Here is a 56,196-nt window from a genome sequence, read left to right as displayed (position 1 = left end):
GGAGGGTGGTCGTTGCCGTCCACAAAGTCGGTCAGCATCTGCTCCAGGTCTTCGCGACTGGCATTGTTGCGGCCACGCAGGGTGCTCCAAGCGGCAGAGAGGCGGGTCAGCCGGCCTTCCTGGGTCAGCTCGATCACAGCCTCTTCCAGCTGGTCCAGCGTGTCTATCATGGCGCGACGGCGTGCCTCCTCGCGCATCAGCTCAGTCACGTCGCGTATCAGCGCCACCGCATTGCGGCGGCCGCCATCCTCGCTGGGCACGGCCTGCAGCCGGCCTATGCAGTAGATCACGCCCTCCAGCCTGGGCAGGGTGAATTCGAATTGCTCGCGGGCTTCGCTGGCCAGCGCCCGCGGCAGGGCTTGGCCCAGGGCCCAGGCCATGTCCTGAGGAAAAGCCATGTCCAGCGGCAGGCCGATCAGGCTGGCGCTGGGCAGGGCCGGGTGGTGCGACCAGACGTTCACCACAATGCCATCGGCACTGAGTTCGAACACCATGTCTTCGGTGGCGCCCACCAGGGTGGCCAGCCGCAGCGCGTTGACGCCCATGCGCTGTTCTGCCTGCTGCCTGACCAGTGCCAAGGCCAGGTAGTTGGCCAGGGTGGCCAGAAATCGCGGCTCGCCCGATACGCGGCGGCGGGGCTGCTCCAGGTAGGCCAGAGCCAAAAAGCCGATCAGCTCGCCGGCATCCAGCAGCGGCACGCATAGCAGGTATTGCACGCCGGCTGGCCCCAGCATGACCTGGGTGGCCGGCAGCAACTCGCTTGCGCGGCGCTCCAGCATCAGGCCGGCCGAGAGGGTTTCATGCAGATCGCGATAGAGGCGGTAATCGAGCCGGTTCAGCGATTCGGCCACGGCACGCGGCAGCACGATCTTGCCGCGCCATGCACCCGCATTGTCGGCTCGCATGCTCCCTGCGCCATGGCGGTACAGCGCTGCGGCATCGGCATCGGCGGCCCGGGCAATAGCCGCCAAGGCGCGCTCCAGTGCATCGGGGCTGGCATCGTTGATCAACTGTCCGGCAGCATCCAGTGCCTCGAGGTAGTCACGGGTGGTATTGCCTTGCGCGGGCGTGGCGTCGTCGAGATCGCGACGGGCATTCATGGGGTATCTCCTGCCCTCTGCGGGGCGAACAGCCATCTTACTCCCGAAATGACGTCAACATGTCAGCTGGCGCATACGGTTATTTTGCCGCCTGTCTTGTTCGCTGCCTATCTCCGTCGCCGGCGATGGGTGTTGGTGTCATCGAGTAAACCAAGGCCATGATTTTATTCGCTATTCGTGCCGCTGCCTGCGCGGGTGGCGGTGGTGGTCCAGGCAGTCGGCACGGCTGATGCCCCACGCGACCAGCCACATGCCTTACCCGCATAGACTAAATCGGCTACGCCTGCCCCGGTCGCTACCGGCACCTGCCCAGCCCGGATGGCAGTGCCGAGCATCGCTGCCGGCTGCAAGGGCGCACACCGCCTGAGCGCAAAAAAGCCCGCCTACAGGCGGGCCTCCTTGGCCTGACCAGGCGCTTACTCGCTGCTCTCTGCCTGCGCCGCCAGCTGCTCCGGTGTCATCACCGTCTCGGCATGGCCGCACTCCTTCTGCGGACAGACTTTTTCCAGGCCGCGCCGCTTGGTGGTCTTCAGCGTCAACACCGGCCACTGGCACTTGGGGCAAGTCTCGGCGATGGGCGGATTCCAGGTGGCGTAGGTGCACTTGGGGTAGGTATTGCAACTATAGAACAGCTTGCCATAGCGCGACTTGCGTTCGATCAGCATGCCGGTGTTGCAGACAGGGCAGGTGACGCCGGTGTCCTTGGGTTTTTCCAGCGGCTCGATATGCTTGCACTTGGGGTAGTTGGCGCAGCCGATAAACTTGCCGTAGCGGCCGGACTTGACGATCAACTGACCGCCGTCATCGGGGCAGACGCGGTCTTCGATGACCTGCACCTGCTCCTCGGCCTTCTGCTCGGCCGTCTCGTTCATGTCGCGGGTGTAGTCGCACTCGGGGTAGCCGGTGCAGCCCACAAAGCGCCCACGTTTGCCCAGCCGCACGGTGAGCTGCTTGCTGCACTTGGGGCAGGCTTCATCCAGGGCTTCATGCGTGACTTCGCTGCGCTTGAGTGACTTCTTTTCTTCCACCTGCTGCGAGAAGCCGGTCCAGAACTCCTCCATCACTGGTATCCAGTCACGCTCGCCGTTGGAGATCTCATCGAGCTTGTCTTCGAGCTTGGAGGTGAACTGGTAATCGACGTACTGACCGAAATGGTCGGTCAGGAATTTGTTCACCACCTCGCCGGTATCGGTCGGCAGGAAGCGTTTCTTGTCCAGGTTGACGTATTCGCGATCCTTCAGCGTCTTGATGATGGAGGCGTAGGTGGAGGGGCGGCCTATGCCGAACTCTTCCAGCGCCTTCACCAGCGAGGCTTCCGAGTAACGGGGCGGTGGCTGGGTAAAGTGCTGCTCGCCGTAGAGCTTGTCTACCGGCAGGTCTTCACCGGCTTCCAGTACCGGCAGCTTGGCGTTGTCCTCATCCTCAGCGTCATCCACGTCTTCCTCGTAGACGGCAAGGAAGCCGGCAAACACCAGCACCTGGCCGCTGGCGCGGAAGATGGCCTCACCCATGGCGATATCCACGCTGGTGGTATCGAACTTGGCCGGCGACATCTGGCTGGCCAGGGTGCGCTTCCAGATCATTTCATACAGCTTGAACTGCTCGGCTGACAGATAAGCCTTGACCGAGGCAGGCGTGCGCAGGATGGAGGTCGGCCGTATGGCTTCATGGGCCTCCTGGGCATTCTTGGACTTGTTCTTGTAGACCACCGGGCTGGCCGGTAGCGACTCGGCATCGAACTGGCTGCCTATGTACTCGCGTATCTCGGCCACTGCTTCGTTGGCCAGGGCCACCGAGTCGGTACGCATATAGGTAATCAGACCGGCGGTGCCGTCACCCAGAGCAATACCCTCATACAACTGCTGGGCCGTGCGCATGGTGCGGTCGGTAGTCATGCCCAGCTTGCGCACTGCCTCCTGCTGCATGGTGGAGGTGGTGAAGGGCGCCGTGGGGTTGCGGCTCTTGCGCTTCTTTTCCACATTGCTGACGCTGGCCGGCTTGCCCGCCAGTGCGGCCAGTATCTCGGCCTGGGTGGCCTCGTCCGGCACATCGAACTGTTCGAGCTTCTTGCCGCGCCATTCGTGCAGGCGTGCACCGAACTTGGTCTTGCCCTTGTGGCTGTCCAGATGGACCGACCAGTATTCCTGGGCAGTAAACGCCCGTATCTCGTTCTCTCGCTCGCAGATCAGGCGTAAGGCCGGACTCTGCACGCGGCCGGCAGAGAGGCCGGAACGAACCTTGCGCCATAGCAGCGGCGAGAGGTTGAAGCCCACCAGATAGTCCAGCGCGCTGCGTGCCTGCTGGGCATTCACCAGGTGGCTGTCCACATCACGCGGGTTGGCCACGGCGGCCTTGACGGCGGTTTCGGTGATTTCGTGGAACACCACGCGCTTCACCAGTTTCTTGTCCAGGGCCTTCTTGCCGTTGAGTATCTCCAACAGGTGCCAGGAGATAGCCTCGCCTTCGCGGTCCGGGTCAGTTGCCAGATAGACGTTCTTGGCGGCTTTGGCTGCGGTGACGATGGCGTCCACGTGCTTGGCGTTCTTGGCGATGACCTGGTACTTCATGGCAAAGCCATGGTCCACATCGACCGAGCCATCCTTGCGAACCAGGCCGCGGACATGGCCGTACGACGCCAGGATTTCAAAATCGCTACCGAGGTACTTCTTCAGCGTTTTCGCCTTGGAGGGCGATTCGACGATCAACAGATTATCAGCCATGCGGGCTCCGCAAGAGGCGGTGAGTTGGAGTGCGTACAGCCCGGCTTGGCAAGCGGGCTGCAACGCGATATCTAGGGGTAATGTAGGTGCGGCAGCAGGAAAAGCCAATCCTGCTAGCGCATTGGACTAATGCATCTGACCGTCAGACTCGGCAAATAGCAGCTCTTCAATCAGCAGATTGGCGAGATCATCGCCCTGCCGCCAGAGCACCATCAGTGCCACGCGCTTGACCGCTTCGGCATCGATGGACTGAGCGTTGCTCTGCATCAGCCGGTCTATCAGCTGTTCGCGTTTGCCCGCACTGAGGGCACCCGAACTCGACAGGTAGTGAAAAAACGCCTGCGCCTCTACGGTCAGGCGGCTTTCTTCCCTGGGGTGCAGCACGCGTGCCATGGCGATGCTGCGTTCATCAAGCAAGGCATAGGGGGCATTGTCGAGTTCATCGAACTCGCTCAGCCAGTCCAGTGCCTCACCAATTTCCTCGTCGTCAAAGCCCGCAGCCGACAACTGTTTGGCCAAGGTGCTGCGGTCCGGGCAGTTGTCCAGCGAGAAATATTGTTCGAAGAGAAAGGCGAGTACGTCGAACACGGGAGACCTCTGGTATTGCGGGTAACGGTTACATTCAGGCCAAGCGTTGATAGCGGCCTCCGGGTAGTTTGGCGACCTGTCCTGTCAACTCCAGCGTCAACAGCATCGCGTAGACCCGGTCGGGCGTCAAGTTGGCGCGCGTAACCAGGCTGTCAATATCGAGGGGATCATGGCCCAAAGCCGCCAGCAAGCTGGCTTCTGCCGCATCGGCCGGTGCTACCGGGTTTTTTGCCGTTGGTCGTAAAACAGCGGGTTCCGGCGCGGCCCCCAGCTCTTCCAGGATGTCGGCAGCGGTTTCCACCAGCTTGGCGCCGTGCTTGATCAGCTGATGGCAGCCCTTGGATAAGGTCGAATGGATGGAGCCGGGAATGGCGAACACTTCGCGCCCCTGTTCGGCGGCTTCCCGGGCGGTAATCAAAGAACCACTCTGCAAGGCGGCCTCCACTACCAGCACGCCACGGGCCAGGCCCGAGATGATGCGGTTGCGGCGGGGGAAGTTGCCTGCACGGCCAGGCGTGCCCAGCGCGAACTCGGAGAGGATGAGGCCCTCCGCTGCGATCTGGTGTGCCAGCGCATGGTTGCGGGCAGGGTAGACGATATCCAGCCCGGTGCCGACCACAGCGATGGTGCTGCCGGGGCCGCTGAGCCCGCCACGATGGGCGGCGGTGTCGATGCCCAGGGCCAGGCCCGAGACGATGCACCAGCCGCGTTGCGAGAGGTCACGGCTGAAAGCTTCGGCGTTCTGCACGCCCTGGGGGGTGGCATTGCGGCTGCCCACCACGCCCAGGCTGGCGCTGCCCAGCAGCCCGACCTGGCCCTTGGCATACAGCACGGGAGGCGGATCGCTGATTTCCAGCAGGCTGGACGGATAGTCGCTGTCGGCCAGGGTCAGCAGGCGGTTTTCGGGGGTGTCGAGCCAGGCCAGCGAGCGGGCCAGTTGCTCAGGGTCTGGCCCCTGCTTCAGCGCCTGTGCCAGCTTGTCGGGCACATGCCGCGCCAGGCTGGCCTGGCTGGCGGCCAACACCTGGGCAGGCGTGCCAAAGGCGGCCAGCAGCCGGCAGGTATGCGCCGGGCCCATGCCGGGCGTCAGGCTGAGCCGTAACCAGTCTTCGCTATCGGTGTCCCGCATGGTCGCCTCCCCGGCGTCGCGGCACTGTCTCGTGCCGTCGTACTGCATTGGTATCGCAGCATGGCGCCTGCCTGGCGCCAGCGATCTGCTTGGGCACAAACAACAGCGCGACCGATTAGGTCGCGCCATGTTGTCCGGCTTTGCCGCAAAACTACAGGATCAGGGCTTGCGCACCACGTCCAGCAGGTTAAGCGGACGGGTGCCGTTCAGGGCCAAGCCGTACGACACCTTGGGGAAGACACGATAGATAAAGACATAACCATTGCGTTCCGCAGGGGTCATCATGCCCTTCTCGGCCTTGCTGGCGGCCTTGATCGGGCGTGGTGCCTTGTAGGCATTGAGTACGTGGCCCAGCTCCAGGCCGTCACGTTCGCCACGGTTGATCACCACCGTGGTATATGGGCCGGCATCATTCACACCACCGACGGTGGAGATGATCTTGCCCTCCACATCGCGAGTAGGGATATGCGGCACGTAGTTGGGGTAGGCCATGCGTGGCTTGGGGATCAGTCGATCGCCAAGCGCCAGTTCCCTGGCGACCTTGGTGATGCTGATGGTGCTGACGTCAGCCACCTGGCGCGTCACGGCATCGCCCACATACAGCACTTCGTAGCCTAGTACTTCCTTGGTGTCGGGGTCGCGCAACAGCTTGCCGCCGTTGAATACCTGCCACTGGTCGCCAGGGTTGCCGGTAACGCCGACGGCATAGGCCGTGTCGCCCATGGTCAGGGTAACGCGGTCATCCGCGTTCTGCGCAATGCGGGGCGCTTGCAGGAACTCGCTTTCCTCGACCACCAGCGGCTGGGTCAGGAAGGGCACAATGGCGCTAGTGGGGATGGGGGGCGACGACATATTGTCGAACTGGGTGACCCGCACCTTGGGGTTCAGCTTGTCGCGGCTGCGCCGGGCATCATTGGCGTCGTTGCCAAGCAGGCGCAGGCGCGGGTTGCCGCTGCTCATGTCGAGCACGATCACGTCACCGGGGTAAATCCAGTGCGGATCCTTGATTTCGTCCTTGTTCATGTTCCAGATTTCTGGCCACTTCCAAGGGTGTTTGAGAAACTTCCCGGAGATGTCCCAGAGGGTATCGCCCTTGACCACGACATAGCGGTCTGGGGCATTTTCCTGCAGGGTCAGCTCATCGGCCGCAGCCGGCAAGATCGCTGCCAGCGTTATAATGACGGCTGGAGCGATACGGGAAATGAGTTTGGCGCGGATACTGGACGGGCGCATGACTGGCTTCCTTGTTTGGTCGGGGCCTGGACGCTGATGGCAACGTGGCATAATGCCACTAAGTATATGCTAAGGTCATTTAAAACCAATTGCTCAAATTCTGCATCCAAATAGATAGGCTAGCAAGAAAATATGGCGATCCTGAATATCCTGCATTATCCGGACGCGCGTTTGCATAAGGTTGCAACGCCGGTTGAAAAAGTCGACGACGATATTCGTCGATTAATCGATGACATGGCCGAGACCATGTACGAAGCCCCTGGTATCGGCCTGGCGGCCACCCAGGTGGACGTGCATAAACGGGTGGTGGTCATTGATGTGAGCGAGGATAAAAGCGGTTTGCTGGCTTTGATCAACCCTCGCATAGTCAGTGCCGATGGCTACACGGTTTTTGAAGAAGGCTGCCTGTCGGTGCCCGGTATCTATGAAGAGGTGGAGCGGGCCGAGCATGTGGTGGTCGAGGCGCTGGACCGCGATGGCAAGCCCTTCAAGCTGGAAGCAGAGGGCCTGTTGGCTATCTGCATACAGCATGAAATGGATCATCTGGAGGGTAGGGTTTTTGTGGAAAAACTCTCCCGTCTGAAGCAAACCCGCATTTTGTCGCGCCTGAAAAAGAACCAGCGCAAGACACTCTAAAGCGATCTGGCAAGCGCAGTATTAGGCGCCCTTGCCGGTTTTGGCTGTGTGGTATTTGTGCAGCCCTGCGATGGCTTGGCCTAGTGTCATGCTGGCCGACATGGGCATTTTCTCTCCTGGCCAGGGCGCCGTGCGTTGCGCGCCACATTGCCCTGGCACCTTGTCATCTGCGCCTGCAGATAGAGTAGAACCGATGAAGCTGATTTTTGCCGGCACACCTGAATTTGCCGCTACCGCCATGCAGGCCCTGATCGATGCCGGCCACGAGATCGTGCTGGTATTGACACAGCCTGACAGGCCGGCTGGAAGAGGTATGAAATTGCTGGCTTCGCCGGTCAAGCAGTTGGCCGAGCGCTATGGCTTGCCGGTCTATCAACCCGAGAAGCTGCGTACTGCCGAGCAGCAGGCGCCGGTGGCGGCGATGGCGGCCGATGTCATGGTGGTTGCGGCCTACGGCATCATCCTGCCGCAGGTGGTGCTGGATATGCCCAGGCTGGGTTGCCTCAACATCCATGGTTCGCTGCTGCCGCGCTGGCGCGGCGCAGCCCCCATACAGCGAGCCATCGAAGCGGGTGATTCGCTTACCGGCATTACCATCATGCAGATGGATGCCGGTCTCGACACCGGTGGCATGCTCAGTTGCCACCCAGTTGCGATCACAGCCACCGATACCACCCGTAGCCTGCATGACAAACTGGCAGTTTGCGGTGCTGAGGCCATCGTCGCGTCCCTGGTCGACCTGCCCGCACTGCAGGCGGCGGTGGTACCGCAACCGGTAGAAGGCGTGACCTATGCCGAGAAGATACGCAAGGAGGAAGCCGCGCTGGATTGGCAGCAGCCGGCCGAACTGCTGGCCCGCCGCGTGCGGGCCTTCGATCCCTTCCCCGGCACCACCGCCCGCCACGGCGAGGAACTGATCAAATGCTGGGCTGCCCAGGCAGAAGCGGGTGGCGGTGTACCCGGCACGGTGCTGCAGATAGGTGCCGACGGTGTGCGGGTCGCCACCGGACAGGGCGTGTTGTGTCTGACGGAATTGCAGCGTCCTGGCGGCAAGCGTCTGCCGGTGCGGGATTTCCTGGCGGCGGGCAAGCTGGCCGTCGGCGATGTGCTGGGCTGATGCCCGTGCTCGGCGCCGTTTGATCGTTACTGCATCACCTTACTCATAGAAGCCTTGCCATGTTCCTGACTCAACGCCTGGCCAGCGAGGCGGTTGCCGCCGTCCTGGCCGGCCGCAACCTGACCGATGTGCTGGCCCGCCAGCACCAGCGCAGCCCCGAACTGGAGCCGCGCCAGCGTGCGGCCATCCAGGATATCGCCTACACCACCCTGCGCCATTACGGCGAGGTGGATTTTGTACTGGGGCGCTTGCTCAAGCGGCCGGATACCGACCCTGCCGTCCGTGCCCTGCTGGCAACCGGCATCAGCCAACTGGCTTGGGGCCGTAGCGCCCCCCACGCGGTGGTGGATCATGCCGTCAAGGTGGCTACCCAGCTCAATGGGGGCTACGCCAAGGGCATGGTCAATGCCGTGCTGCGCAACTTCCTGCGGCAGAAGGACGCCTTGCTGGCCGCTGCTGGCCAGGATGACAAGGCCCGCTGGAACCATCCGGCATGGTGGGTGGCGGCCATGCGTACAGCCTATCCGCAGGATTGGCAGGCGGTGCTGACAGCCAACAACCTGCATCCGCCGATGAGCTTGCGGGTCAATCGCCGGCAGCAGCAGCGCGATACCTATCTGGCCAGCCTGCGGGCTGCGGGCATGGCTGCAGAGGGGGATGGCGAGGCAGGCATACGCCTGCAGGAGCCGGTGCCGGTCGACAAGTTGCCAGGTTTCTTCGAGGGCGTATGCTCGGTGCAGGATATTGGCGCGCAGTGGGCCGCTCCCCTGCTGGATGTGGCCGATGGCATGCGGGTGCTCGACGCCTGTTGTGCCCCCGGGGGCAAGACTGGTCATCTGCTGGAGCTGGCTGCGCTGGACCTGACGGGGCTGGATGTTGATGAGGCCAGGCTCAAGCGGGTGCAGTCCAACCTCGACCGGCTGGGCCTCAAGGCAAGGCTGGTGGTGGGCGATGCGGCCCAGCCTGCCGGGTGGTGGGACGGCCAGCAGTTTGACCGCATCCTGGCCGATGTGCCGTGTTCGGCCTCGGGGGTGGCAAGGCGCCATGCCGACATCAAATGGCTGCGTCGGCCCGACGATTTTGCGCAATTCGCCACGCAGCAGGCCGCCATGCTGGAAGCTTTATGGGGATGTCTCAAACCGGGTGGTAAACTGCTTTATGTAACCTGCTCGGTGTTTCCGCAGGAAAACGAACAACATGTCGCTGATTTCCTGACGCGCCACCCCGACGCACGGCGGCTGTCCCTGCTACCAGGTATGCCGGAAAGCGGGCAACTGCTGCCTAACGAACGCCACGATGGCTTTTTCTACACCCTGCTTGCCAAGGACTAACATACAGCGCCTGCTGCTGCAGCTTTGTGCCCTGTTGTGCTGCCTGCCGCTATGGGCCGGTGGCATCGCGCTGGAGTCCTATCATGGGGTGGAGCAGGACGGGCGGCTTAGCATTGATGCCCGCTTCCTGGTCAGCCTCGATGCCATGCATGAAAATGCCTTGTTATCCGGGGTGCCGCTAACCTTTGCGGTCGAGTTCACGCTCACCAAGCCCCGCTGGTACTGGGCCTGGCGGCGGGTAGCCGATTGGTTTGACCCTACCGCGCGCATTGAATATCGCCTGTCATACCACGGCCTCACCCGTAGCTACCGGGTGGGTGTGGGCACGCTCTACCGCAGCTACGATACCCTGGATGGCGCCTTGCGCAGCCTGGGCGTGGTGCGCGACTGGATGGTGGCTGAGCGCGGGTCGGTGACCAAGAAGCTCGACAGCCGTTTTGCCGGCCACCTGACCATGCGGCTGGATACCGACAAGCTGCCCAAGCCCCTGCAACTGGGTTTGCTGGGCGATGCCGAGTGGAAGCTGAACTCCGAGCAGACTACAGTCGAGTTCGAAGAGGCCCAATAGCCATGCCCATGCGTAATACCCTCATTCTGCTGGGTTCCTTGGCAGTGATCCTGCTGTTCATGCTGGCCACCTCCATCGGCAACTCCACCGTGTTCGGCCGCTACTATGAGCCGCTGCTGGCGCTGAACATCCTGATGGTGGTGGGCCTGGTGGCATTGGTGGGCACCCGCCTGATGCGGTTGCGCAAGCAGGTGAGGGCGCGCCAGTTCGGCTCCCGTCTGGCCTGGCGATTGACCCTGATGTTTGCCATGGTGGCGGTCCTGCCTGGCGCTCTGGTCTATATGCTGTCGGTGCAGTTCCTCACCAAGTCCATCGAGACCTGGTTCGACGTTAATGTGGATACCGCCCTGGATAGCGGCCTCAACCTGGGCAACCAGGTGCTTAACTACTCGCTGGACGACCTGATGAAAAAGGCCGAGGTGATGGCGGGGCAGTTGTCCGATGAGTACGACGCCGAGGCATTGGGGACGCTGACGCGCCTGCGCGAAACCACCAATGTGCAGGAGGCCAGCCTGTTTGATGGCCGCGGCAAGGTGATCGCCCATGTGGGTGATGAGTATGCCAACCCGGTGCCGCTGGTGCCTGACCGCAATATGCTCAAGCAGGTACAGGCGCAGCTGCCGTACCGGGCGCTGGAGACCACGCCCGACTACGGCCTCAGCCTGCGTGTCATCGTACCGGTCAATCCCAACTATGCCAGCCAGAGCAGCTTTGGTACCGAAACCCGCGCCCTGCAGCTGATACAGCCTGTGCCCAAGCAACTGGCCAGTGATGCCGAGAAGGTGGAGGAGATGCGCAACGCCTACAAGCTGCTGGCACTCTCCCGCACTGCGCTGAAGCAGAGCTTCGGCTTGACCCTGACCCTGGCCCTGTTGCTGGCCTTGCTCAGTGCTGTGGTGCTGGGCATGTATCTGTCGGAAAAGCTTGCGGCGCCGCTGACGGTGCTAGCGGCGGGTACCCGCGCAGTCGCGCAGGGGGATTATTCTCAGGTGCAGCCCGTGGTCAGCCAGGATGAATTGGGCACGCTTACCCACAGTTTCAACCGCATGACCCGGCAGTTGTCGGAGGCACGCGATCAGGTGGAGCAGAAGCAACAGGAGACCGCCTCTGCCAAGGCTTACCTGGAAACCGTGCTGGGCAGCCTGACGGCTGGGGTGCTGACCTTCGATGAAAAGTGGCGCCTGCGGGCCGCCAATGTCAGCGCGGGGCAGATACTGCATGCCGAAATCGACCGGCTGGACGTACTCAAGCTGACTGACTGGCTGGAGGACTACCCCCACTTGGGCAGCTTTGCCGAGGGAGTGATACAGGCCTTCAACGCTTCGCAACAGGATTGGCACCGCCAGCTGGAAGTTGGCTTTGACGGCAGTACCCGCATGTTGCTGGTGCATGGCGCCCGCCTTCATGGCGAGGTTGATCAGGGTGGCGCGGTGGTGGTGTTCGACGATGTCACCGATTTGCTGCGCGCCCAGCGCGATGCCGCCTGGGGCGAGGTGGCCAAGCGCCTGGCGCATGAAATACGCAATCCGCTGACCCCCATACAGCTGGCCGCCGAGCGGTTGGAGCATAAGCTGGCCGACAAGCTCGACGATGCCAGCCGCGATGTGCTGACCCGCTCCACCACCACCATCGTGGCGCAGGTGGGGGCGCTCAAGCGCATGGTGGACGAGTTCCGCGAATATGCCCGGCAGCCTTCGGCCGAACTGGCGCCGGTAAACCTGGCCAAGCTGCTGGACGAGGTGCTGGTGCTGTATGAAACGGCGCCGATAGAGCGTAGCCAGGTGGGAGAAGGGGGACTGTGGGTGGTGGCCGACATCACCCAGTTGCGCCAGGTTGTGCACAATCTTCTGAAGAATGCACAGGAGGCTGTGGCGGGCGATATGCTCGGCTGCATCAAACTGCGCACCGAAAGACGCGAGAAAACGGTACGATTGTCGGTAGAAGACAACGGTTCTGGCTTCAGTGATGCTATTCTACAACGCATATTCGAGCCTTATGCGACAACCAAGCTCAAGGGAACCGGGCTGGGGCTCGCTGTGGTGAAAAAAATCATCGATGAGCATCACGGCCAGATCGTGGCCTATAACGTGGAGCCGCATGGCGCCTGCGTCAGGATAGACTTACCGATTGCGGATCAAATGCAGGTGGGCCGGAATCAAGCCGGCCCGGCAGAGCAAGGGGAGAAAACGAGTGGGTAGTAACGATATTCTGATCGTCGATGACGAGATCGGTATCCGGGAGTTGCTGTCGGAGATCCTGCAGGACGAGGGCTACCGGGTCGTGGTAGCGGAGAATGCAGCCCAGGCTCGGCAACTGCGCAACCAGGGCCGGCCGGCGCTGGTGCTGCTGGATATCTGGATGCCGGACACCGATGGGGTGACGCTGCTCAAGGAATGGGGCAGCAATGGTCAGCTGACCATGCCGGTGGTGATGATGTCTGGCCATGCCACCATCGATACCGCGGTCGAAGCCACCCGTATTGGGGCTTTTGACTTCCTGGAAAAACCCATAGGCCTGCAAAAGCTGCTGGCGACGGTGAAGCGTGCGCTCAAGCACGGCGAAGTGCAGCCCAAGGTGGCTGAGAACTCGCTGGCGGCCTTGGGCAAGAGCCCGCTGATCCTGATCCTGAAAAAGCAGCTGGACCAGGCGCAGAACCTTTCCTATCCCTTGCTGCTGACGGGGGAGCCCGGCAGCGGCTTTGTCGCCTGTGCCCGCTATCTCAGTGTGGCCACCGCGCCCTTTGTGGCGCCGGATAGCCAAGATGCCCTGGTGGAATCGGGGGCGGACCTGGTGACACGGGCGGCCAATGGTACGCTGTTCCTGCGCGATATCGGCCATTACGAGCGCAAGGCACAGGGAGCGCTGGTGGCCTTGCTGCCCAAGCTGGACAAGCACAATGTCAGGCTGATCTGCGCAACCAGCCGCAGCCTGCCGGAGCTGATTGACCGGTTTGACCCGGCGCTGTTCACCTATCTGTCGCAGATCGTGGTGCCTTTGCCGGCGCTGCGCGAGCATAGGGATGATATCCCTGAGCTGGCCGAGCATATCCTGGCCAGTGTGGTGGAATCGAACAAGACCGGCCCGCGCCGGTTTGCCTCGTCGGCGCTCAATGCCCTGCGCCAGCATGACTGGCCGGGTAACCACGAGCAGCTGCACAACATCGTCAAGAGCCTGGCGCTGACCTCGGCCGAGGTGGACATCGATGCCACGCCGGTCAACCGGGTGCTGTCGCAGTTCTCGCCGCCGCGTGCACAGTCGGTGGCCATGAGCGGCCCGCAGTTCAATTTCGACCAGCCGCTGCGCGAAGCGCGCGACGAGTTCGAGCGTGCCTATTTCGACCACCATATCGGCCTGGAAGGCGGCAATATGAGCCGGGTGGCCGACAAGGTGGGGCTGGAGCGTACCCACCTGTACCGCAAGCTCAAGCAGCTGGGCGTGCAGGTGATCAAGCGTCCGCGCCCTTGATATGCTGCGGGTGGGTGCGTGCATCCACCCCGTTGGCGAGCCTGGCATGAAATCAAGTCATGGCTGGGCAGGCGCCAGGCGAACCCTGGCGCTGGTCGCCTGCTCAGCCTGAGCAGGCGGCATCTCCCTTGATTGAGTCCGCTCCCCAGCCTTGGAGGCCGCGACGGTATCCGCATTGCGGTGGGTGAAGGGCGCCTCGCCGCCGCTGGCTATCATTTTGAATGGGCTTCAGGGCCTGTTGTAGACTCAAGTCATTGATGGGTGAAGGACTGGGCCGGCACCAGGGTAGCCCAAACCACTGGGCACTCTCCGGGTCGGTTCTGCATCTTTCGCCGTTGGTGCCTGTCATCGGTGGGCTTGGGTTTTTCAATGGTTTAGCTTCATAACCGGCTGCGGTACGTCATCATGCTACTTCCCGTCCTGGCTGTTTCCCTGGGGGCCGCCTTGGGTGCGCTGGCGCGCTGGGGGCTGACTAACTGGCTCAGCACCCTGTCGAGCAATCTGTCCGTGGGTACATTGGCCTCCAATCTGGTGGGGGGCTATTTGGTCGGCATTGCCGTCAGCTATTTTGCCCAGCACCCCGGCCTTGCACCGGAATGGCGATTGTTTGTCATCACCGGCTTTCTCGGTGGCCTGACCACCTTCTCTTCCTATTCGGCCGAAGTGGTCGACATGATGCTGCGCGGACAGTTCGGCTGGGCGCTATCCACAGCGGCTAGCCACCTGTTCGGCTCATTTTTCATGACCGCTTTCGGCATCTATACGGTGTTGTTTTTTTACCGCCGCTGAAATTTTGTCTTGTACATGACTTGTGGGATTCAATACCCCATACATGACTTACCCAGCTAGGGTAAGTCTATATCTGGCGCGCTTGGCCAGTGCCTCGTGCTTGTGTCATGTACAAGACGATACGGTTAAAAATCGCTTACATCCTTGTTGCGTAGACAAGTCATGGCCTACCGTTCGTCGGCTTGATGACGTTGGCATTTTGATTCCGCCCATTCCATCTACTACTACCCAGTAGGTCTACAAGAAAAAAGGCCGCCTGGGGATACGCTCCACCGGGATGCCGAGGGTGCTGTCACACCACCTGTTGCCAGGGGGTGGCAGATGCCCGGTGACCGGTGCGTACACACCCGGCCACATCTCTCCCCTGCTGATTGCAGTTTGCACCTGAACCGGCTGCCCTGATGTGCGCAGCACGGCCCAGTAGATTCCGCCTGCCCGCTTGCCGGGCGGGCACCAGGACGGATCAGCCACCCTCCCAAGGGGTGGCTGCCAGCAACGTAGCGCCTTACCTATCGGCAGGGTGCACGGGGGACCTGTTGGCCGACTATCGACGGCAAACAGGTCAGTTTTTGGGGAATGGTCCCCATGGAAACTGAGTAGAGGAAACAAAAATAATGGAGCAAGCGTTTAACGCAGTAGCCCGTCCCGTTCTCCTGTCCATGCTGGTTGCCGGTGCCCTTAGCGCCATGGCTGCTGAGCGTGTTGAACTGGAGGGTTTCACATCCGAGCGTATGTCCGCTACTGCCAGTACTGGCAGTGACAAGACCATACATAGCATGCTGGGCCTCAGTGACAGCGAGTTGCGGGTACAACGCAGCCAAAGCTACGCCAATGGCAATGTGGTCACCCGCTACCAGCAGTTCCACCAGGGCGTGCCCGTCTGGGGTGAGGCCGTGGTCGAACAGCGCAAGGCCGGCCAGGCCGCCCCGCAGTTGTCGGGCGCCATGCTAAAGAGCCTGGCCAACGATCTGCCCAGCGCCAAGCCGGTGTTCAGCGGTAGCCAGGTGATCTCGCAAGCCAAGAATGCAGCGCGCATCTATGGCCCCACCGAGAACGACCAGTCCACCCTGTTTGTGAAGATGGACAAGAACAATGTGGCTCGCCTGGTCTACCTGGTGTCGTTCATGGTCCATGACGCCAAGAAGCCCAGCCGTCCCCACTTCCTGATCGATGCCAATACAGGCGCGGTGGTGGAGCGCTGGGAAGGCCTGAACCACCGTGACGCGACCGGCCCTGGCGGCAACACCAAGACCGGCCAGTATGAATATGGCACCGACTTTGGTCCTCTGGTGGTGACCGATGACTGCAAGATGAACAGCGGCAACGTCATCACGGTCAACCTCAACCATGGCACCAGTGGCAGCACCCCCTACCAGTTCACCTGCCCCCGCAATACGGTGAAGCAGATCAATGGCGCCTACTCGCCCTTGAACGATGCCCACTACTTCGGCAACGTCGTGTTCAATATGTACCAGGCCTGGTTCAACCTGCGCCCCATCAGCCAGACCCTACAGATGCGGGTGCACTACAGCAACAACTACCAGAATGCCTTCTGGGATGGCACTGCCATGACCTTCGGTGATGGCGGCAGCACCTTCTACCCATTGGTGTCGCTCGATGTATCGGCTCACGAAGTCAGCCATGGCTTTACCGAGCAGAACTCCGGGCTGGTGTATTCGGGCCGCTCCGGCGGCATGAACGAAGCCTTCTCCGACATGGCTGGCGAAGCTGCCGAATACTTCATGAAGGGCACCAACGACTGGAAGGTCGGCGCGGAAATCTTCAAGGCCAGCGGCGCATTGCGCTATATGGACAACCCGCCGCAGGACGGCCGTTCCATCGGCCATGCCAATGACTTCACCAGCGGTATGGATGTCCACTACTCCAGCGGGGTCTACAACAAGGCCTTCTACCTGCTTGCCACCAAGGCCGGCTGGAATACCCGCAAGGCCTTCGAGGTGATGGTGGATGCCAACCGCCTGCACTGGACCGCGAACAGCACCTGGGATCAGGGTGCTTGCGGTGTGGAAAAGGCGGCAGAGTCGCGCGGCTACTCCAAGGCTGATGTGACTTCGGCCTTTGCGTCAGTCGGTGTGTCCTGCAGCGGCGGCACCCAGCCACCGACTGGCACCGTGCTGCAGAAGGGTGTGCCGGTAACAGGTCTGTCTGGTGCACGCAGCGCCAAGCTCAACTACACCATGGTGATACCGGCTGGCGCCAGGAACCTGTCCTTCGTCATGTCGGGCGGTACGGGTGATGCTGACATCTACATCAAGTTCGGCTCGGCACCGACCACCACCTCGTATGACTTCCGCCCATACCGGAGTGGTAACAACGAGACGGTGAACATCGCCACGCCGAAGACCGGTACCTACTACGTCATGATCAACGGCTACTCGGCCTTCAGCGGCGTCTCGCTGGTTGCCAACCATCAGTAAGCCGTTCCTGAACCCCGCACCGCAAGGTGCGGGGTTTTTCCATGAGTGACCGAACAAGCCATCTGCCAGATGGACCAAGGAGTAACACCATGCAAAAGAAGATCATGCCGTTGCTGTTGGCGGGCCTGTGCCTGACGGCCTGGGCCGATAGCGCCCCTAGCGGCAAGAAGGTTTGGATTACGGTGGGCGATGCGGCCTATGTACAGCTGAAGAAGCTGGCACCACAGGTGGTGGCCGGCGAGAGCCGCGTCCAGCCTGCCAGTGCCGGCCTGGGCCGGGCCGTAGGGCTGGAGCGCGCCTATGCCGTGGAAGTGGATGAAGGGCTGCTGGGTGGCTTGAGCGAGGCCGTGCACCACGAGCTGCGTCGCTGCGGTGGCTATATGGCCCATCCCAGCCGCGCCGCTGCCATCGCAGCACTGCAGCCGCCTCCCGCAGTGGCCATGGCCAGCCGCCCCAGCTATGTGATCGACAACCAGACCACGGTCAACCCGCTGCTGCCGCAACTGCAGGACAGCAATATCGCGGGCACCATCAACGACCTGGCCGCCTTCACCAACCGCTATTACACCACCAGCCACGGTGTCGCAGCTTCCAACTGGCTGCTGCAACGCTGGCAGCAACTGGCAGCCGGCCGCAGCGATGTGACGGTGGAACAGTTCAGCCATGCCAGCTGGCCACAGAAGTCGGTGATCCTGACCATCCGGGGTACCGACAATGCCAGCGAAGTCGTGGTGCTGGGCGGCCACCTGGATTCCACCGTGGGCAGCACCGGTGAAAACACCCGTGCACCCGGCGCCGACGATGATGCCTCCGGCATCGCCAGTCTCACCGAGGCCGCTCGGGTAATGATCAGCAGCGGCTACAAGCCACGCCGCACCATCAAATTCATGGGCTATGCGGCAGAGGAGGTTGGCCTGCGCGGTTCGCAGGATATCGCCAGGAAGTTCAAGACCGACAACGTCAATGTGGTGGGTGTCATGCAGTTGGACATGACCAACTACAAGGGCTCGGTCAACGACATCTATATCTATACCGACTACACCGACAGCCAGCAGAACACCTTTATCGGCAACCTGGTCACCACCTATCTGCCCACGCTGAAGCTGGGCTACGACAAGTGTGGCTATGGCTGTTCGGACCACGCCTCCTGGACCGGCCAGGGTTTTGCCGCCTCCTTGCCGTTCGAGGCGACCTTCAGCCAGTCCAATCCGCGCATCCACACGGCCAACGATACCTATGCCAACATGGGCAACCAGGCGCAACATGCGCTCAAGTTCGCCAGGCTGGCTGCCGCCTTCGCGGTGGAACTGGGTAGCGATGGTCCGTCCGACCCAGTACCTGGCGACACCGTGGAGAACTTCTCCGGCACCCTGGCCAGGGGCCAGAAGGCCAACTACGGTCCGTTCAAGGTGGCCGGTGGCACGACCTTCAAGGCCGACCTTACCGGCACTGGTGACGCCGACCTGTATGTGCGCAAGGGTGCTGCGCCCACCACCAGCAGCTATGACTGCCGGCCTTACAAGTCCGGTTCGGCCGAGAGCTGCAGCGTGGCGGTCACGGCCAATGGCGACGTCTATGTCATGGTGAACGGTTATGCGGCATCGACCTTCAATCTGAAGGTGACGTATCGGGCCCAGCAGTAAGAGGGCTTCGCCGACCTGGCGCAGATGCTGGGAAGCAAGTAAAACGGGGCAGTGATTGCCCCGTTTTACTTTGTCTAGATAGCGTGATCGGTGGTTGCATCGCCGCGCTGCAGGCGGCCCAGCTGCTGCTGTCGTGGCTCAAAGGCTGCCAGCAAGGCTGCCAGTAAGGATTCGGCTTTATTGCTGTTGTCGGCGCCGAAGTTGCAGACATATACGTCCAGCGTCACGCCGCTACGCTCCGGCCAGGTATGCAGGGCCAGATGCGATTCGGCCAGCAGCACCACGCCGGTGATGCCGCCTGGGCCAGCCTCGCTGGCGGGGAATTGATGCCAGCAGGCGGATACTGCCTTGAGGCCGGCCAGCTCGACCTGGCTCAGGCATAGCTGCTGCAGCGCGGCTTCGTCGGTCAGCAGGGACGGTTGCTGGCAGTCATACAGGTCGGCGGTGAGATGCAGGCCGTTCATGCGAATTCATCCTTGTGGTCCAGCAACCAGCGTGCTGCGCGCACACCCCAGTAATGGGCTTCCTCGGCCAGCGAAAAACCGCTGAGATCACTGTGTGCCAGCATGATACGGCCTTGTGGCTGCCGCAGGCGCGGCAGGGCATCACTGCTGAACAGGCTGGGGGTGGGGCGCAGCATGGCGTGGCCCCAGCGCCAGACATCGAGTTGCTCGGTCAGGCCCGGCAGGTCGGGGTGCACTCGCCCCAGTTCGGCCAGAATGCTGCGCGCCCAGTATGCGTGGGGGGCGGTTTGCAGCAGCTTGCGGCCGGCGGCAGGCGTGGCCTCGGTGAGTGGGCGATAGTAGCTCAGGACACAGCCCTGATCATGCAGCTGCAGGGATTGATGGTTGGCCACCACATAGCCCAGCCCGGCAGCGCCATACAGGACATTGTCCCAGCACAGCGGCTGTTGCCCCCGCTCGGCGGGCGGAGCACGCAAGCTCAGGTTGGCGACCAACCAGGGCGCATAGCTCAGTTGCGCCATGGCGGTTTGCCAGGGCGGCGGCAAGCTGGGCATGACATGGGCTAGAAAGCCGGCCGGTGCGGCCCACACCAGCTTGTCGGCCAGGTAGCGCACACTGCGATTCTCCTGCGCCAGATAGACCAGCACGCTGCAGCCCTGCGCCGTCTGTTCGATCTGCCAGGCCATGGCATTGGGCTGTAGCGCATCACCCAGGCCCTGGGCCATGCGCCGTGTCAGCCAGCTATTTCCCTCCGGCCAGGTCAGTACGTCGTCGCTGTCGGCATTGCTGGCCTGGCCGTGCCGGCCGGCGTGGTAGTGCAGGCCGGCCCAGGCCGAGGTTTGGCGATAATCGGTACCGTAGTCGTCACGGCAACCGTAGTTCACCCACCAGTGCAGGCTGGGCGCATCGTAGCCTTGCTGCTGCAGCCAGTCGGCCATGCTGATGCCGGCCAGCGCAGCGGTAGGCGAGCCGCCGCGTGCGCTGGGCGTGGCAAATGCAGGACGACCGCGGCCGTCCAGGGTGGCCTTCATGCTGGCTATTTGCTCGACGAAACGCTGTTGTTGATGGCGCTCGGCCTGGGCAATACCGAACTGCGGCAGCAGACCCTCCTGCCAGGCGCCGTGGATATGCAGGCGCTCTTGCGGGGCGAAACACAGATAGCGCTCCTCGTACTCCGGCCGCAAGGCATGCGGGTCGCCCTTGAGCGCACCGAACTCGGCCAGCATCAAGCGCAGTTCAGGTGCCTCTGGCCCAGGCAATGGCAGGTAGTGGGCGCCCCAGGGGTAGGCCGATATGGGGTTGCTGCCACTCCGGGCATTGCCGCCGGCTTCGTTCTCCAGTTCCAGCACGGCGAAACTGGCATGGCCCTGGCGCTTGAGCCACCAGCCGCAGCTGAGGCCGGCCATGCCGCCACCTATTATCAGGGCTTCCACCTTGCGGGTTTCGCTGGCAGCAGGAAAGCCGGTGCCGTCACGCAGCCTGTGCCCCAGCGCCTGCGATGGTCCCAGCAACTGTCCAGGCGGCAGGCCGGGTGGGGGCGTGCGGCTGCAGCCAGCCAGCCCCAGGCTGCCAGCTGCTAGCGAGCCGGCCCGCAGGAAATCCCGCCGCTTCATCGCTGCACCTGCTTCCACTCCTGCTCGAAGGTACGCACCAGCAGCTGGTTGTTGAGGCGGTTGACTTCGGCCGGGGTGCGGTCCATGTCGGGAGGAAAGTTGAACAGGCCGGGTATGGTATCTGCGTTGATAAAGCGCAGGCCGGTGGGTAGCCGTTGGGGTGGGGTGTAGGGCTCGCGCCCTGCCAGGATGAAACCCCACTCGCCGAAGCTGGGAACCAGGGCGTGGTAGGGGCGGGTCTGCAGGCCTACACTCTCTATCGTCTGCACCACGGTCCAGTAGCTTTGCCGCGCATACAGGGGCGATGTGGATTGCACCACCATGCGGCCGCGTGCACTCAAGGCCCGCTCCGCCATGCGATAGAAGGTGTTGGTATAGAGTTTGCCGACGGCGAAATTGGTCGGATCGGGGAAATCCACCACGATAAAGTCGTAGGCATTGGCCTGGCTTTCCAGCCAGCGGAAGGCATCGGTGTTGATGATACGTACCCGTGGCGAGTTGAGCGCATCGCCATTCAACCCTCGCAGCGCAGGATGTTGCTTGAACAGGGCGGGCATGGCGGGATCCAGCTCTACCAGGGTGACGGATTCCACCTGCGGATAGCGCAGGATCTCGCGTATGGCCAGGCCATCGCCACCGCCCAGTACCAGTACCCGTTTGGCCCAGGGCAGGCTGGCCAAGCCAGGGTGGATCAGCGCCTCGTGGTAGCGATATTCGTCGCGGGCGCTGAACTGCAGATTGTTGTTGAGGAACAGCCGTACGTCATCGCGCCAGCGAGTCAGTACGATACGCTGGTAAGGCGTGCTTTCGGCCAGCACGATACGGTCTTCATACAAGGCCGTTTCGGCAATGCTGCTGAGCCTGTCGGCGGCGGCGAAGCCGGCCACGATCAGCACCAGGGCAGATCCACCCTGCAGCCAGAGCACCCGGCGGCTGACCAGTTCATGGCGGAACAGCCAGGTGGTCCATAGGGCCACCAGCACATTGAGCAGGCCAAACAGCAGGGCCGTGCGTACCATGCCCAGCTTGGGGGCCAGCCACAGCGGGAACAGCAGGGAGACGGCCAATGCACCTAGATAGTCTATGCTCAGCACCCGCGAGACCAGATCCTTGAACTGCAGGCGATGCTCCAGCAGGCGCATCACCAAGGGAATCTCCAGCCCCACCAGCATGCCGATGACAAAGACCAGCAGGTAGAGCAGCAGCAGGAAAGGGCCGCTCAGCCAGGTGAAGGCAAAGAACAGGGCGGCCGCCGAAAAGCCGCCCAACAAGCCCACGGCCAGTTCTATGCGGATAAAACTGCCGATCAGATCGCGCTGGAAATAGCGCGACAGCCAGGAGCCCACACCCATGGCTGATAGGTAGACACCGATGACGGTGGAGAACTGGGTGACGGAATCGCCGACCAGGTAGCTGGACAGCGCAGCCGCGACCAGCTCGTAGGCCAGTCCGCAGGCGGCGACGACAAAAACGGAGAACAGCAGGGCGTAGGGCATGGCTTGGTGGTATAGGCGAAGGGAGGCTGCGGTGTGGCATACGATAGCCGGGCGTGCGCTATCGTGGGACGGTGACGGCGTTCAACTCCTGACAATGAGGCTGCAGGGGTGGGCCACTGCCTGGGTTACGGCTGTGTCGCCTACCTGCCTGTCGCTTGGTGGCGGGGTAGCCCGTTGCGCCGGGTGGCCAGGCTCGCAAGGGGCGGTACGTGGGCACCGCTGGCGCCACGGCACCAGCGGTGTTTACTGGCGGCGCTTAATGGATTGCGGAGGCGACAATGATGGCAATGCCCAGACACATAGCGCCCACCACGGTAGCCAGGGCCTGGTTGCGCTCCTCCACCAGATTCTTCCACAGGTCGTAGGGTGTGATCTTGTCGATGATGATAAAGGCCACCCAGAACACGGCCACGCCGAGCAGGGAATAGATCAGGGAGGCCAGTATGTAATCGAGCTTGAGTATATCCATGGGTGTGACTCCACTTATTTATGATAAAGCCGGCCGCCTGATGAGACCGACCCGCTGCGTTCACGCGTCTCGGTGTCGTCACCGAACAGCGGCTGTCCTTTGTACTGCCCGTAACCGAATAATGCGGTGGCCAGGCTGGCGGCCACCAGATACATGCGAAACATGATGCTTTCCTGTGCTAGCGGGTCAGAAGTAACGGTTGTATCTGTCCCGGCGTCTCAACCATCCCCAGTACGCCCATGGTATCGCCAGCAGGGCGAGGAGCATGAGCCAGGCACTGCTACAGATTGTTACACCTTTCAACAGTCGAATAGCCGGGCTGGCGTTCCAGTAGTGATCGGAGCGATGGACCATGTCTGGAGCGTGCGTTAATCATCGTCCGCTTGCCCCGATGCGTAGTCACTCTGTGCCCAGCGCTGTGATTCGAAGCTATGGCTGCGGAACCAGGCAAGCAGGGGAGCAACCAAGAGCAGCAGCAACAGCATCCAGAAATTGCTCCAGATCGGGACATCGCGCACCAGCTGGATACGGTTGCTCAGTTCGGGTTTGCCTGGCTCGGTTTCGACTTCCACTTCCAGTACATAGTCGCCAGCAGGCACATCGCTGATCAAGGCCTCATCGTCGCTGCTGCCTTCGCTCCAGCTGCCGTCCGAGTCGCTGCCATGGTAGTAGCTGACTTCGCGGCCCAGGCGGAAAGTCTCGCCGGTCTTGCTGTTGACTAGGGAGATATCCGAGTACAGCCAACGGTTATCGAGGTTGGCATCCTGCTTGATCACCAGATTGCGCTCGCCTTCAATACGTATGGGCGGCGTAGTCAGGTTGGCCTTGGCCTCGCCCAGCGGCAAGTCCAGCTGCCCTTGCCAGACGGGTTTCTCCCAGGCGCGGGTGACAAAGACAAACTGCAGTAGCAGCGCCAGTGCGGCAAAGCCAGCAAAGCCCGCCCAGTAGCGGCTGCTGCCGCTGCTGGGGGCGGGCTGGTTGGGCGCTATCCCTACCGGCTCCGGCAAGGGTCTGGCGGGTTTGAAGGCGGCGGCGACTTCTGCCACCGGTAGGTATTCCGACATCGTCCAGCTGAGTTCCTGCTTGGTCCATTCGGCCGAGAGCAGGTAGGGCGGGCTGATATAGTCATCCACCGAACTGGTTTCGCCTACCCGCACCTTCCAGGTGAATTCACCCAGCACCTGGATGACCTCGGCCTGGCAGCGCTGGAAATGCTTGTAGTCGCGATCCAGAAAGCGGGCGATGGGCTGGGCGCCCGGTTTGAGTGCGGGTTGGCGCGTCACCGGCTTGGCCAGATTCCAATGGCCATCGGACTCCGTCAGCCAGACATAGCCGACTTCGGTCGAGTGCAGCAGGTATTCGTCCCAGTAGTAGCTGAGGCCATCGATGCGGGTGCTGCGGCGCAGATAGCCGATGACAGTATAACGGCGACCTCGCAGCCTGCCCTGTGCGCCCATTGCCAGCTTGGGCTGGTATGTGAACGGGTGGCTCTTGCTGATAATGGCCAGATTGGCATCTTTCGGATCGACCACCGCGCCACAATGGCCACAGCCAACGGCACGAATGTCCGGCCCGCTGGCCGACAGCGGCGCACCGCAACTGCTGCACTTGAAGGCGCGAGCCTGGGTGCGGGTGGGTTTGGGCGTGTCGGTGGGGGCGGCAGGGTCGATCAACTCGTCCAGTGTTGCCACATTGCCCAGGTAGACCTTGGGTGGAGATTCGCTGTAGTCGAGGCTGGCAAAGCCCGTCTCCGAGCGCAGATCCACCGCTGGCGCCTCATAGCCCGGTGTCGCCTGGAACGGCAGCTCACCCTCGGCAGCCACACAGTGGGCCAGCTCGATATTGCTGACGGTATAGGCGTTGCCCCCCAGCTTGGCCGTCATGCCTGGCTTGAACGCGGTCAATTCGGGCAGCAGGGTCTTGATTGTCTGCTCAAACGTCACATAGCAAAGGCCGGAGCCCTCAGAGACCCAGCCCAGGCGGCCGTCATCAAAGCGGGCGTACCATTCATTCCAGTAGCCGTGCTCATACTTGAGCTGCAAGCGGCCTATCAGCTCGAATCCGACAGTACGGTATTTGCCGCGAAACCGTAGTTTGAAAGGGCTGCGATCCTCGGCCAGTTCGGCCATCTTGCCCAGGTTTTCCAGGTCGGCATCGTGGCGCACCAGGGTGCTGCGGCAAAAGCCGCAGACCGCCATGATGGAGGCTGCAGAATGGAACTCAACTTGAGCACCGCAAGAGGGACAGGGAGCTACGCGCATGGTCGTCGGAGCCTAGCACAGCAGGCTGTGGAAGCAAGCCCCGCCGCCGTTTGGCGGGCTTGGTAGCTGCGGTGCCGGCCGGGGCTATCACTTATAATATGTGATTGGCATAGCGTTTTTGCGTATGATTCCGTAGCGGGTTTGGTAGTAAAAACACTGCATTTATTTGCCATACCGGTTATCAATAACGTCATTCGTCCCGGCTTCCTTATTACTCATTCCATGCAATCCGAACAAGCCCTGCAAAGCACCTTGCGCCTATTGATGTCCGTGCCGCTGACCTTGCGTAGCAATGTCAGCGTGTTCCATCAGGGCAAGGTCAGCAATTTCTCGCTCGAAGTCTCGCGCTCTGCCGAGGGGGGCTTGTCGGTAGTTGAACTGTGTCCCGACGGCGAACTGCTCACCGGCAGGGTGGTGGCTGGCCCCGGTGAGGTCAGCGCCCTTGATGAGCATGCGCTCTCTGCAGCCATGGGGGCCTTGTGGATGCAGAGCCATGATGACGATCCACCACTCAGCGAGGTGACTTCGGTGCGCGCCACCAGCTTGCTGCTGGCGACGGAGGGGCCCAATCCCTTCAGGGTGGTGCAGTCCTGGTACTACCGGGTGGTGGATGGTCTGGGCCCGCTCGATGTTTGGGATGCCGACCATGCCTTGCGTAGCCGCGAGGTCAGACTGCCCGCGGCCGACAGCTTCCGTGGACTGGTGCTGGCGCTGCAGGCAGAAGCCAACCGCATGGGCTAGCGCCGTACGCTCTCGCCGCGCAGCTCCACCAGCCGCTTTTTGTCGGCTTCGGCGCGGTTCTTCACTTCTTCGATCTCCAGATTGCGTGCAGCAATGCTGGCATTGATCTTGGCCACCTCGGCCTGGCGTTCCGTCAAATCCGTCATCAGATCGTTGGGCACCTTCTTCTTGGCCTTGGTCAGCTTGTCGATCTGTGTCTGGAAGCTGTTGACGCGCTTGGTGGCCGCCTCCAGCCGCAGGCGGTCAGACTGTATATTGGCCTGCAGCTGTTCCAGATTGCGGTCACGTATGGCGTCGATCTCGCTGGTCTTGCTAAAGCTGTTGACCAGGGCATTGTCGCGGCGACGTGCCTCCAGTGCCTTGCGCTCTTCTTCCCGCAGCTTGGCCAGCTCGGCATTGCGGGCGGCCTGCTGCTCGGGTGTCAGTATGCCCTCGGTCTGGCGTATGGGCATGCCTTGCTTGTTCAGCTCGGTCATGCCCCGCTTGTTTTGCTGCATGGGGGGCTTGTCGCTGTACTGCACCTTGCCGTTTTCATCTACCCACTTGTAAAGCGTTTCGCCAGCATGGGCGGTGAGCGCCATGGCGATCAGGGGCAGTATGAGCAGACGGTGGTGAGACATGACGGTTTTCCTCAGGCCACGCCAAATTCGGCGCGATAACGCTCAACCGCTTGCAAATTGCGTTCCAGCTCCGGTTGACCGTTCAAAAAAGCGATCAGATCGGTCAGATTGGCGATGGCCACCACGGGAATGCCGTAGCGTGCCGTGACCTCCTGTACCGCCGATTGCGTACCTTGTCCGCGCTCCTGCCTATCCAGCGCAATCAGCACGCCAGCAGGCTCTGCGCCCTGTGCACGGATCAGTTCCACCGACTCCCGCACCGAGGTGCCGGCCGAGATGACATCGTCGATGATCATGACCCGGCCCTTGAGCGGCGCACCGATAAGGGTGCCGCCCTCGCCGTGGTCCTTGGCTTCCTTGCGATTGAAACAAAACGGCACATTCCGACCTTTTTCGGCAAGTGCGACTGCCGTTGTGGCGGCCAAGGAGATGCCCTTGTAGGCCGGACCAAACAGCATGTCGAAGCTTACGCCTGAGGCGATGGCCGCATCGGCGTAGAAATCAGCCAGGCGGCCGATGCTGGCGCCGTCGTGAAACAGCCCTGCGTTGAAGAAGTAGGGCGACAGTCGGCCGGCCTTGGTCTGGAACTCGCCGAAGCGCAGCACATTCTGCTGGACGGCGAAGGCAATGAAATCGGTGCGTGACATGCTCATGAAAACAAGTGGCTATGCGGGGTTCAAGGATTTATAGCATATCATTCCGTTTCCTTATCTGCCCTGCCGGTCATCATCCATGCGAATAATTTCCGCCAACCTCAATGGCATCCGCTCCGCAGCCAACAAAGGCTTCTTCGATTGGCTGCCCCAGACCGGGGCAGACGTGGTGTGCCTGCAGGAACTGAAGGCGCAATTGCCGGATATGAGCGAGGCCATGCTGGCCCCGGCCGGTTACCATGGTTTTTTCCATCCGGCCGAGAAAAAAGGCTATAGCGGCGTGGGCATTTACAGCCGCAAGCAGCCCGATGCCGTCATCGAGGGCCTGGGCATACCTGATATCGACACGGAGGGACGCTATCTGCGTGCCGATTTCGGCCCGCTGTCGGTCATCTCGCTTTATCTGCCATCGGGTTCCAGCGGCGAGGAGCGCCAGACTATCAAGTTCGCCTTCCTGGAGCGCTTCCTACCCCATATGCGGCAGATGCTGGCAGAAGGACGGGAGATTGTGGTGTGCGGCGACTGGAACATCGCCCACCAGCCCATCGATCTAAAGAACTGGAAGGGCAATCTGAAGAATTCCGGTTTCCTGCCTGAGGAGCGCGCCTGGCTGACCGAACTGTTGGGCCTGGGCTGGGTGGATGTGTGGCGTACCCTCTACCCGGAGGCACCGGGCTACACCTGGTGGAGCAATCGAGGTCAGGCCTACGCCAAGGATGTGGGCTGGCGCATCGACTACCAGATCACCACGCCGGGCCTGGCGCAGCGTGCGCTCAGCGCCAGCATCTACAAGGAGATCAAATTCTCCGATCATGCGCCCCTGATCATGGACTACACGGGCGAGCTGTAAGCGATGACGCTCTCCAACTATCTGTCGGTTTTCGGCAACCGCCGGGTTGCCATCGTCCTGCTGCTGGGCTTTGCCTCCGGGCTGCCGCTGGCGCTCACTGCGGCCAGCCTGCAGGCCTGGCTGACAGTATCGGGGGTGGATATCACAACCATTGGCTGGTTCACCCTGGTGGGCCTGCCCTATACCTTCAAGTTTCTCTGGTCACCCCTGCTTGACCGCTTTGAGCCCACCTGGCTGGGGCGGCGGCGTGGCTGGCTGGTGCTGACCCAATTGGCGCTGGCGGCCGCCATTTTCGCCATGTCGCTGCTGGACCCGGTGGCTTCGGCTGGCTGGCTGGCGGTCTTCGGTGTGATCGTGGCGTTTCTATCGGCTAGCCAGGACGTGGTGTTTGATGCCTACCGCACCGAGCTGCTGCAGGAGGATGAGCGCGGCGCCGGGGCGGCCGTGACCACCCTGGGCTATCGCCTGGCCATGCTGACCTCGGGGGCCCTGGCGCTGATCATTGCCGAGAAGTTCCTGGGCTGGAACAACACCTACAAGCTGATGGCGGCCTTGATGGGCAGCATGGCGCTGGTGACCTTGTTCGGCCCCAGGCTGGCCTTGCCTGAAGGCCCAAGAAGCCCTGCCGGGCAGGAGCTGAAGGGTTTCCTGGCCATGTTGGCTGGCGCCCTGCTCGGTTATTGGCTGGCCTCGCGCGGGTTGGCCCTGCTGGGCGTGCCGACCGACAGCAAGGGCTGGGCGCTGTTCTACCTGGTGGCAGAGGTCACTGCCGGTGGCGTGCTGGCCTTGTGGCTGGCACGGCAAATGGGCTTTCCGGCGCTGCTGGGGCCGCTGGATGAGTTCATCTCGCGCAAGGGCGCCTGGGCCATCCTGGCGCTGATCATTTTCTACAAGCTGGGCGATGCCTTTGCCGGCAGCCTGACCACGGCCTTTCTGCTGCGCGGCATGGGTTTCAGCCAGACCGCCGTGGGCGAGGTCAACAAGGTCTTTGGCCTGCTGGCCACCCTGGTCGGCGCCGTGCTGGGCGGCTTGTGGATGGTCAAACTGGGCCTATGGCGTGCCCTCATGCTGTTCGGTGCCCTGCAGGCAGTCTCCAACCTGATGTATTGGTGGCTATCGATCTCGGGCCAGCACCCCTACGTGTTCCAGATCATGGTGGCGGCCGTGGGGGTGGAGAACCTTTGCGGCGGCATGGGTACGGCCGCGTTTGTCGCCCTGCTGATGACGCTTTGCAACGCCCGCTACACAGCCACCCAGTTTGCCCTGCTGTCGGCGCTGGCTGCCTTTGGCCGGGTCTATGTCGGCCCGGCATCGGGGGTGTTGGTGGATCAGCTCGGCTGGAGCACCTTCTTTGTCTATACCGTGGTGGCGGCGCTACCCGGCTTGCTGCTGCTGTGGTGGCTACGGCCGCGTATCGATGCCTTGCACTCCCCCAGCAATCAGTCGCCGCAGGCACTAGACTGATTGAGTACCAACCCAAGTCAGGAAGCACCCACCATGGAAGCCATTGTCAGCCTCAACGGCGGCCACGCCCGCATAGCCTTGTCCGGCGACTTTACCTTTGAGGCGCATCGGCCCTTCAAGGATGCCAGCCAGCAGGTCATGGCCAATCTGGATATCGCCTCGCTGGAGATTGACTTTGATGGCGTGGACTACATGGATAGTGCGGCGCTGGGCATGCTGCTACTGCTGAGGGAGCGGCTGGGACAAAGCCCGATACGCCTGACCAATACACGTGGCACGGTACGCGCCGTACTGGACGTCGCCAATTTCGGCCGTCTGTTCGAGTTGGATTGAGCCCGCCTGGGTAAGCCCTGCCCAGGGGCATGCCACCACCATGTCCACCCCGCTTGGCCTGTCGCCCGCACTAGCGAGCGCAGGCCATGTCTGCTTTCTCGCGCCCATCATGAAAACCCTACTCTATCTGCACGGTTTCAACAGCAGCCCCGCCTCCATCAAGGCGCAACAAACTGTGGCCTGGCTGGCCGAGCGCAATCTGGGTCAGCATTTCCATTGCCCGGCACTGCACTATTCACCGGCCAGAGCAGCCAACCAGATTGCCAGCTGGTTGGCTGACCGCAACCCGGCGGACGTGACTTGCGTGGGTAGCTCACTCGGTGGGTTTTACGCCACCTGGGTTGCTGAGCGCTATGGCTGCAGGGCGGTGCTGATTAACCCGGCAGTGCGCCCGCATACCTTGCTGGATGGTTTGCTGGGGCCGCAGCGTAATCTCTACACCGGCGAGGAATACCTGCTGACCACCGACCATATGGCCGAGCTGGTGACGCTGCTGCCCACCCGCCTGACCCCAGCGCGCTACTGGCTGTTGGTGGAGACCGGTGACGAAACCCTCGATTACCGTCAGGCAGTGGACTACTACGCCGGCGCACGCCAGACCGTTTTCGACGGGGGCGACCATGGCTTCCAGCATTGGCAGTCCATGCTGCCTGAGGTGCTGGCCTACGCCGGCATCGACCCGCCTGCCGCCCAACCATAAAAAACGCCCGGCGAACCGGGCGTTGGCTGAGGCAGTCAGCTTACTGCGCTGAGGCGGTCTTCTTCTGCTCTTCGGCCTTCTTTGCTTCGGCGGCTTTCTTGGCCGCATTGGCAAAGTCACCGGCCCAGGCTTGTACCAGCTTCTCAGGATCGACATAGCGCTTGATGGCGGCGTTCACCTGCTCCAGCGTGGTGGCTTTGAGCTTGGCTTCGGCATCGGCAGTAAAAGCCATGGTGCGCTTCAGGTAGAGCTGGCCCGCCAGTGCACCGGCCAGGCGTGCATCCTGGGTGCGGCCCATGGTGGCTTCCTGCAGCAGGCCGCTCTTGGCGTCGCTCAGTTCCTGTTCGGTCACGCCTTCCTTCACCAGCTTGGCGATCTCCTCGGCGACGCCATTCTTCAGCTTGTCGAGGTTCTGCGGTGCATAGATGGCATACATGCCCAGCGAGGCATCGTCATCCAGGCTAGGTACGCTCAGCCAGCTGCCGGCACCGTAGCTGATACCTTCCTTCTGGCGCAGCCTGTCCATCAGCCGGTTCTTCAACGCACCGCCGCCCAGCACGCGGGTTGCCAGTTGCAGGGCTTGCAGATCGGGCGAGGTATCGGCCAGCTTCAGCGGCAGGCTGGCGATATAGGCGGCATTGGCCTTGTCCGGGGTCTCCAGCGTCAGTGCGGCCGGCTTGGTGACCACAAACGGCATTTCCACGCGCTGGTAGGCAGCCTTCGCCTTCCAGTCGCCAAACAGCTGCTTCAACTGGGCTTCGGCTTCGGCCTTGTCAAAGTCGCCCACCAGAGCCAGCTGGCCATTCTGCGCGCCATAGAAGCGGCTGTAGAAAGCCTTGGCATCGGCCAGCTTGGCCGCCTTGTAGCTGGCGATGGCTTCGTCGAAGCTCATGCTGGCACGCACATCACCCTTGGGGTAGTTGTTGCCATGCTTTTCCACGGCCTTCTGCGCTACCGCCTCGGGTTGGCGCATCTGCTCTTCCAGCCCGGTGATGGACTCAGTACGCAGGCTTTCGAACTCGGCGGCTGGGAAGGTGGGGCTGCGCAGCACGTCACGGATCACGGCCAACAGCTCAGGCAGCTTGTCGCGGCGGGTTTCAAAGCCCACGCGCACCTGGGTGGCGCTGGCCGAGACGCTCAGCTTGGCCTTCAGTTCTTCCAGCTTGTCGGCCAGCTCCTGGCGGCTCAGCTTGCCGGCGCCGCGTTGCAGCATCGCGCCAGCCAGCTCGGCATTGGTGCTTTGGCCGAACAGGCTCTTCTCGTCACCCATGCGCAGGGTAATGCTGCCATTCACCGTGTTGCCACGGGTCTTCTTGGGCAGCAGGGCGACCTGCATGCCGTTGCCCAGCGTCAGGCGAGTAGTGCGGCTCTCGATATTGGCTGGGCTGGGGTCGAAACTTTCGCCCTCGGCCATGGCAGCCTTGCCCTTGTAGCCTTCCACCAGCTTTTGCACATCAGGTGCGCCAGGGATGGCGGCGCGCTGCGGCTTGTCGGTTGGTACGAATTGGCCCAGGGTGCGGTTCGATTCACGCAGATAGTTCTCGGCCACGCGCTGTACATCGGCCACGGTAGCGGCTTCGATCTGGTCGCGTTGCAGGAAGAACAGGCGCCAGTCGCCCTTGGCGATTTCCTCGGACAGCGCTACGCCAAAGGCGACCGGATCGGACATCGCCTTTTCATAGCCATTGAGCAGGGCGGTCTTGGCACGCTTGAGCTCGGCCTCGGTGATAGGCTGCTTGGCCACGTTCTCCAGTTCGGCCAGGATGATCTTGCGGGCTTCCTCGCGCGATTGGGTCTTGTTCAGATCAGCCACGAACAGGGTGTAGCCGGGCTCCTTCAGCGAGAAGGGGTAGGCCCAGACGCCGGCGACCTTTTTCTTCTCAACCAGGGCCTTGTGCAGGCGGCCAGTCGGAGTATCGCCCATGATTTGCGCCAGCAGGCTCATGGCGGCGGCATCGGGGTGGGCGCCGGGCGCCATATGGTAGAGCGCGGCCACGATCTGGGTGTCACCCACGCGGGTGATGGTCAGCTCGCGGGCGCCATCCTGTTGCGGGTCCAGCGTGTAGGTGTCCTGCAGCTTGCGGGCCGGCTTGGGGATACTGCCGAAGTGCTGGGCGATCTTGGCCAGGGTCTTGGCTTCGTCGAACTTGCCGGTCACTGTCAGGGTGGCGTTATCCGGCTGATAGTAGTTGCGATAGAAGGCCTGCAGATTTTCGATCTTGACGTTTTCCACGTCGGTGCGGGCGCCGATGGTGCTCTTGCCGTAGTTGTGCCATTGATAGGCGCTGGCGGCCATCTGCTGCATCAGGATGCGGGTGGGGTTGTTCTCGCCGCTTTCCATCTCGTTGCGTACGACCGAGAACTCTGATTCCAGATCGCTGCGGGCGATGAAGCTGTTGACCATGCGGTCGGCTTCCATCTTGAGCGCCCAATCCAGGTTGTCTTCGCTGGCGGCGAAGGTTTCGTAGTAATTGGTGCGGTCGTACCAGGTGGTGCCGTTGTAGCGCATGCCACGCTTGGCAAAGTTCTCGACGATGCTCTTGCCCGGCAGGCTGGGGGTGCCCTTGAACACCAGATGCTCCAGCAGGTGGGCCATGCCGGTTTCACCGTAGTTCTCGTGCCGGCTACCGACCAGATAGGTGATGTTGACCGTGGTGGTGGGCTTGGATGCATCGGGCGCCAGCAACACGCGCAGGCCGTTGGCCAGGCGGTATTCGGTTATCCCCTCGACCGAGCTGAGCTTGGTGGGGGCGGCGGCCGGCGCCTGCGCTGCAGGCGTGCCGGCAGGGGGGGCTGCCGGGGCGTCAGCGGCCGCAGTCGGCAGGGCAAAGCCCAGCGACAGGGCGAGGGCGAGACTTAAGGGGGTGAAACGCATGCTTGCTCCTTTGTAGGTTTGGCCAGAACCGGTTCTGGGTGCAGTTGGTAGCCGGGGAGCGATCCTACTGCTTTCGGCTGCAGTGGGATGCCTTTAGGTGACGAAATACGAAAAATCGAGGATGAGCTGCAGCGCGCCTCCTCGGCGCCTGTAAGCAACCTGCGTCACTGAAAAGTAGTAACGCATTCAAAAGGATAGCGAGCGCCAGTGAGGGTGGGCGGCCTGGTTCAGCCGGGCTCCGCCATGGCGCGCAAGGTACTGCCGGTGGCCCGGCAGATGCGCCACTCCGGCATGACCGTGGCCCCCAGGGCCCGGTAGAAATCCAGTGCCGGGGTGTTCCAGTCCAGCACGGCCCACTCAAAGCGGCCGCAATCACGTGCCACGGCACGCTGGGCTACCTCGCGGAACAAGGCTTCGCCTATGCCGTTGCGGCGATACTCGGGCAGCACGAACAGGTCTTCCAGGTACAGCCCAGGCTTAGCCAGGAAGGTGGAATAGTTGTGGAAATACAAGGCAAACCCTACCGGGTGCTGCTTGCCGTTGCGCTGCACTTCGGCAATCAAGGCTTCTATATAAGGGCGCGGCCCCCACAGGTGCTGGTGCAACTGCTCTGGTGTGCCGGTGCATTGATGGGTGAGCTTTTCATAAGCGGCCAGCTCCCGGACCAGTTCGTACAGGGCCGGGGCATCGCCTGGCTGGGCGTCGCGTACACTGAAAACCTGCTTCATACCGCCGCTCCTTCCAGTTGCTGGCGCAGTGCCTCGGGCAAGGGTTTGGCTGTGCCGGCGGCGTAGTCGCACCAGACGATCACTGCCTCGGCTTCCGCCGCGATCTGGTCGGGCGCGTCATCGCGCATGATGCGGTGACCCAGGGTAAAGCTGCTGTTGCCCAGTTTTTTCAGGTAGATCTCCAGCCGGATATTGCATGGGTAGACCAGCGGCACCTTGAACTGGCAACTGGTGGCCGCCAGGATGGGGCCATCGCCTGCATCCAGCCTGACGCCCCAGCCCCGTTGATCCAGCCAGCGCACCCGTGCTTCCTCGCAAAACCGGAAGTACAGTGTGTTGTTCAGATGGCCCAGGGCATCCATGTCGCCCCAACGCATGGGGAAAACTTCGGTCGCGAGCAAGGTGGGTGTGGTCATGTCTTTCGGCCTGTCGGGTAGCAACCCATAGATTATCCGGCATGGCAGGTTTGATAAACCCTGTGCTACCGGCAAGGGGTGGCCCTATGCCGGGGCAGTTATCTACATGTGCGGCGTTTTGTACACAGAATGGCGAATTGGCAACATCCCCCGGCGCCAATTCAGCAGCGCGTCAGCGGCTGCTGCAAGCAGGGCGATATGGAGATGGGCGACGTCAACAAACCCGACAGCATCCCTATCGCCTGGTTGGTGATGGGGGAGCGCCATGTCGTGCCGCAAACCGTGTGCCTGCCTATGCCCTACGGTAGTGTGGAGGGTGGGTATCCATCGCTTGCTGGCCTAGCACCCTCGCCTGCAATCGCTGGTTGAATGGCATGTTGACGTGTCGCGACGGCACTGGCGATCCACGGTTGCGCTGCAACGAGGCGATCAACGGTGCAGCATTCTTCGTGCCGTCATGCGCGTTACCGGGTCAGTGGGCGTAGAATCGCGTTTTTTTTGCACGCTCGAGATATATTCATGCCCACGTTGATCTGCGGCTCCGTCGCTTACGACACCATTATGGTCTTCCCCGACCGCTTCAAGCACCACATCCTGCCGGACAAGGTGCACATGCTGTCGGTGTCCTTTCTGGTGCCCGAGATGCGCCGCGAGTTTGGCGGCTGTGCTGGCAATATCGCCTATAACCTGCACCTGCTGGGCGGCGAACCCATCATCATGGCTACCGTGGGGCAGGACTTTGCACCCTATGCTGACCGCCTCAAGTCGCTGGGCCTGCGGCAGGATTGCGTGCGGGTGATACCCGACCAGTTCACGCCCCAGTGCTTTATCACCACCGACCTGGACGACAACCAGATCACCGCCTTCCATCCAGGCGCCATGAGCGAATCGCATAACAACCGCTTCGATCACGTGGACGGTATTCGCCTTGCCATCATCGGCCCCGATGGCCGCGACGGCATGCTGGCCCACGCGCGTGAGCTCAAGGCTGCCGGCATTCCCTTCATCTTCGATCCGGGCCAGGGCCTGCCCCTGCTGTCGGGCGAGGAGTTGCTGGCCTGCTCGCTGGCGGCCGACTACGTCACCCTGAACGATTACGAAGCCGCCATGCTGGAAGAAAAAACCGGCAAATCCATCGCCGAGCTCGCCGGCATGGTCAAGGCATTGATCGTGACCCGTGGCGGTGAAGGCTCCACCATCTACGCCGATGGCCGTGAAATCATCATCCCGGCGGCGCCTGCGGCTTCGTTGCAGGATCCGACCGGCTGTGGCGATGCCTATCGCGCAGGCCTGCTGTTTGGTATCGAACGGGGCTGGGACTGGGAGACCACCGGCCGCCTGGCCTCCCTGCTGGGCGCCATCAAGATCGCCTCGCGCGGTGCGCAGAACCACACGTTCAGCCGCAGCAGCCTGTCGGCAGACTACCGTACTGCCTTCGGCAGCGAGCTGCCGAACTGGTAGGCCTGGCCGGCCACTGCCCAAATAAAACGCCACCTTAGCCGGTGGCGTTTTATTTGGTGCGATCTTAGAGTTGGGCGCGCAGCTCTGTCAGCACCGGGGCTGTGTCTGGTCTGAGGCCACGCCACAGATAGAACGCCTCGGCTGCCTGCGCCACCAGCATGCCCAGTCCGTCCAGTCGTTGCTGCACCCCTGCCGCCCGGGCCTGAGCCAGAAAAGGGGTTTCCTGCGTGCCATACATCATGTCGTAAGCCACCGGCCCGGTTTGCCATAGGCTGGCAGGCAAGGGCAGGCTGGCTCCGGCTAGGCTGGCGGAGGTGGCATTGATGACCAGGTCGAACGACTGACCATCCAAACCCGCCAGCCCCATGCCGGCGACCTCGCCCAGCTCGGCAAAATGCCCAGCCAGTGCCACGGCCTTGTCGGCGCTGCGGTTGGCTATGCACAGGCTGGCCGGTTCCTCGTCCAGCAGGGGCGCAATCACCCCACGCGCCGCACCGCCAGCCCCCAGCAGCAGAATGCGCTTGCCGGCCAGCGTGGTGTGCAGCAACAGGTCGGCCACCAGCCCAGCACCGTCGGTGTTGTCGCCTACTACGCCCTCATCATCCAGCCATAGGGTATTGACCGCGCCAGCCAGTTCGGCCCGGTCGCTCAGCAGGTTGGCAAAGCGGAAGGCCTCTTCCTTGAACGGCACGGTGACATTACAGCCGCTGCCACCCATGGCCAGAAATTGTGCTGCCGTATCGACAAAATCATCCAGCGGCGCCTCCAGCCGCTCGTACACCAGCTTCTGGCCGGTCTGGCGAGCGAAGGCGGCGTGGATCAAGGGCGATTTGCTATGGGCAACAGGGTTGCCGATGACGGCGTAGCGGTCGGTCATGTCAGTAGTCGGGCGTAAGGATGAGAGGGGCGATCCCCGCCGCCGCGAGGCTGGCCTGGCGGAGCGGGCAAAAATCGGGTCGGTGCTCGTACCCGTGGCCGCGGGTAGGTGCTTATCGGTGCTGCGTGCTATCAGACGCGGGCGTCAGCCCTGCGACCAGGGCAGGCCGCGTGCCTTCCAGCCATTGACCTGGCCACGCTGGCCGGCATCGTTACGGTCGCCCTCGAAGCCTTCCAGCACGTTGTAACACTCGCTATAGCCATTGGCCGCGGCCAGGGCGGCGGCCTCGTGTGAGCGTCCACCAGTACGGCACAGGAACAGCAGGGCATCCTCGGTATCCACCAGGTTTTTCAGCTGTTCCATGAAGTTGGGATTGGCCGCCATGCCGGGCCAGCTCTTCCACTCTATCTTCACCGCATGCAGCGGTGTCCCTACAAACTGCCATTCGGCGCTGGTGCGTACATCCACCAGCTTGCAGTTGGGCAGGGTGCTCAGCAGCGTATGCGCCTCTTCCGGTGTCAGCGCGCCGGAGTAGGGCAACTTCATTTCCTCTGCCCGGCTTTGGGCACGTTGCAGGATTTCATTGGTCAGGCTCATGGTGTTCTCCGCCGACGGCTATGTGTGAATGATTCATAGTTCAATTATGGCAGCTAAGCGCCTGTTATGGACTCAAGTCATTGACGGTCGGTGACGACTGAGCGGACGCTACGGTGGGAGGCTAGTTGTCAGTGTGGCTTGAACCGACAGGCTCTCTGCTGAGTTCATGAGGCTATTGAGGCGGTGTGGAATATGCAGTGCCAGCCCGAGGCGTGCCGAGGTGGCAAGGCGAACTCGGCGCAGGTTGGTTGGTCTGTGCTGGGCCTGGCTACTTGTATTGGTGGGTTGTTCGGCCACTGAGGCCGCGTGCATGCGGCGTCTTGGGTAGCAGAACAGATAGGGCGCACAATACGAATGCACCATTTCAGTGCGATTGTATTTGTGCTGCATTAATATGGTGCGTGAAGTGGTATCAAAACGCCCCCGAATGGCGCATGGCAGGGGTTCGCAGCCTGTGGCATGCTTCCTGCTAATTAGTCGCCGGACGCGCGCCACCATGAGGCAAGGCGAGCGACAAGGCTCTACAATCGGATTCCCTGCCGGCCTGCGTGCCGGTTTCCCAGTTTCTCATCAGGAGTTATGCAAATGGCGGTCGCCGACGTACTCAAGCAAATCCAAGAAAACGATATCCGTTTCGTCGATCTGCGCTTTACCGATACCAAGGGTAAGGAACAGCATGTTTCCGTGCCGTCGCATGTGGTCGATGAAGAGTGGTTCGAGCGCGGCCATGCTTTTGATGGCTCCTCGATTGCCGGCTGGAAGGGCATCCAGGCTTCGGACATGCTGCTGATCCCGGATCCGTCCTCGGCCGCCATTGACCCGTTCTACGACGAACCGACCCTGTTCATCACCTGCGACGTGATCGACCCGACCGATGGCAAGGGCTATGACCGCGACCCGCGTTCCATCGCCAAGCGTGGCGAGGCCTACCTGAAGGCTTCCGGCCTGGGCGATACCGCTTTCTTCGGCCCGGAACCCGAATTCTTCATCTTCGACAGCGTTACCTGGGGCACCGACATGTCGGGCACCCACGTCAAGATCCGCTCCGAAGAAGCTGCCTGGTCCTCCAGCGAGGCCTATGAAGCCGGTAACACCGGCCACCGTCCTGGCGTCAAGGGTGGTTACTTCCCCGTGGCACCGGTCGACAGCTTCCAGGATATCCGCTCGGCCATGTGCCTGGCGCTGGAAGAACTGGGTATTCCGGTTGAAGTGCATCACCATGAAGTGGCCACCGCCGGCCAGAACGAAATCGGTACCAAGTTCAGCACCCTGGTGCAACGCGCCGACTGGACCCAGCGCCTGAAGTATGTGGTTCACAACGTGGCCCACCAGTACGGCAAGACCGCCACCTTCATGCCCAAGCCCATCGTTGGCGACAACGGCAGCGGCATGCATGTGCACCAGTCGATCTGGAAAGACGGCAAGAACCTGTTTGCAGGTAACGGCTACGCCGGCCTGTCGGAATTCGCCCTGTACTACATTGGCGGCATCATCAAGCACGCCAAGGCACTGAACGCCATCACCAACCCCGGCACCAACTCCTACAAGCGTCTGGTGCCCGGCTACGAAGCACCGGTGATGCTGGCTTACTCTGCCAAGAACCGCTCGGCTTCCATTCGTATTCCTTATGTGGCCAGCGACAAGGCACGCCGTATTGAAGCCCGTTTCCCCGATCCACTCGCCAACCCCTACCTGGCCTTCACCGCCCTGATGATGGCCGGCCTGGATGGCGTGCAGAACAAGATCCACCCCGGCGACCCGGCTGACAAGAACCTGTACGACCTGCCGCCAGAAGAAGACAAACTGGTACCCAAGGTCTGCCACAGCCTTGAGCAAGCCCTGGAAGCCCTGGACAAGGACCGCGAGTTCCTGACCCGTGGCGGCGTCTTCTCCAATGACTGGATCGATTCCTACATCGAACTGAAGATGGAAGAAGTCACCAAGTTCCGCATGACCACCCACCCGGTGGAATTCGATATGTATTACTCGCTGTAACCTGACGGCCTGCCCGCAGGCCTGCTGTAGTCCAGAAAACCCGCATGGCTTATGGCGATGCGGGTTTTCTGATATTGGGGGAGCAGATGTTGCTTTGCCCGGCCTGGTGCTTCTAGCGGCTGTTGGCAAAGAACGGCAAAAGGGCAGAAATGGTGCTTTCCAGGTCAAGGTTGTTTGCGATTGTCCCGTGCCGGTGAGGCGAGCACATGGCAATATTGTCCGTGTCACTTCAGTTGGGCTGGCCTGTGGTGCAGGTAAAGTGCCGGTAATACCTGAACCAAGCGGGTTGATTTGCTTGCGGAATCTTTATGCACATACTCTATCTGGATTACGACGGCGTACTACACCCGGATGCGGCGTATTGGCACCCCAAGCGGGGTGTCTATCTGCACGATCAGCCCGGTCATGCATTGTTTGAGTATGCGGCGGTACTTGAAGCGGTGCTCGATCCGTATCCCAATTTGTCTATTGTGCTCAGTACCAGTTGGGTGCCAGAGATGGGTTTTACACGTGCACGTAAGCGTCTACCGGGTAGATTGGCTAAGCGGGTTGTTGGCGCAACGTTCCACTCCCGCCATATGCAGCGGCGACAGGAGCTGGCGAGGATTGACACAGGTGCATACGATGTCGGCAGCCTGCAATTGAACTACCACACTCTGCCTCGCGGGCAGCAGGTATGGCAAGACGTGCTGCGGCGCCGTCCAAGCCAGTGGCTTGCGCTGGATAATGATGACGAAGGCTGGCCGGAGGCCGAAAGGAAGCGGTTGGTGCTTACCGATGACATGGCGGGGCTGGGGGATGCTCGTGCTGTTCTTGCCCTTCAGCAAGTGTTGGCTGATTTTGTAAGCTGATCGGTTGCGTTTGTCCCACGGGTGGTGGAACGAGGGGGCTATGGGTATCGAATCACGGAATGAGAGTGCCAGGAAAATGGTAGCGCAATCTGGCAGCCGGATTGTCTTTCGTGCCGCAGGCGGTGCTGGGCGCAGCGTTCTTGTGCCGTTGGGTGGTATATCGATATTGCTGATGCTGGGGATATGGCAGTCAAGCTCAGGAGCGATGCTGGCGGCGCAGATACCTCTATTCTTGTGGATTCCCTTTTCTATTTACCGTACTGACCAAGCTTTTAGACGATACTTGCTCGTCGATGACGAAGGGATAGTTGAGCAGCAATCGGACAAGGTTAAATGGCGTATCAACTGGGTGGACATAGACTATGCGAGCTACCGCAGAACAGCTAATAGCCTAACTAGTCAGTGGGAGAGTGGGGTGCTGACCTTGCATCCCAAGGAAGGCGCATCAATAGCCATCTATTGCGACTACTGGTTGCTTGCTGAGCGTGCTACCCAATTCCGGTCGCAATTGATGGTTCGGCCACCGTTCTTTTCTTTGCGTCAGCGCAATAAATCTCGGCACCCCTTGGTCATTGTGCTGACAACCTGCGGAGTGGACGTGTTGGAGGAATCTTAGCGCCTGTTCAGGGTCTTTTCGCCGAGTCGTTCTCAACTTTATCGGATAAAGGACACGGCGCTTAGCGTTACGGGCTGGTCACGTGGCTCCGCGTTGAGCCAGAGTCTGGATGCCGATCACGCCGATATATGCGATGGTGTGAACCTCATGACACCCAACGCTGACAAAATTCGATTCTTCCGGTCGCAGATCCCTGAGTTTGCCTGCAAGCCCGGCTGCCATGATTGCTGTGGCCCGGTATTGGCCTCGACCGAGGAGATGGCCCGTCTTCCCCGCAAGAGCCGGCAGGCCCGTGAGGCTGCGCTGGCGGATCTGCGCTGTCCGCATCTTGGTGAAAACGGCTGTACTGTCTATCACGAGCGCCCCCTGGTCTGCCGCTTGTTTGGCACCACACCCAAGCTGGCCTGCCCGAATGGCTGCAAGCCCGCAGCGCCGATAGACCCGGCGGTGGCGCAGGAGGTTTTCCTGTTCTTCAAGGAAACCCGGCACGTGCTGGTCTGAGTGCTTGGAGGGGGCCCGATCCTGCGTGAACGGGTGTGGGAGTTGCGGCCAGACGGTACCCGGATACACAGGGGATGCGCTACAGGGGGCCAGGTGGCTTGCCATCCCCCGCTACATATGGATACTTACGCATCCCGTTGTTGATATCACAAGGAAGACCATGAAACCGCTAGTCTCCCGCATGGAGTCTTTCATCTTCGCCAGCCGCTGGCTGCAGGCGCCGCTTTATCTGGGCCTGATCGTGGCGCAGGGCGTTTATGTCTACAAGTTCGTGCGTGAACTGATCCATCTGGTGGCAGATGCGCCCACCATGACCGAAACCCAGATCATGCTGATCGTGCTGGGTCTGATCGATGTCGTGATGATCGCCAACCTGCTGATCATGGTGGTGATCGGTGGCTACGAGACCTTTGTATCCAAGATTGATGGCCTTGTGTCGCATGAAGACCGGCCCGAGTGGCTGTCCCATGTGAATGCCGGGGTGCTCAAGACCAAGCTGGCACTGGCGCTGATCAGCATCTCGTCGATACACCTGCTTAAGACCTTTATCAGTGCTTCGGATATGGGCGCGCCGACCAGCACGGTCTCGGAGCAGGGGGTGATGTGGCAGGTCATCATACACTGCACCTTTCTGCTATCTGCGCTGGTGATGGCCTGGACCGACAAGCTGATGCAGGGCAAGCACTGACGGGTTCGGAGCGGCAGGGCGTTGGCGCCATGCGGTGCCGCCCGGATGAGAAACCAGCAGCAGGGTTTTGTTGGCCGCGGCAAGCTAAGCAAGACACAGGGGGCATCGCCCCCTGTTTTTTTGCCATGCAAGCTCGCCTGACCTGCTGGCTTACTGTATCCGGAAGCCCTGTGCGCCCCCTGTGGGGTACTTGAAGTAGATCAGGCCATCCGGGCCATTCCACCAGGGGTCGTTCCGGTGCTCGGGCGGGATGCCGCCTATGGGGCTGAGTACCTCGTAGGAGGGAATCAGCAGGTAGCTGATGCCGGCCAGTTTGGCGGTGACGGTGCCATTGAGGTTGTCGATCAGGGTCATCGCCGGGTCGAGATCCTTGAAGGTGACGGCCAGCTGCGACAGGTTGAAAAAGTGCGGAAACAGCAGCTGGTCGGCGCCAGGTGTGCGGAAGATCAGTACGCCGTCGGGGGATTGGTCCAGCCCCACTGAGGTGCTGCCGTTGGGCGTGGTGACCAGGTTAGGTTTCATCAGGACGGTGCGGCCACCGTTGTTGACTTCCAGCGAGGCGTCTTCAGTGAGCACCACGGTGCCGTTGTAGGCCGTCTGTATGGCCTGAGAGAACTGGCTCAGGTTGCTGATGGTGCGGCTTACCTTGACATACACGCCGTTGCGGCTGACCTCAAAGTGTCCATCATCGGCTAGGGTGATGCCATCCGGCCGGCTGGGATCAACCAGTACATCGCCATAGGGCATGACGTGGAGCGGGGCATTGTCCAGTATCAGGGGGAGCTGGCCGAAGCCACCCTGTATGTTCTGGCTCATGGTGGTGCGCGAGCCGATGAAGTCGAACAGTGCCACCATCAGGTTCTTGTTGGGGTCGGCACGTTCCGATGGTTGCCCCAGGTAGGGCACCTTGCCGCGCGAGGTGGTATTGGCCGGTAGCGACAGCGCCATGGCATCGCCCACGATGCCGGTCTGAGTGCCGCTGATGGAGCCGATGCGGAGGTTGGTGAACTGGCCCAGTACATTCATGGTAGCCACTTCGTTCTTGTACACCGTGCTGGCTGCATCGGTAGTGGCGACGGTGGAGGCGCCAGAGGCGAGCCGTGTTGTCATGCGCCCGCTGCTGACTGCCAGGAGGGCGGTGCCATCCTGGTTCTTGCGTATGGTGACGTTGAGGGCGCTGTTGCTGGTTGAGGTCAGCAGCAGTTGCTTGGCGGTGCTGCCCAGGCCCAGTTGTACGCTGGCGACGGCGGCGGGTATGCCTGAGTAACTGACGGTGGCCTCGCCAGTCGCGATCTCGAACAGTGGGTTGCTGGGTATGGTGTCGATGGTGAAGGACTTGGTGACCAGCAGCACATCGCTGTTGACCGGCTTGACCGAGACGCTGATGCCGCCGAACAGGAACTGCGCGGTGCCGCCGTTCTTGACCAGCAAGCCGCTGTTGGCTGGTACGCTGGGTTTGACGGCAATCTGGCCGGTGACTGAGCTGGGAATGATGGCGACGCCGTTGGCGCTGAGGGTGATGGCTGGGTCCGGGGTGGCAAAGGCCGCCGCCAGATTGGGCAGGCTGGCGACCGTGATGCCGCTGGGTACCGGCGCAAGGGGGGCGGTGGTCACGCTGAAATTGGCATCGACACCGCCTATACGGATGCCGCCGCTGACTGCCGTATTGGCGGTGGTGGCACTGGTCAGTTGCACCTTGATCTGGTCGCCATTGCTGACCGACAGCGGTGTGCCTGGGGCGCAGGTGCTGAAGGCCGGGAAGGTACCGGTTGCGGCAGGGGCGATGGCGCACTGCAGCGTGGCGTCCGAGCCGCTGATGACGCTGACGGTGGCTGACAGGCTGAGCCCAATGATGGTGACGGCATTGGACTCTACCTTGCTGTTCAGCAAGGCGTTGGTAACCGCGTCAAAGACCAGGCTGCTGGGCGAGTTGGTGGCGGTAAAGACGGCGTTGGCCGAACTCGACAGGGTATTGCCGGCCAGGTCGCGCAGATTGGTATTGGCGGCCACGGTGAGGGTATTGCCCGTGGCCATGGCGGCCAGCGATGGTACCGTCAAAGTGACGTCCAGGCCGTTGCTGGCCAGTACAGCGGCGCTGGGGGCGCCGGTGATGGCAGAGATGGCGCCAGTGCCGGTCAGGGTGTAATTGCTGGCCGTCTCGGCCTGTGTCTTGGTCAGCTTCTCGTTGAAGCTGAGCCTGACGTGGGTGGCATCCACCAGTGCGAGCGTGCTGCTGAGGGTAGGAGGAGTCGTGTCGGTACTTGGTGCAGGGCTGGCTGCGGCCTCGGTGATGGTGGTGGCGGCCAGGGTATTGCCGGCCAGGTCGGTAAAGCCGCTGCCCAGCGCGACTTTCAGGTGGCCGGTGATATCGCTGTTGGTGAGATAGCTTGCTGTGCTGGCGGGATCGGCGGTGGCCAGGGTCAGCGTCACCACGCCAGCCGAGGACTGGCTGGCACTGGCCAGGGTGTAGGTGATGCTGCTGGCGTTATTGGTCAGGGTGTACTTGCTGGTATCGGTTACGGCTGCCGTAGCCGCCAGGGGTTCGCTGAAGGTCAGGACCACGGTATGGGGCTGGCTGCTGTTGATGGCGCGTATACCAGCGGCCGGCAGGGTGGGGGCGGTGCTGTCCGTGGTGGCCGTGGCGCCGGCCTCGGTCACCGTGGTGGCTGCCAGGGCATTGCCGGCCAGGTCGGTCAGGCCGCTGGCCAGGGTCACCTTGAGATGGCCGGTGATGTCGGCGTTGGTGATATAGGTGGCGGTATTGGCGGGGTTGGCGGTTGCCAGGGTGAGTGTCACCACGGTGGCCGAGGTGCGCGCAGCGCTGGCAATGCTGTAGGTGACGCTGCTGCTGTTATTGCTGACGGTGTAATTGCTGGCCGTGGTCAGCGCAGCGTTGTTGGTCATGTCCTCGCTGAAAGTCAGGGTGATGGTATTGGGCCGGACGCTGTTGTTGACCGCGATGTTGGCGGCCGGCAAGGTCGGCGCCGTGGTATCGATTACCACATTGCTGGTGGCCAGCGAGCCTGCGGCCCCCGGTGTGGCCAGTGTCAGGGTCGCGGCATTGCTGTCTGATACGGTGGTAATAGTGGAGCCGAGCGGCAGGGTCAGCGCCGTGGTGGCTGTGTAGTCCAGCGTGGCGGCGGTCTGGCCTGCCGCAATCGTGTAGGTGCAGGTCATGGTGACGCTATTACTCGCGGTGGCGCAGATGGCCACGGGCGAGCCGGTGGCATTCAGCGCCAGCTCGGGGGCGCCGACGACATTGACAGCCTCGTTGAAGGTGACGGTGATACTGAGATTCTGGCTGAGGCCATAGCGGCCCGTGGTGGCGCTGACACCGGTAACAGTGGCCGCAGCGAACGCAAGGGCAGGAAAGAGCGCAAGCAAGACCAGCCTGAGAGCCGACTTCAATAGGGATGCGGGGCGCAATTGAACTCGGTGCATCATGGGCAATCCTCGAACAGGTTCGTAGATTGTTTATAGCCTAGATCAAGCCAGTCTTCCGAACGGTATGAGCGGCTAACAAAACCCAGTGTAGCGGTTCTGGCTAGGCGTGCGAGCGATGACAGTACGTGGGTACGGCAAGCTCGCATAACAACGCCAGAAGGGTTTTGTTAGCGGCTCTAAGTGACTGACGGTGCACGGGACATGCCATATGGCACAGTCCGGGTTCAATTGCGCTGGTTGGTGCGCAGAGGGGGGCGCCGCTGCGTTTACTTGCCCAGGATGAGGGTTTCGCTGCCGGTCTTCTGCGCGGTCGAGGGGCGGCCGTCCTTGCCGCGGGTTTCTTCCGTGCGTGTCCATTCAACCGTGATGGTGGCGCCTGGGCGCAAGCTACGGGCCTTGAACAGGAAGACATTGTTGGCCGACAGACCGCCACCCAAATGTGCTTCGGTCAATAAGCGGCCATCGACCTTGATCAGCAACTGCTGCAGGTAGTTGATGGGAATCAGTTTGCCGGTCTTGGGGTCGGCACGCTGGCCGTCCTCGCTGGGGCCGGTGGCGCGTACTTCGATTTCCGTTATATCCTTCAGCAGCTTGGCCGCAATACGGATGCTCATGATGGGTCGGCCTTTTTGCGCTTGCTGCGGGGGGTAGAGCTGGTCCAGGGCATTTCAGCGACCTTCACTTCCTTGGTGACGCTGTATATCTTGCCGCCAGCCCGCACCACGGCGCGTAGTGTGCCGGTGCCAGACAACCTGATGTGGGTGGTGATGTCGGGCTCCAGGTCTGGCGAGATATTGAATTGCGCCAGGACCGGCTTTAATTCGGTATCCGCCAGCAGGGTGATCTGGTCGGTTGAAGGCAAGGTGGACATCACCCTGACAACCACCCGATCACCGTCCTCGACGATTTCTGCCACATCCAGCAAAATGCGAGGCCCGGGCAAGGCCGTGCCGGCTTGCAGCAAACCTAGCGCTGCCTGGCTGGTAGGGGCGTTGAACAGTGCCTGCGGCCATTCTCCAGCCATGGCTTTGATGGGCTTCAGTGCCAGCACAGCCCAGGCGATGGGCATGGCGACAAGGCCGCGAACAAGGTTGCGTCGTGTTACTTTTTTTTCCATGGGGCGGGATATTACTCGAGGCGTTCGTAGTCTACGTATGCCTCTTGGAAATTATCACAGTTTAAATGTGGGTGAACTCTTTTAGATGAATCAGCTTAATTGTGTCCCGCTACTGGCGCCCCTGGGGCAGCTACTGCTCGAACGTGAATTGGTCACTGCGGCCGATCTGGAGCGGGCACTCTCCCTGCAGGGACGCATGGGCACCCGAATTGGTTCCACGCTGGTGCGTCTGGGAGCGATTTCCGAGGATATGCTGCTGCCGGTGCTGGCCGAGCAGCTTTGCCTGCCGCTGCTGGGTGAGGAGGCGTTGCCTGCGCGGGCCGCCGATTACCGCAATGCCATCGAGCAGACCGGCCTGAGCGTGCCTTGGTTTGCCGACAACGGGGTCTTGCTGTGGGAGGGGGCGGAAGGTGTGTTCCACTGCGCCAGCCGCAACCCTATCGACACTAGCTTGCAGGAGCTGGTGGCCGTTGCCCTGCCTGGGCGGGCGCTGAGTTGGCATTTTGCCCGCAGCCGCGATGTCGAGCGGCTCTGTAAGCTTTATGCCTCGCCCGACGATACAGGCTATTCCGACGATGTCGCCCATCTGCGCGAGCTGGCGGAAGAGGCACCGGTCATTGAGCTGGTCAACAATCTGCTGGCAGGTGCTGCGGATGAACGGGCTTCGGATATTCACGTCGAGCCCGAGGAGCACGCCTTTCTGGTGCGCTACCGTATCGACGGGGTATTGCAGACGCGGGCTGAGTTCCCACGCGAGCGCTTTGACGCCGTGGCCTCCCGTATCAAGCTGATTTCCGGCCTGGATATCGGTGAGCGCCGTTTGCCGCAGGATGGCCGTATCACGGTGCGCGCGGCCGGTGTCGAGATGGATGTGCGGGTATCGGTGATACCGCAGGTACATGGCGAGTCCATTGTGATGCGTCTGCTGCCCAAGGAGCGCAAGGATTTCAACCTGGCCAAGCTGGGTATGGAGGCTGACCATCTGCAGGCTTTTGAACGCTGGGCCAAGGAGCCGCATGGCATTGTGTTGGTGACCGGCCCCACGGGCTCGGGTAAGTCAACCAGCCTGTATGCCGCGCTGGCAGTGGCCAATGATCGCCATAGCAAGATCATTACGGTGGAAGACCCGGTTGAATACAATATGCCGGGCATTACCCAGATACAGACCCATGCCGAGATCGGCTATACCTTTGGCCAGGCGTTGCGCGCCATTTTGCGGCATGACCCCGACATCATCATGATTGGTGAAATCCGCGACCTGGAAACGGCGCAGATTGCCGTGCAGTCGGCGCTGACCGGCCATATGGTGTTCTCCACCCTGCACACCAATGATGCGATCTCGACGTTCACCCGCTTGACCGATATGGGGGTGGAGCCCTTCCTGGTCGCCTCGTCGGTCCGTGCGGTAGAGGCACAGCGGCTGGTTCGGCGGCTGTGTGAGAAGTGTTCCACGCCTGCCGCGCCACCTGCCGCCTTGGCTGATCTGCTGGCCAGTCTGAAGCAGCAGTTCCCGGCCCTGTTCCAGACCGCCCCCAATTTCCGCGAAGCGCAGGGTTGTAGTCATTGTGGCCATACTGGCTACCGTGGCCGCGTAGGCATATACGAGTTTGTTGAGGTTTCGACGCGTATTCAGAGCGCCATCATGCAGCGCCTGCCGGCCCATGAGTTGGTCGCCATGGCACGCGAAGACGGCTATCGCAATCTGCGCGAGGACGGCCTGGTCAAGGCATGGCGTGGCCAGACCAGCGTGGATGAGGTGATGCGGGTGACAGGTCTCTCCGGCGAGGGAGAGGTTTGATGCGCTTCAAGTACGAGGCCATCAACAAGGAGGGCAAGGTTATCAAGGGCGAGCTGGATGCGGCCCTGGAGAGCGATGCCTATCGCCTGTTGGTGTCGCAGGGCATGCAGCCTGTAGAGATCAAGGCACTGTCGTCTACCGGTGTGGTGGCCTCGGGTAAACGCCAGGTCCGTTTCTCCCGATCGCCCAGTACCCGCGACAAGGCGGTGGTGGTGCGTGAGCTGGCGACCTTGCTGGGCGCCGGGGTGCCGCTGGCTGAGGCTGTGCAGTCCATGGCGGATGCCCATACCGAAGATTTCTTTGGCGATATCTTCAAGGCCATGCATACCCGCTTGCGGGCGGGCGATGCCTTGTCGGTTGCCATGGCCAGCGTCAAGCTGGAACTGCCCGGCTATCTTTATCAGTTGGTGGCGGCAGGCGAGTTGACCGGGCGTTTGGCGGCCAGCCTCACGGCGGCTGCCAACCAGATGGAGTATGAGGAAGGTTTGCGGCAGGAGATACGCAATGCCTTGATCTATCCTGCGGTGCTGGTGTTCTCCGGTATCGCTGCGACCTTGCTGATCTTCATCATTGTGGTGCCCAAGTTTGCCGGCATGCTGCGCAACACCAAGGCCGACATCCCCGAGATATCGCTATGGGTGCTGAAGGCGGGCCTGTTCGTCAAAACCAATCTGAGCTGGGTGGGTCTGTTGGCGGCCGTGGTGTTCTTTGCCGGCTGGGTGGCGTTGTCCAGCCCCGAGCGCCGGCGTAAGTTATTTGAGTTTGCGGCGGGCCTGCCCTTGATGGGGGGCTGGCTGGTTGATGGCGAGATCGGCCGCTGGTCGTCCATGCTGGGGGTGCTGCTGGAAAATCGTGTGCCCATCGTCCGTGCCATGGAACTTGCCGAGAGCGGCGTGGCGCTGAGTTCCTTGCGGCACAAGCTGGAGTTGGCGGTTCGGGATTTGCGGGCGGGCAAGAAGCTGGCTGATGCACTGGCCAGCCACCAGGCTGTCAATCCCATGGGTTTAAACCTGATCAGGGTGGGGGAGTTGTCGGGCGAGCTGCCGGCCATGCTGCGCACCTTGGCGGGACTGTACGAAACCAGTAGCCGGGCCCGCATGAAACGTTTTGTCATCCTGCTGGAGCCCATCACCATCCTGGTCATTGGTGCGGTTATCGGCTTCATCATGGTGGCCATCATGCTTGCAATCACCAGCATGTCTAATTTTGCAAGATAGTCTTTATGGCGGCATCCCTGTTTGCTGGGCAGGTGAGCCGCATTTGAATTGGGTGAGTAAATGAAGCACAGGAAAAAAATGCAGGGTTTCACCCTGGTGGAGCTGTTGGTGGTGCTGGTCATCATCGGTATGCTGGCGGCAATGATCGGCCCCAGGGTGCTGGGGCACGTCGATACCTCCAAGGTCACGACCGCAGAAGCCCAGGTCAAGATGCTCAAGGGTTCGCTGGAGACCATGCGGCTTGATATCAATCGCTTTCCTAGTGCCAGTGAGGGCATAGAGCTGCTGGTGACGGCGCCTACCGACGAGAAGCTGCGCAACAAATGGCGCGGCCCTTATCTGGATGACGTGACTGTACCGCTGGACCCATGGGGCAATGCTTATCAGTATTCGCTGCCGGGCTCGTCCGGTCGGCCTTACGCCTTGTACTCATTCGGTGCCGATGGTGTGCCTGGCGGCGAAGGTGGCGACGCCGACATCGGCATGCTGCCGTAATTGATCTGCGGCGTGCATAAGAGAGTGGCGCGAGTGGGCCATTGCCTGAGCCGGATTGCTGCTGGTGGTGTTTGCCGGGTACGGGCGCGGCCTATCTTGCGAGTTGGGCAGGGCTTTACCCTGGTGGAACTGCTGGTGGTGCTGTGCGTGGTGGGCTTGCTCAGCGGCATGGTGTTCCCCAATATCAAGCGCTATTCCGAAGGGTTGGCGTTTCGCTTTGATCGGGCCAGGGTGCTGCATAGCCTGGATTCGTTGTCTGAGCGCGTTTATCGGGCCGGTGCGGGCATCAAGCTGGTAACACCGGAGTCGGCTGACATGCTCTACAAGGACGGCGCACCGGTGCTGGCTTTGCCGCCGGATTGGCAACTTACGATTCTTACTCCAGTGATCATGGAGTTCAATGGCCTCTGTGGCGGCGGTAGCCTGCAACTGAAGGCACCAGACGGTACGGTTTCGCAGATACGGCTGAAGGCGCCTGATTGCCGCGCCGAGGTGGTGGAATGAGTCGCCTGGTCAGGCAGCAGGGCTTCTCCCTGCTGGAGTCCATCGTCGCGCTGGTGATTGTCTCTACTGTGGGGATGCTGGCCATCGCCTGGATCAACAGTAGCTTTGATGCCCAGTTTCGCCTCAAGGAACAGTATCGCAAGCAGGTCGCCATGGCAGATGCCATCGAGTTCACCCGTTCCATCAATCCGGCAATTCGTCCCTTTGGCAAGGCTCCCTTGAGGGCGTTCAGGCTGGAGTGGGAATCCAAGCCGATTGCCGGGCCGCTGGACGGCAGTTCCTATCCGCGAGGCTCCAGTTCGTTCGCGATTTCTGTGCACAAGGTGGACGTCACGGTGTATCGGGATGCCAGGCAGCCCTGGTTCACCTTTACGGTAAACCAAGTGGGTTACAAGCGGACCAAGGACTACACGGAGGCATTCGGAGGCAATGGCTGATCTTCACCGTGCGCTGGCACCGGTACGCCCAGCTTCTCCGCATCAGCCCGTAGTGCTTGGCTCGCTGCGCCAGCGAGGCTTTACCCTGGTCGAGATACTGGTGGTGATGGTGATCACCTCGCTGGTGACCGGCTTGCTGTTTCAATCCATGGCCATGATCAACCGGGCACAGCAGGGATTCGATGCGCAGTTGGCAGAGATGGGGCGGGGTGGCGTGCGGGCAGAGTGGTATCGCCAATTGGTTGGCGGCCTGGTGCCGGATTACAACGACGGCAAAGACAAGTTTACTGGCGGTGCCATGCGCTTGTCTGGCTTGACCACCATGCCATTGTCGCCACGCTATGGAGCGCCCCAGGCCTTCTCACTGGTCTTGCGGCCCGATGGCGGGGAGATGACGCTGGTGTACAGGGCGGAGGAGACCCAGGCGGATTTCGAGGTGTATCGCTGGCCTGCGTTGAAGGCGACATTCCGCTATCAGGATGTGGATGGTTCGGAGTATGACAGTTGGCCGCCTGTGAGCGCGTTGAAGCCCGCGCAGCTGCCAAGCGCCATCACCATACAGTCGGTTGGCGAGGATGCCATCAGCTGGGTTGCCGTACCCCGAGGCGATTTGCAGGATGAGCAAAAGCCTACGCTACCCTTTGGAGGTATCTGATGCGATACCGGCAGCGTCGCCAGCGCGGCTACATTCTGGTGCTGACCCTGTGGATGATGGCGGCCTTTATGATCGCGGCGGCCTATTTTGCCCGCAGTGTCGACGAGGCCAGACTGTTGCTGGAGGCGGCCGAGCAGAACAATCGCGAACGCATTGTGCTGATGGATGCCGAGGCGGACATCATGTTCCGGCTGGGTGTGGCGCGCATCACAGGGCATGGTCTGGGTGAGGGTGCGGATCTGATGGCCATGGACTCCCGCTATTACCAGGGCAGTGGAGTGCAGATTGCCTTGCAGGATGAGCGTGGCTTGCTGCGCCTCAATCGACTGGAGCGAGAGCAGTTTTCGCGTTTGCTGGGTGTGTTCGGGGTGCCCTCACGCGACAGGAATATTCTGCTGGATAGGCTGGCTGACTATAAGGATGCGGACGAATACCGGCATCTGAATGGGGCAGAGCTGCCGGAATACAAGGCGGCTGGGCTACCTGGGCCGCCTAACCGGGAGCTTCGCAATCCTTATGAACTCAAGAGTGTGCTGGGCTGGTCTGCCTATACGGCGCTGTGGGAGGATGGACGCTTTATTGAGCTTTTGTCCACCAGCGACCAGGTAGCGCTCAATCCCAATACGGCGCCTTGGGAAGTGCTGGCCACTTTGCCGGGGGTGACCGAGGAGGCGGCGAAGGCGGTGATTACCCGGCGCGAAATGCAGCCGATTGCCCACGGCGCGGATTTTTCCGCAATCACCGGTGTCCCAGAGGAACAGTTGCTGTTCAAACTGATCTACCTTCCCGCCGATGAAGTCGCCGTCAATCTGCATGTGCCCGGTGCATCCTGGATTGTAAGGTACAATGTAAGGTTGACGCCGAACGGGCGGTTGATGCCGTGGCAGTTGCGAAACTACATGCGCTTGCCGCTTCCACCTGGACATGTGTTGATAAATGAAACCAAGTTTCCTCCGCTTCCGCCGAGGCCCGCTGCAGCGGCGCTCGTCCCCGTTAATCCGCTGTCAGAGAGCGGGTTGTGAGGTCGTCCGAGCGGGTTTTAGATGGGCCAAGCCTGCTGCGGTGGTTTCTCGTGCAGCCTGTCGTTTCCACTGTTTTGACCTGAAGGATATCCCCCGCCGTCGCCGTTCTGCAGCTTTGAAGTTGCGGCTGGATCAGTTCAATCCTTATGCTCAGGCGGGTTTTGCCATAGTCTGGCAAGGGGATCGAGCCTTGGTCTGGTACTGGGACGCGGCTTGGATGGATGGGCTTTGTGCTGAGCGGCCCTTATTGCGCAACGCCATTGTCTATCCGGAGTCCTTGTTCGGGGTGGTGCCCGCCGACGGCGCCGTCTTGCTGCAGCGCCAGGATGGGGTGGAGGGGCAGATTTGGGTGAACGGTGCACTGCTATCCTCACGCTGGTGGCCAGAATCGCCGGCCTTGTCGGCCTGGAATCTGTTCCTGCGCGACAACGGCGCAGCACCCGTTGCCGCGCTGCCTGCGCTGATCAAGACAACGCTGGACAGTGCAGTATGGGGCGAGCCCTCGGCGATTGACCCTTTGCTGGGGACCTACGATCTGCTGGAAACCGTGGCTTACGCAGGCGCCGCTCTCTTGCTGCTGGGTGCAGCCGTTTGGTACCAGGCTCGTATCTCTGGCATCGAAGCACAGACCAAGATATTGAAGCAGCGCATCGCCCAGAGCCAAAAGTCCGGTAGCAAAAGCGTTGACCTGGAGGCTATGCGGGTAATGCACGCCGATATGGAACGCGTGGCTCGAGAGTGGGCCAAGCCGTCCAATCTTGCGCTGATGAATGCGCTGGGCAAGGCTTTGCCGACCGATAGTGTCACCTTGATCGACTGGGATTATCAGGCTGGCAAGTTGCGCATGGTGTTGTCCAGCAAGGAGACGCGATTCCCTACGGAAGACGTGTTGCAGCGCATAGAAAACCTGGGTTTGTTCGAAAATATTCGCAGTGTGGCTGATGCCAATGCGAGGGGGTTGACCTTGTCGCTGGATGTGAAAGGTGCGGTTGTGAAGGAGGATGAGCTTGAATCTTGATCTCTTGCTCCGCCGTTTGCGTGAAAACCGGCGCGATCGCATGGCCCTGGCGCTGATCATAGGCATACTGGCACTGTCGCAGGTGCTGGATCTGCTCGACAAAGAGCGGGCCGCGCTGGTCGACTACAAAAAAACCATGCTCAAGGTCAAGAGCCTGTCGGCCGGCGCAGAGGCTGCCCCCTGGGTGAACCAGGAACGTGCCTTGAATGCGCTCAATCTGGAGGTCGAGGCGCGTACCTGGCAGGACGCATCCTATGCCCTGGCAGAGGCCCATATGCAGGACTGGCTTGAGAAGCAGATGTTGGCTGCCGGGGTCTCAGGGCTGAACATCGTCATGGCCGAGGACCAGAGCCGGGACAACGAAGTGCCGGGCTTTTGGCGGGTGGGCGCCAAGGTGGAGTTCAAGTTCACGGTGGACACCCTGCAGCAGGCGCTGGCTCGCCTCTCCATGGGTAAGCCCATGCTGGTAATCGATGGGCTCACCATTCAACGCGGCAATAGCAAGGTCACGCTGGTAGTGAATACCTTGGTGCGCAAAGCACCTGCCGTTCAAGAAAATGGGAAGAATACCTAAATGAAGTATCGCATCGCGTTGTTGACGATCGCGCTACTCGTCGGCTGGACTGCCTGGGTTTGGAAGCAGCCTGTCAAGTTACCGCCCCCACCTGCCTTGCACACGCAGGTGCCGCCTGCACTCCCGGCTATCCCCGCGCTACCTGATGTGGAGGCGCAGGCCAAGAGCCTGAAAGATAGCCGTCTGCTTGGCGAGGGAGAGGCGGCTGTGGAGGCTGCGCCACTGACGCCCCCAAACTGGCGGATCGTGGGGGTGTCGAATGTGTCGGGTGAGTGGGTGCTTTACCTGCGCATAGATGGCAGGCAGGTAGAAACGCTTCGTGTTGGGGATGTGTTGCCCGGTGGGCACCAAATCATTGCGATCGAGTCGGATCGGATTGGCGTCCAGGTTGGGCGTCATGCCCGCGCTTTGAGGATTTTTAGAGAATGAGTGCTGTATTGAAACCGAGCCTGTCTTACGCGGTCATTGCTACCTTGCTTGCAGGTTGTGCTACGCCTCCCCCCATGGTGCCTGCTTCGGCGGTCATTGTGCGTGACGGCAGCGAGGCCAGCGCTGCATCACTGGCCGCTGCGGCTAAAAAGCCGACGATCGCACGCGATACCCCCAAGGCCTTGCCTGATAGCCCGACAACCAATCAAAAAGGTGGTCCGGCCAAGCCCAAGGTGGACGAGAAGGCCGACATCAGCCTGACCTTCGATCAGATGCCGCTGCCCACGTTTGTCCAGGCCGTATACGGGTCCATCCTGAAATCCAATTTCAGCATGGACCCCCAAATTGCATCGCGCCAGGATCTGGTGACCCTGCGCACCTCCAAGCCGCAGACCCCGTCGGAAGTCGCAGACACCGCGCGCCTGGTGCTCAAGGGCTATGGCGTGGCTGTGAACGATATGGGTGGCGGCTTCCTGCGAATCGCACCCGATAGCAACCAGAATGCCTATCTGCCACAAATACGCCGTGGCCGTGCATTGCCTGATACGCCGCTGCCCCTGCGTCCCGTGTTCTATTGGGTGGAAATGTCCACAGTGCGAGGCGGCGAGATCATGTCCTGGCTGCGCACGCTATATGGCAGCCGCCTGCAGATCAACGAGGATGCACCGCGCAATGCCATCATGCTGAGCGGCCAGTCCGAGGATGTGTCCGCTGCGCTGGAGGTGATACGTATCCTGGATCAGCCCACCATGAAGGGGCGCAACAGCATCAAGATATCGCCCGAGTTCTGGGCTGTGGACGATTTTGCCAAGCGCCTGTCCGAGGTGCTGCAGAACGAGGGCTACGGCGTGGGTATCGGGGTGTCGACCTCAACACCGATTTCCATCCTGCCCATCAATGGCATTGGGTCGCTGCTGGTATTTGGTAGCGATGCCAAGACCTTGGAGCATGTCGCCAAATGGGCTGCCTATCTGGATTCATCTCAGAACAGTCGCAGCGGCGCGGGCTACTTTATTTACAACGTCAAGCATGCCGATGCACAGGCGATAGCGCAGACTCTACAGTCCATCATCGCCGGCGGTGCAGCTGCGGCCGGTGGCAAGACTGCCGGTGCGCGCGTGGTGGTGAGCGCGCCTACCAACAGCTTGATATTGCAAGGCAGCGCTGAGGAATACACGCAGTGGTTGAATCTGCTTAAAGACCTGGACAGGCCGGTGAAAACGGCACTGATCGAGGTGACCGTGGCAGAAGTGAAGCTGGCGGATAAATTCAGCCTGGGGGTGGAGTGGGAGTGGTCGCGCGCTCCTGCTGATGCGGTGAAAGGTATCACGGGAACTGCGCTAATCAACGCCACCGCGAAGTCCTCAGGCGTAACAGCCAACTTTGTGACGGATCTGGCGAGACTGAAGGGTAATCTCAGTGCCTTGGCCAGCGCCAATCGGGCGACCTTGTTATTTACC

53 protein-coding genes (2 of these 53 only partly in view) are annotated in these 56,196 nt (G+C 61.5%); 32 read left to right on the top strand and 21 right to left on the bottom strand.

The features are described from left to right. The 5 genes from QQK16_RS04030 to QQK16_RS04010 all read right to left on the bottom strand — a co-directional run. Positions 1 to 1,100, bottom strand: the start of a protein-coding gene (locus QQK16_RS04030) for a bifunctional diguanylate cyclase/phosphodiesterase (RefSeq protein ID WP_284195138.1). The gene continues 1,501 nt to the left of window position 1, outside the view; the window shows 1,100 of its 2,601 coding nt (coding positions 1-1,100); its start codon is at positions 1,098 to 1,100; its stop codon lies beyond the left edge, outside the window. Between the two features lie 416 nt (positions 1,101 to 1,516). Then, positions 1,517 to 3,820: a type I DNA topoisomerase gene (gene topA, locus QQK16_RS04025; protein WP_284195137.1), complete on the bottom strand. Its 2,304-nt coding sequence runs from the start codon at positions 3,818 to 3,820 to the stop codon at positions 1,517 to 1,519. A gap of 126 nt (positions 3,821 to 3,946) precedes the next feature. Continuing rightward, entirely contained in the window at positions 3,947 to 4,408 is a 462-nt protein-coding gene (locus QQK16_RS04020; RefSeq protein WP_284195136.1) for a DUF494 family protein, read from the bottom strand. Positions 4,409 to 4,442: 34 nt separating this feature from the next. Further along, a complete protein-coding gene (dprA, locus tag QQK16_RS04015) occupies positions 4,443 to 5,537 on the bottom strand; it encodes a DNA-processing protein DprA (protein ID WP_284195135.1) in 1,095 nt (364 codons plus the stop codon). Between the two features lie 159 nt (positions 5,538 to 5,696). Further along, positions 5,697 to 6,770: a LysM peptidoglycan-binding domain-containing protein gene (locus QQK16_RS04010; RefSeq protein WP_284195134.1), complete on the bottom strand. Its 1,074-nt coding sequence runs from the start codon at positions 6,768 to 6,770 to the stop codon at positions 5,697 to 5,699. A 132-nt stretch (positions 6,771 to 6,902) separates the two neighbouring features. Between QQK16_RS04010 and def the strand changes: the two genes are divergently transcribed. The 9 genes from def to QQK16_RS03960 all read left to right on the top strand — a co-directional run bounded on the left by def (position 6,903) and on the right by QQK16_RS03960 (position 18,757). Beyond that, entirely contained in the window at positions 6,903 to 7,406 is a 504-nt protein-coding gene (def, locus tag QQK16_RS04005; protein ID WP_284195133.1) for a peptide deformylase, read from the top strand. 193 nt (positions 7,407 to 7,599) lie between these two features. Beyond that, entirely contained in the window at positions 7,600 to 8,523 is a 924-nt protein-coding gene (gene fmt, locus QQK16_RS04000; RefSeq protein ID WP_284195132.1) for a methionyl-tRNA formyltransferase, read from the top strand. A gap of 59 nt (positions 8,524 to 8,582) precedes the next feature. Then, the gene (rsmB, locus tag QQK16_RS03995) at positions 8,583 to 9,854 is read left to right on the top strand and encodes a 16S rRNA (cytosine(967)-C(5))-methyltransferase RsmB (protein WP_284195131.1); all 1,272 of its coding nucleotides are present in this window, start codon (positions 8,583 to 8,585) and stop codon (positions 9,852 to 9,854) included. Beyond that, positions 9,841 to 10,422: a DUF4390 domain-containing protein gene (locus QQK16_RS03990; protein ID WP_284195130.1), complete on the top strand. Its 582-nt coding sequence runs from the start codon at positions 9,841 to 9,843 to the stop codon at positions 10,420 to 10,422. The genes rsmB and QQK16_RS03990 overlap by 14 nt, the downstream gene beginning before the upstream one ends. A gap of 8 nt (positions 10,423 to 10,430) precedes the next feature. Then, positions 10,431 to 12,620: a sensor histidine kinase gene (locus QQK16_RS03985; RefSeq protein WP_284195129.1), complete on the top strand. Its 2,190-nt coding sequence runs from the start codon at positions 10,431 to 10,433 to the stop codon at positions 12,618 to 12,620. Next, a complete protein-coding gene (locus QQK16_RS21210; RefSeq protein WP_308446979.1) occupies positions 12,613 to 13,887 on the top strand; it encodes a sigma-54-dependent transcriptional regulator in 1,275 nt (424 codons plus the stop codon). Before QQK16_RS03985 ends, QQK16_RS21210 begins: the two co-directional genes overlap by 8 nt. Positions 13,888 to 14,292: 405 nt before the next feature. After that, positions 14,293 to 14,676: a fluoride efflux transporter CrcB gene (crcB, locus tag QQK16_RS03970; protein WP_284195128.1), complete on the top strand. Its 384-nt coding sequence runs from the start codon at positions 14,293 to 14,295 to the stop codon at positions 14,674 to 14,676. A 614-nt stretch (positions 14,677 to 15,290) separates the two neighbouring features. Then, positions 15,291 to 17,114 carry a M4 family metallopeptidase gene (locus tag QQK16_RS03965; protein ID WP_284195127.1) on the top strand — a complete coding sequence of 608 codons (1,824 nt, stop codon included), beginning with the start codon at positions 15,291 to 15,293 and terminating at the stop codon, positions 17,112 to 17,114. 89 nt (positions 17,115 to 17,203) lie between these two features. Continuing rightward, complete coding sequence (locus tag QQK16_RS03960; protein ID WP_284195126.1) at positions 17,204 to 18,757, top strand: M28 family metallopeptidase; 1,554 nt, start codon at positions 17,204 to 17,206, stop codon at positions 18,755 to 18,757. A gap of 74 nt (positions 18,758 to 18,831) precedes the next feature. On the opposite strand, the gene speD is transcribed toward QQK16_RS03960, so the two are convergent. The 6 genes from speD to QQK16_RS03930 all read right to left on the bottom strand — a co-directional run bounded on the left by speD (position 18,832) and on the right by QQK16_RS03930 (position 24,997). Further along, positions 18,832 to 19,221 carry an adenosylmethionine decarboxylase gene (speD, locus tag QQK16_RS03955; RefSeq protein ID WP_284195125.1) on the bottom strand — a complete coding sequence of 130 codons (390 nt, stop codon included), beginning with the start codon at positions 19,219 to 19,221 and terminating at the stop codon, positions 18,832 to 18,834. Continuing rightward, on the bottom strand, positions 19,218 to 20,834 hold the full coding sequence (locus QQK16_RS03950) for an NAD(P)/FAD-dependent oxidoreductase (protein WP_284195124.1): 1,617 nt from the start codon (positions 20,832 to 20,834) through the stop codon (positions 19,218 to 19,220). The genes speD and QQK16_RS03950 overlap by 4 nt, the downstream gene beginning before the upstream one ends. Next, complete coding sequence (locus QQK16_RS03945; protein WP_284195123.1) at positions 20,831 to 22,330, bottom strand: polyamine aminopropyltransferase; 1,500 nt, start codon at positions 22,328 to 22,330, stop codon at positions 20,831 to 20,833. The genes QQK16_RS03950 and QQK16_RS03945 overlap by 4 nt, the downstream gene beginning before the upstream one ends. Before the next feature lie 256 nt (positions 22,331 to 22,586). Further along, the gene (locus QQK16_RS03940) at positions 22,587 to 22,799 is read right to left on the bottom strand and encodes a DUF350 domain-containing protein (protein WP_284195122.1); all 213 of its coding nucleotides are present in this window, start codon (positions 22,797 to 22,799) and stop codon (positions 22,587 to 22,589) included. A 14-nt stretch (positions 22,800 to 22,813) separates the two neighbouring features. Beyond that, positions 22,814 to 22,963: a hypothetical protein gene (locus QQK16_RS03935; protein WP_284195121.1), complete on the bottom strand. Its 150-nt coding sequence runs from the start codon at positions 22,961 to 22,963 to the stop codon at positions 22,814 to 22,816. 204 nt (positions 22,964 to 23,167) lie between these two features. Further along, positions 23,168 to 24,997 carry a DUF4178 domain-containing protein gene (locus tag QQK16_RS03930; protein WP_284195120.1) on the bottom strand — a complete coding sequence of 610 codons (1,830 nt, stop codon included), beginning with the start codon at positions 24,995 to 24,997 and terminating at the stop codon, positions 23,168 to 23,170. Positions 24,998 to 25,282: 285 nt separating this feature from the next. Here QQK16_RS03930 and QQK16_RS03925 point away from each other — a divergent pair, with 285 nt between their 5' ends. Then, positions 25,283 to 25,801, top strand: a complete 519-nt coding sequence (locus QQK16_RS03925; RefSeq protein ID WP_284195119.1) for a hypothetical protein — start codon at positions 25,283 to 25,285, stop codon at positions 25,799 to 25,801. Here the strand turns inward: QQK16_RS03925 and QQK16_RS03920 are convergent. Further along, on the bottom strand, positions 25,798 to 26,421 hold the full coding sequence (locus QQK16_RS03920) for a DUF4124 domain-containing protein (RefSeq protein ID WP_284195118.1): 624 nt from the start codon (positions 26,419 to 26,421) through the stop codon (positions 25,798 to 25,800). The two genes, QQK16_RS03925 and QQK16_RS03920, sit on opposite strands and share 4 nt — an antisense overlap. An 11-nt stretch (positions 26,422 to 26,432) precedes the next feature. Continuing rightward, positions 26,433 to 27,074: an orotate phosphoribosyltransferase gene (gene pyrE, locus QQK16_RS03915; protein ID WP_284195117.1), complete on the bottom strand. Its 642-nt coding sequence runs from the start codon at positions 27,072 to 27,074 to the stop codon at positions 26,433 to 26,435. 79 nt (positions 27,075 to 27,153) lie between these two features. On the opposite strand from pyrE, the gene QQK16_RS03910 reads away from it, so the two are divergent. The 4 genes from QQK16_RS03910 to QQK16_RS03895 are packed head-to-tail and all read left to right on the top strand — an operon-like array spanning position 27,154 to position 30,421. Next, the gene (locus QQK16_RS03910) at positions 27,154 to 27,924 is read left to right on the top strand and encodes an exodeoxyribonuclease III (RefSeq protein WP_284195116.1); all 771 of its coding nucleotides are present in this window, start codon (positions 27,154 to 27,156) and stop codon (positions 27,922 to 27,924) included. Between the two features lie 3 nt (positions 27,925 to 27,927). Continuing rightward, on the top strand, positions 27,928 to 29,388 hold the full coding sequence (locus QQK16_RS03905) for an AmpG family muropeptide MFS transporter (RefSeq protein WP_284195115.1): 1,461 nt from the start codon (positions 27,928 to 27,930) through the stop codon (positions 29,386 to 29,388). 33 nt (positions 29,389 to 29,421) lie between these two features. Then, on the top strand, positions 29,422 to 29,721 hold the full coding sequence (locus tag QQK16_RS03900; protein ID WP_284195114.1) for an STAS domain-containing protein: 300 nt from the start codon (positions 29,422 to 29,424) through the stop codon (positions 29,719 to 29,721). A 40-nt stretch (positions 29,722 to 29,761) separates the two neighbouring features. Beyond that, complete coding sequence (locus QQK16_RS03895) at positions 29,762 to 30,421, top strand: YqiA/YcfP family alpha/beta fold hydrolase (RefSeq protein ID WP_284195113.1); 660 nt, start codon at positions 29,762 to 29,764, stop codon at positions 30,419 to 30,421. Between the two features lie 40 nt (positions 30,422 to 30,461). Here the strand turns inward: QQK16_RS03895 and QQK16_RS03890 are convergent, their stop codons facing one another. The 3 genes from QQK16_RS03890 to QQK16_RS03880 form a co-directional block, all read right to left on the bottom strand. After that, positions 30,462 to 33,296 carry a M16 family metallopeptidase gene (locus tag QQK16_RS03890; protein WP_284195112.1) on the bottom strand — a complete coding sequence of 945 codons (2,835 nt, stop codon included), beginning with the start codon at positions 33,294 to 33,296 and terminating at the stop codon, positions 30,462 to 30,464. Between the two features lie 227 nt (positions 33,297 to 33,523). After that, a complete protein-coding gene (locus tag QQK16_RS03885) occupies positions 33,524 to 34,024 on the bottom strand; it encodes a GNAT family N-acetyltransferase (RefSeq protein WP_284195111.1) in 501 nt (166 codons plus the stop codon). Then, positions 34,021 to 34,440: an acyl-CoA thioesterase gene (locus QQK16_RS03880; RefSeq protein WP_284195110.1), complete on the bottom strand. Its 420-nt coding sequence runs from the start codon at positions 34,438 to 34,440 to the stop codon at positions 34,021 to 34,023. The genes QQK16_RS03885 and QQK16_RS03880 overlap by 4 nt, the downstream gene beginning before the upstream one ends. Positions 34,441 to 34,518: 78 nt before the next feature. Here QQK16_RS03880 and QQK16_RS21290 point away from each other — a divergent pair, with 78 nt between their 5' ends. Both QQK16_RS21290 and QQK16_RS03875 read left to right on the top strand, forming a co-directional pair. Continuing rightward, on the top strand, positions 34,519 to 34,809 hold the full coding sequence (locus QQK16_RS21290; RefSeq protein ID WP_368860123.1) for a hypothetical protein: 291 nt from the start codon (positions 34,519 to 34,521) through the stop codon (positions 34,807 to 34,809). A 150-nt stretch (positions 34,810 to 34,959) separates the two neighbouring features. Continuing rightward, the gene (locus QQK16_RS03875) at positions 34,960 to 35,901 is read left to right on the top strand and encodes a carbohydrate kinase family protein (RefSeq protein ID WP_284195109.1); all 942 of its coding nucleotides are present in this window, start codon (positions 34,960 to 34,962) and stop codon (positions 35,899 to 35,901) included. A 64-nt stretch (positions 35,902 to 35,965) separates the two neighbouring features. Here the strand turns inward: QQK16_RS03875 and aroE are convergent, their stop codons facing one another. Beyond that, positions 35,966 to 36,778 (bottom strand): shikimate dehydrogenase, encoded by an 813-nt coding sequence (gene aroE / locus QQK16_RS03870; RefSeq protein ID WP_284195108.1) that lies wholly within the window; start codon positions 36,776 to 36,778, stop codon positions 35,966 to 35,968. A 144-nt stretch (positions 36,779 to 36,922) separates the two neighbouring features. Then, positions 36,923 to 37,375: a rhodanese-like domain-containing protein gene (locus QQK16_RS03865; RefSeq protein ID WP_284195107.1), complete on the bottom strand. Its 453-nt coding sequence runs from the start codon at positions 37,373 to 37,375 to the stop codon at positions 36,923 to 36,925. 585 nt (positions 37,376 to 37,960) lie between these two features. Between QQK16_RS03865 and glnA the strand changes: the two genes are divergently transcribed. The 5 genes from glnA to QQK16_RS03840 all read left to right on the top strand — a co-directional run bounded on the left by glnA (position 37,961) and on the right by QQK16_RS03840 (position 42,026). Next, entirely contained in the window at positions 37,961 to 39,370 is a 1,410-nt protein-coding gene (gene glnA / locus QQK16_RS03860; RefSeq protein WP_308446978.1) for a glutamate--ammonia ligase, read from the top strand. 308 nt (positions 39,371 to 39,678) lie between these two features. Further along, positions 39,679 to 40,221, top strand: a complete 543-nt coding sequence (locus QQK16_RS03855) for an HAD domain-containing protein (protein ID WP_284195105.1) — start codon at positions 39,679 to 39,681, stop codon at positions 40,219 to 40,221. 40 nt (positions 40,222 to 40,261) lie between these two features. Continuing rightward, positions 40,262 to 40,837: a hypothetical protein gene (locus QQK16_RS03850; protein WP_284195104.1), complete on the top strand. Its 576-nt coding sequence runs from the start codon at positions 40,262 to 40,264 to the stop codon at positions 40,835 to 40,837. A gap of 147 nt (positions 40,838 to 40,984) precedes the next feature. Next, entirely contained in the window at positions 40,985 to 41,338 is a 354-nt protein-coding gene (locus tag QQK16_RS03845) for a YkgJ family cysteine cluster protein (RefSeq protein WP_284195103.1), read from the top strand. A gap of 160 nt (positions 41,339 to 41,498) precedes the next feature. After that, positions 41,499 to 42,026, top strand: coding sequence for a TIGR00645 family protein (locus QQK16_RS03840; RefSeq protein WP_284195102.1), 528 nt, complete (start codon positions 41,499 to 41,501; stop codon positions 42,024 to 42,026). A 150-nt stretch (positions 42,027 to 42,176) separates the two neighbouring features. Here QQK16_RS03840 and QQK16_RS03835 read toward each other — a convergent pair whose 3' ends face one another. The 3 genes from QQK16_RS03835 to QQK16_RS03825 all read right to left on the bottom strand — a co-directional run bounded on the left by QQK16_RS03835 (position 42,177) and on the right by QQK16_RS03825 (position 46,539). Then, positions 42,177 to 45,470, bottom strand: coding sequence for a beta strand repeat-containing protein (locus QQK16_RS03835; RefSeq protein ID WP_284195101.1), 3,294 nt, complete (start codon positions 45,468 to 45,470; stop codon positions 42,177 to 42,179). Between the two features lie 266 nt (positions 45,471 to 45,736). Continuing rightward, positions 45,737 to 46,084: a thiosulfate oxidation carrier complex protein SoxZ gene (locus tag QQK16_RS03830; RefSeq protein ID WP_284195100.1), complete on the bottom strand. Its 348-nt coding sequence runs from the start codon at positions 46,082 to 46,084 to the stop codon at positions 45,737 to 45,739. Beyond that, positions 46,081 to 46,539 carry a thiosulfate oxidation carrier protein SoxY gene (locus tag QQK16_RS03825; RefSeq protein WP_284195099.1) on the bottom strand — a complete coding sequence of 153 codons (459 nt, stop codon included), beginning with the start codon at positions 46,537 to 46,539 and terminating at the stop codon, positions 46,081 to 46,083. Before QQK16_RS03825 ends, QQK16_RS03830 begins: the two co-directional genes overlap by 4 nt. Before the next feature lie 133 nt (positions 46,540 to 46,672). On the opposite strand from QQK16_RS03825, the gene QQK16_RS03820 reads away from it, so the two are divergent. From QQK16_RS03820 to QQK16_RS03770, 11 genes are all read left to right on the top strand, one after another. Then, a complete protein-coding gene (locus QQK16_RS03820; RefSeq protein ID WP_284195098.1) occupies positions 46,673 to 48,385 on the top strand; it encodes a GspE/PulE family protein in 1,713 nt (570 codons plus the stop codon). Beyond that, positions 48,385 to 49,602, top strand: a complete 1,218-nt coding sequence (locus QQK16_RS03815) for a type II secretion system F family protein (protein WP_284195097.1) — start codon at positions 48,385 to 48,387, stop codon at positions 49,600 to 49,602. Before QQK16_RS03820 ends, QQK16_RS03815 begins: the two co-directional genes overlap by 1 nt. 78 nt (positions 49,603 to 49,680) lie before the next feature. Next, positions 49,681 to 50,097 carry a type II secretion system major pseudopilin GspG gene (gene gspG, locus QQK16_RS03810; RefSeq protein ID WP_284195096.1) on the top strand — a complete coding sequence of 139 codons (417 nt, stop codon included), beginning with the start codon at positions 49,681 to 49,683 and terminating at the stop codon, positions 50,095 to 50,097. Between the two features lie 12 nt (positions 50,098 to 50,109). Then, positions 50,110 to 50,601 (top strand): prepilin-type N-terminal cleavage/methylation domain-containing protein, encoded by a 492-nt coding sequence (locus tag QQK16_RS03805; protein WP_284195095.1) that lies wholly within the window; start codon positions 50,110 to 50,112, stop codon positions 50,599 to 50,601. Beyond that, positions 50,598 to 51,038 carry a PulJ/GspJ family protein gene (locus QQK16_RS03800; RefSeq protein ID WP_284195094.1) on the top strand — a complete coding sequence of 147 codons (441 nt, stop codon included), beginning with the start codon at positions 50,598 to 50,600 and terminating at the stop codon, positions 51,036 to 51,038. The genes QQK16_RS03805 and QQK16_RS03800 overlap by 4 nt, the downstream gene beginning before the upstream one ends. Continuing rightward, entirely contained in the window at positions 51,031 to 51,693 is a 663-nt protein-coding gene (locus QQK16_RS03795; protein ID WP_284195093.1) for a PulJ/GspJ family protein, read from the top strand. The genes QQK16_RS03800 and QQK16_RS03795 overlap by 8 nt, the downstream gene beginning before the upstream one ends. After that, positions 51,693 to 52,715, top strand: coding sequence for a general secretion pathway protein GspK (locus QQK16_RS03790; protein ID WP_284195092.1), 1,023 nt, complete (start codon positions 51,693 to 51,695; stop codon positions 52,713 to 52,715). The genes QQK16_RS03795 and QQK16_RS03790 overlap by 1 nt, the downstream gene beginning before the upstream one ends. A gap of 121 nt (positions 52,716 to 52,836) precedes the next feature. Beyond that, positions 52,837 to 53,733, top strand: coding sequence for a hypothetical protein (locus QQK16_RS03785; protein ID WP_284195091.1), 897 nt, complete (start codon positions 52,837 to 52,839; stop codon positions 53,731 to 53,733). Then, a complete protein-coding gene (locus QQK16_RS03780; protein WP_284195090.1) occupies positions 53,723 to 54,307 on the top strand; it encodes a GspMb/PilO family protein in 585 nt (194 codons plus the stop codon). Before QQK16_RS03785 ends, QQK16_RS03780 begins: the two co-directional genes overlap by 11 nt. After that, a complete protein-coding gene (locus QQK16_RS03775) occupies positions 54,308 to 54,736 on the top strand; it encodes a hypothetical protein (RefSeq protein WP_284195089.1) in 429 nt (142 codons plus the stop codon). It abuts the gene before it with no gap. Next, positions 54,733 to 56,196, top strand: the 5' portion of a protein-coding gene (locus QQK16_RS03770; protein WP_284195088.1) for a secretin N-terminal domain-containing protein. It continues 927 nt past the right edge of the window; the window shows 1,464 of its 2,391 coding nt (coding positions 1-1,464); its start codon is at positions 54,733 to 54,735; its stop codon lies off the right edge, out of view. Before QQK16_RS03775 ends, QQK16_RS03770 begins: the two co-directional genes overlap by 4 nt.

Source organism: Chitinimonas prasina (assembly GCF_030160395.1).
GTDB lineage: Bacteria > Pseudomonadota > Gammaproteobacteria > Burkholderiales > Chitinimonadaceae > Chitinimonas > Chitinimonas prasina.
The sequence above is the reverse complement of the archived record's forward strand: the minus strand, read 5'-3'. Positions and strand labels throughout refer to the sequence as shown.

What these genes read in the sequence shown, in the direction of transcription:
- topA (WP_284195137.1), bottom strand. Translation starts at nt 3,820, where the DNA reads ATGGCTGATAATCTGTTGATCGTCGAATCGCCCTCCAAGGCGAAAACG.
- dprA (WP_284195135.1), bottom strand. Translation starts at nt 5,537, where the DNA reads ATGCGGGACACCGATAGCGAAGACTGGTTACGGCTCAGCCTGACGCCC.
- QQK16_RS04010 (WP_284195134.1), bottom strand. Translation starts at nt 6,770, where the DNA reads ATGCGCCCGTCCAGTATCCGCGCCAAACTCATTTCCCGTATCGCTCCA.
- def (WP_284195133.1), top strand. Translation starts at nt 6,903, where the DNA reads ATGGCGATCCTGAATATCCTGCATTATCCGGACGCGCGTTTGCATAAG.
- fmt (WP_284195132.1), top strand. Translation starts at nt 7,600, where the DNA reads ATGAAGCTGATTTTTGCCGGCACACCTGAATTTGCCGCTACCGCCATG.
- rsmB (WP_284195131.1), top strand. Translation starts at nt 8,583, where the DNA reads ATGTTCCTGACTCAACGCCTGGCCAGCGAGGCGGTTGCCGCCGTCCTG.
- QQK16_RS03985 (WP_284195129.1), top strand. Translation starts at nt 10,431, where the DNA reads ATGCGTAATACCCTCATTCTGCTGGGTTCCTTGGCAGTGATCCTGCTG.
- crcB (WP_284195128.1), top strand. Translation starts at nt 14,293, where the DNA reads ATGCTACTTCCCGTCCTGGCTGTTTCCCTGGGGGCCGCCTTGGGTGCG.
- QQK16_RS03965 (WP_284195127.1), top strand. Translation starts at nt 15,291, where the DNA reads ATGGAGCAAGCGTTTAACGCAGTAGCCCGTCCCGTTCTCCTGTCCATG.
- QQK16_RS03960 (WP_284195126.1), top strand. Translation starts at nt 17,204, where the DNA reads ATGCAAAAGAAGATCATGCCGTTGCTGTTGGCGGGCCTGTGCCTGACG.
- speD (WP_284195125.1), bottom strand. Translation starts at nt 19,221, where the DNA reads ATGAACGGCCTGCATCTCACCGCCGACCTGTATGACTGCCAGCAACCG.
- QQK16_RS03950 (WP_284195124.1), bottom strand. Translation starts at nt 20,834, where the DNA reads ATGAAGCGGCGGGATTTCCTGCGGGCCGGCTCGCTAGCAGCTGGCAGC.
- QQK16_RS03945 (WP_284195123.1), bottom strand. Translation starts at nt 22,330, where the DNA reads ATGCCCTACGCCCTGCTGTTCTCCGTTTTTGTCGTCGCCGCCTGCGGA.
- QQK16_RS03940 (WP_284195122.1), bottom strand. Translation starts at nt 22,799, where the DNA reads ATGGATATACTCAAGCTCGATTACATACTGGCCTCCCTGATCTATTCC.
- QQK16_RS03935 (WP_284195121.1), bottom strand. Translation starts at nt 22,963, where the DNA reads ATGTTTCGCATGTATCTGGTGGCCGCCAGCCTGGCCACCGCATTATTC.
- QQK16_RS03930 (WP_284195120.1), bottom strand. Translation starts at nt 24,997, where the DNA reads ATGGCGGTCTGCGGCTTTTGCCGCAGCACCCTGGTGCGCCACGATGCC.
- QQK16_RS03925 (WP_284195119.1), top strand. Translation starts at nt 25,283, where the DNA reads ATGCAATCCGAACAAGCCCTGCAAAGCACCTTGCGCCTATTGATGTCC.
- QQK16_RS03920 (WP_284195118.1), bottom strand. Translation starts at nt 26,421, where the DNA reads ATGTCTCACCACCGTCTGCTCATACTGCCCCTGATCGCCATGGCGCTC.
- pyrE (WP_284195117.1), bottom strand. Translation starts at nt 27,074, where the DNA reads ATGAGCATGTCACGCACCGATTTCATTGCCTTCGCCGTCCAGCAGAAT.
- QQK16_RS03910 (WP_284195116.1), top strand. Translation starts at nt 27,154, where the DNA reads ATGCGAATAATTTCCGCCAACCTCAATGGCATCCGCTCCGCAGCCAAC.
- QQK16_RS03905 (WP_284195115.1), top strand. Translation starts at nt 27,928, where the DNA reads ATGACGCTCTCCAACTATCTGTCGGTTTTCGGCAACCGCCGGGTTGCC.
- QQK16_RS03900 (WP_284195114.1), top strand. Translation starts at nt 29,422, where the DNA reads ATGGAAGCCATTGTCAGCCTCAACGGCGGCCACGCCCGCATAGCCTTG.
- QQK16_RS03895 (WP_284195113.1), top strand. Translation starts at nt 29,762, where the DNA reads ATGTCCACCCCGCTTGGCCTGTCGCCCGCACTAGCGAGCGCAGGCCAT.
- QQK16_RS03890 (WP_284195112.1), bottom strand. Translation starts at nt 33,296, where the DNA reads ATGCGTTTCACCCCCTTAAGTCTCGCCCTCGCCCTGTCGCTGGGCTTT.
- QQK16_RS03885 (WP_284195111.1), bottom strand. Translation starts at nt 34,024, where the DNA reads ATGAAGCAGGTTTTCAGTGTACGCGACGCCCAGCCAGGCGATGCCCCG.
- QQK16_RS03880 (WP_284195110.1), bottom strand. Translation starts at nt 34,440, where the DNA reads ATGACCACACCCACCTTGCTCGCGACCGAAGTTTTCCCCATGCGTTGG.
- QQK16_RS03875 (WP_284195109.1), top strand. Translation starts at nt 34,960, where the DNA reads ATGCCCACGTTGATCTGCGGCTCCGTCGCTTACGACACCATTATGGTC.
- aroE (WP_284195108.1), bottom strand. Translation starts at nt 36,778, where the DNA reads ATGACCGACCGCTACGCCGTCATCGGCAACCCTGTTGCCCATAGCAAA.
- QQK16_RS03865 (WP_284195107.1), bottom strand. Translation starts at nt 37,375, where the DNA reads ATGAGCCTGACCAATGAAATCCTGCAACGTGCCCAAAGCCGGGCAGAG.
- glnA (WP_308446978.1), top strand. Translation starts at nt 37,961, where the DNA reads ATGGCGGTCGCCGACGTACTCAAGCAAATCCAAGAAAACGATATCCGT.
- QQK16_RS03855 (WP_284195105.1), top strand. Translation starts at nt 39,679, where the DNA reads ATGCACATACTCTATCTGGATTACGACGGCGTACTACACCCGGATGCG.
- QQK16_RS03850 (WP_284195104.1), top strand. Translation starts at nt 40,262, where the DNA reads ATGGGTATCGAATCACGGAATGAGAGTGCCAGGAAAATGGTAGCGCAA.
- QQK16_RS03845 (WP_284195103.1), top strand. Translation starts at nt 40,985, where the DNA reads ATGACACCCAACGCTGACAAAATTCGATTCTTCCGGTCGCAGATCCCT.
- QQK16_RS03840 (WP_284195102.1), top strand. Translation starts at nt 41,499, where the DNA reads ATGAAACCGCTAGTCTCCCGCATGGAGTCTTTCATCTTCGCCAGCCGC.
- QQK16_RS03835 (WP_284195101.1), bottom strand. Translation starts at nt 45,470, where the DNA reads ATGATGCACCGAGTTCAATTGCGCCCCGCATCCCTATTGAAGTCGGCT.
- QQK16_RS03830 (WP_284195100.1), bottom strand. Translation starts at nt 46,084, where the DNA reads ATGAGCATCCGTATTGCGGCCAAGCTGCTGAAGGATATAACGGAAATC.
- QQK16_RS03825 (WP_284195099.1), bottom strand. Translation starts at nt 46,539, where the DNA reads ATGCCCATCGCCTGGGCTGTGCTGGCACTGAAGCCCATCAAAGCCATG.
- QQK16_RS03820 (WP_284195098.1), top strand. Translation starts at nt 46,673, where the DNA reads ATGAATCAGCTTAATTGTGTCCCGCTACTGGCGCCCCTGGGGCAGCTA.
- QQK16_RS03815 (WP_284195097.1), top strand. Translation starts at nt 48,385, where the DNA reads ATGCGCTTCAAGTACGAGGCCATCAACAAGGAGGGCAAGGTTATCAAG.
- gspG (WP_284195096.1), top strand. Translation starts at nt 49,681, where the DNA reads ATGCAGGGTTTCACCCTGGTGGAGCTGTTGGTGGTGCTGGTCATCATC.
- QQK16_RS03800 (WP_284195094.1), top strand. Translation starts at nt 50,598, where the DNA reads ATGAGTCGCCTGGTCAGGCAGCAGGGCTTCTCCCTGCTGGAGTCCATC.
- QQK16_RS03795 (WP_284195093.1), top strand. Translation starts at nt 51,031, where the DNA reads ATGGCTGATCTTCACCGTGCGCTGGCACCGGTACGCCCAGCTTCTCCG.
- QQK16_RS03790 (WP_284195092.1), top strand. Translation starts at nt 51,693, where the DNA reads ATGCGATACCGGCAGCGTCGCCAGCGCGGCTACATTCTGGTGCTGACC.
- QQK16_RS03775 (WP_284195089.1), top strand. Translation starts at nt 54,308, where the DNA reads ATGAAGTATCGCATCGCGTTGTTGACGATCGCGCTACTCGTCGGCTGG.